Below are 56580 nucleotides of genomic sequence, written 5' to 3'. Positions count from 1 at the left end.
GCAGGCAACCGCAACGGCTATAGCATATTTGGCGAAATGCCGCCAGGACGTTGCATGAGTATTGCCGTCCCGCTGCATGTAGATGGGGTCCTTATCGCGGCCATGAATATTGTCTGGGAGGTCGCAGATTTGACCTTCGAGCAGGGGCAGAAACAACTGAGCGGCCCATTGCTGCGGGCCCGCGATCGGATCGAGTCCAAATTGTCCCAATCGGCGTGCGCGAGCCTTGCCTCGCGTGATGTGGATGCGGCGCGGTCATATGCAACGATGTCCACTCAAAGCGGATGGGCAAGTCCTTCTCTTCTGCCAAGGCTGAATGTCCAAGAAGTTTCGGCAATCTGATTTTCAACCACGAGATGGAGAATTTCCTTGAAGACACTTGGTTTCCTTGGTGCCGGCCGGCTCACCCAGATGCTGGCGCCAAAAGTCGCGAAGGCTGGCTGGAAGGTGGTTCTCTCGAATTCGCGGGGGCCCGAGACGCTGCGGGATCTCGTCCAGAGCATCGAAGGCGACGTCAGCGCCGCCTCGCCAGCCGACATGGCGGCGCAGGCGGACATCGTCGTCCTCGCCATTCGCTGGCCGCAGATCGCCGAGGCGACTTCGGGCCTCCCGTGGAGCGGGAAGGTCGTGATCGACGCGACAAATAATCGCCTCGGGCCGAAGCCGGAAGACGTGATCGACATCGGAAATGTATTGTCGAGCGAAGTGGTCGCAGGGTGCGTGCCGGGCGCACGTCTTGTCAAGGCGTTCAACCATGAACCGATCCCGGTATTCGCCCAAACGCTGCCGCCCCAGGGCGACGCCAAAGTTCTGTTCCTTGCAGGTTCTGATGTGGAGGCCAACGCACGCGTGGCGGAATTGATGCGCAATCTGGGTGCCGAGCCCATCGACCTCGGTCCCATCGACAAAGGCGGCAAGCTGATCGCGATGGGCGGTGCATTGGCGAATAAATTCAAATTGTTTTCGCCGGACGAGGCGAAGGCGGCGATCGAAGCAGCAAGTTGATTGCAACGGGCTGGTGAAGATGGAGGTCGGGCGGTGGGCGAGCCTCATGCTCGCTCGCCGCTTACTTGATCTCAGAGCCCATCCCGGAAGTTTTAATTCCAGGTCATGGGCTTGTGGCCGGGCGCCTCAACATGAGTCGGATCATGGCGTGGCGGACGAAGGCGGCGGCTTTGCGGGCATGGCGCTCATAGTCCCTGGCGAGGCGGCGGAACTGGTTGATCCAGCCGAAGGTCCGTTCCACATGCGCTGATCGCGATCCCGCTCGGGAGCGAACACCAGAGAGGCTGCCGGGTGGGCGGAATGCGCACAAAATGAGCGTGTCCCCATCGAGCCGGAAATTTCGATCGTGGTCGAGCGCACCTTCGCCTGGATCAACCAGTTCCGCCGCCTCGCCATCCGCTACGAACGCCACGCCGACCTCTATCGCGCCTTCTTCGTCCTCGCCGCCAAAATCAGACGCCACCGGCGTCGCCGACGGCATAGGTGCGAGTCTCCTCTATCCTTTCCTGCTGGCGGTCGGATTCCATCTGGGTCAGCGTCGTCTACGCCGACAAGCTCGGGTGACGGTCCCCGCCGCGATGATCCTGGCGCTGTTTGTGTCGATCAGGATGCGTCCTCCCTTCCCGGCAAGAGGTGCGCGACCTTCGGGAAGGCGAAGAAAGACATCAGGCACGCGGAGAGACCGCACGCGGCAATGGTGGCAAGCATCGGCAATGCCGTTCCGTTGGCTGTGAGGCTTACGACCAGAGAGGCAAGGGTGCCCGCTCCGAACTGGACCGCACCCATGAGCGCGGCCGCGGTGCCCGATACAGCGCCGAACGATTCCAGAGCCATCACGCTGGTCAGCGGCATTACGAAAGCGGAGGACGCAATGGCGATGAACAACAGGACCGCGAACGGGGCAAGCGGGACGCCGCCATTCAGCTCAAGAGCGACCAGGAGAACGGCCACCGCCGCATAGACGGCCAGCGCCGCCCGCACGATCGACTCTGGTCGGAAACGCCCCAACAGCCGGGGAGCCACCTGCGCGCCTATCACCAGGCCGATGGCGTTGACGGCAAAGAGCGTGCTGTAGGCAGCAGGCGTCAGCCCATAAATGGAGATGAAAATGAAAGAGGAACTGGCCAGGTAGGCGAAGAACCCGGCCATCGCCAGTGCCGTCGTCGCGACGTAGGGAATAAAGCGCCTGCTCACGATGAGTTGCAAATAGGCGTGGATGGCGTGGAGCGGACGGCTCACGGCCCGAAGCTCCGGCATGCGGGTCTCCGGCAACGCGGCGACGACAAGGATCATGCAAGCGATGGCGATCAGCGCCAGGACCGCAAAGATTGTCCGCCACGGCGCAACGGCGATGATGGCGGCGCCCAGGAGCGGAGCGACGACCGGCGCAACGCCCTGCACGATCATGATCAATGCAATCAGACCGACAGCGGCCCGTCCCTGGTAGAGATCGCGCACGACGGCAAGGCTGATCACCATCCCGATCGAGCCGCCGAGCCCCTGGATAAAACGCCATGCGGCCAATTGCCCGGCCGTCCCGGCAATGGTGCATCCGATCGCGCCGGCGATGAACAACGTGAGGCCGATATAGATCGTCGTCTTGCGGCCGATGCGGTCCGATAGCGGACCGTAGAAGAGCTGCCCGAGCATGAGGCCGGCGAAGCAGGCCATCAGGCTGAATTGCACGTCGCGTTCGCCGACATTCAGGTCCGCCGCGATCTGTGGCAGGCCAGGCAGGTACATGTCGATAGACAATGGGCCTAAGGCGCCAAGAGAACCCAGGATAGGGGCGATGCGCCGGGATGAGATTTGCAGCATGATGACAGCCTGGGTCAGTTCGTGTCGAGGAAGCGCTTCGCCCGGTCGGTGCTGACGAAGCGCGGCCGCGTGCCGTCCACCATCTCCGGCGTGCGGGCATCGAACGCGCCGTTCCGGCCGCCGCCCAAGCGGATCAGTGAGTCGATGCCGCTCACAACCTAGCCGTTATGCCGACCGCCGTAGACTGTGGTGTTCGGCCGCAACGACAGCTCAGCGCCTGTCGCCAAGTTCGGCCGGTATATTGAGTTGTTCCGATCATGCATGAATCGTTGTCAAATCCACAGAAATATAATCAAGCATCACCGATATTATTCACTAAAATCCATATATTATTTATTCATAAATTTTATACATAATATATCCAAATCCGGATGTGGATTGTCAAATAGGATACGACGCGGGTGCTCCCGCGACAGTGCTGCGAAATATCAAAACATGGTCAAGGCGAATAGATCCGACGAATACGGTTTTTCGATCATTGCCGCCGAATGCTATACTGGCCGGGAAATTGACGAGATTTGCTTCGGGATCCTCAAACAGGCAGCGTGCGGCTCCGTCCCGATCAATCCGGTGGATCCCGTTGCGGGTCACCTCGGTCACCCATAACCCTCCCTCGACGTCGAAAGCCAATCCGTCGACGATGGCGCCAGGAAACAGCGGTTCAGGGCCGAACGGCTCGGGCTTCCCGAGCGTACCGTCCGACCGTATGGGCAGCCGAAGCACGCGCCCCAGCGCCGATTCCGCGAGATACACCCATTGCATGCCAGGGTCGATGCGGATCTCGTTGGCGAAGCAGAATCCTGTCGCCATCAGGCGCGGACCTGAAGGTGTGAGCTTGAGCATATAGCCGTCCGGGACGGCGGATTCGATCGCACGTGAACGGGGAATGACACGGGTCGATACGGTGATCCACAGCCCTCCAGCTGGATCGAAATGCACAAAATTTACCGCTCCGAGTTTCTCCCCCTCAAATTGGTCAAGCACCAGCTCGGCGGTGCCGTCGGGCCGGAGTCTGTGAATGGTGCCAGTATCAATCCCAGCCAGGATCAGTGATCCGTCCCGATCCCGCGCCACCCCGTTGGTCGGGCCGCCGGGACAGGGCAGGTGGTCGCAGCTTCCATCGGGGCCAATCCGCGTGATGCCGCCGCGATCGTCCGATACCGCCAGCGCACCGTCAGGCAGCACCAGCACGCATTCCGGGCGGCGCAAGGCGTTCCCGGCACGGCCGGCAGGAATAAGCGCGCCCGTTATTGCACACCTCCGCCCGCCGCCAACGGGATCGTCCTTGTGACCTCATCAAGCTCGATCGCCGATCGCGCTGTCCCCAGGATATAGTGATCGGGCCGGATGATGACCGCTTGGGCGCCGATGGACTCCAAATATCCGGTTGCTTCGCCTTCCAGCAAAGCTGCATCGGCCTGTTGCCAGCGCATCCGGGTCTCGTCTGTCACCTGACCGAGCAGCCCAGGCCGGGAAAGCACGACAAATCGCAATCCCGTCTTGTCGTCCAGCAATTGCCCATCCCTGAGCCGGGGTTGCGGCGCCAGAGTGCCCGCCAGGGAGTCGGCCGAAGATTCGCCGCTGCCGCCGAGCCGAGGCCTGATTGGCGTAAGGATTTGCGGCTGGGCGCGCAGCATCGCGTCCCGCGCGCGCGCGCGCTCGCGGTCGGTTTCCTGGATGATCGCGCCGATCCGGTTGGCCTCGGTGATGTAATGGGCCACATGCGGCCGCAATTCGGCTTGGAAAGTGTCCAGTATCGACGCTGTGCTGCGCCCATCCAGCACCCATGCGAGCTTCCATGCTAGGTTCGCCGCGTCGCGCAGCCCGGCGCACAAGCCTTGTCCGAGGAAAGGCGGCGTCTGGTGCGCCGCATCGCCGGCGATCATCACGCGACCATTGCGCCAGCGCGTGGCGATCGCGGAGTTGAAAGTATATACGGTCGCACGCTCGAGCTCGGCATCGCCCGGCGCCACCCAAGGCCGCAGCAATGAATGCACGTGGTCCGGCTCGGCGAAGGTCGTCGGATCGTCGCCGGGCCGCAGCATGACCTCCCAGCGGCGCCGACGTCCCACCCCCTCGATATAGGTGAACGGGCGCACGGGATCGCAATATTGCACAGTCCCTTCCGGCAGCTCGGGCGCGCCGGGATGCAGGATGAGATCGGCAACCAGCCATTGTTCGGGAGGCGCAAGAACCTCCAGTTCCGCACCGAGCATCTGCCGCACGCTCGAGCGCGCGCCGTCGCAACCGACGACGAAATCCGCGGTAAAGGTTGTTGCGCCGTCCGGCCCCATCGCCTCGATGGTCACGGCGCTATCGTCCTGCACAATCGCGGTGGCGCGCCAGCCGAGCTGGAGGGTGATCAACGGGGATGAGACGGCGCGCTCGCGCAGCGCCGCCTCCAGATCCGGCTGGTGGAAGCGGTTGCTGTCGCGCCAGCCATGCGGGCCCGGCAGAATCGACCGGGGCCAGTCGATCAGCAGCGCGCCTTCGGCATCCTCGAAGCGCATGCGGGGGTAGGTGCCCAGCCCTTCGGCAAGCATCTCGCCAACGCCCGCCGATTGAAGGATGCGCACCGCCTCACCATCGAGATGGGTCGCCCGCGGCCGCGGGTAAGCCTCCGCGTAAGGGTCCACCACCAGGACCCGCCGCGACTGGCGTTCCAGCAGGTTCGCCAGCGTTGCGCCGACGGGGCCGTAACCGATAATGGCAACGTCGAAATGATCGGTCATCTTGCGTCCCAAACCACCCGAGGAAAGCAGCTCACAGCGGCGTAATGGACCGGGCGACCGTTTCGCTCCATTTGGAGAGCGGCGTGAAGCCCGGTGCGTTTCGGCAGAGGGCTTCCGTCCGGGAATAGATCTCCTCTTCGGGATCGAGAAGGTCGATCGTCGTCCGGTGCGGCTGAGTGATGTACCACGGCGTATCGACATAGGCTTCGACCCGGTTGCCGTCTGGATCGGGGAAGTAGACCGACCAAGCAATCCCGTGCGTCAGCGGCTCGAGATTGGGAACACCATCCTCGACGAGGCACTTGTACACACGCTGCAACTCGGGGAGCGTCTTTAGGCGGAAGGAAAGCTGGTTCACGAGATGCTGCTCGCTTTCGGGCCGGCCGGTGACCAGGACGAGCTGATGATGGGAGGTCGGATCGGCCGTCAGGAACACGATAGATCGCTTTTCGTTGCGTTCCATGTCCGTGATCGTGAACCCGAACATGCGCTGGTAGAATGCCAGCATGCGATCGAAATCCGTGACATAGAGGCCCACGTGACCAATTTCCATTGAGACTCCTCCTGATGCTCGGCCCGGCGTGCCCGATTGGACGCCTTGGCACGTTGATCAACGCTAGATGGGCGGTTCGATTCGTAAAACGCGTTTGGCTCTGTCGTCCGTTCAGTGACCTTTTGAATATTCCAGATAAAAATCCTGGCTTAACAATGTAAAAATACGTATTAGTGAAGATGATATGGTAAAGTAACTCGTTGATTTTGAACGTCGCCTTGGGCTGAGCGGGACCAGTAGCCACACCTAAAAAAGATCGCAAATCAAACGGTCAGATATATTGAAATGGAAATTTCAAAATAGTAGGCGGGATGGACGCTGAAATATCCCGTTTCCACTCGTCTTTCCTCGACAGAACGACCCCCCAAGGGGGGATCGCCGGTCGCCGTGGATTGTAGGAGAGCCCCGTCGCCTCACCCCGCGCGGATGGCGGTCCGCTCACTGAGCGTACGGCTTGCAAGCTGAGCGGCGGTGCGCTCGTAAGCAAGGCCAGGGTTCGTGCGGGCCATCGACATGTCGCGGAAATAGCGCTGCAGTCGGCTCCCATTCTTCGCCGCCATGCTGGTGCCGACTGAAGTGTAGAGAAGATCCACCACATCGCCCGACAGGCGCGCGGCATGTTGCAGCCCCGCCTGGATTCGCATGTCGTCCACCTCGGTATAAGCGCTGGGATCAAGAAGGCCAGCCTCGCAATAATCCAGATAGGATTGGGCGCCCGAGATGACCGCATTCCTCGCTGTCTCGAGCATCCCGAGGGCGAGGCCGTAAGGCCTCAGGAAATCCTGCACGCCCCCCCCGACACCGGGCGGGCCTGCGGGAGCCGCCATTTTCAACTTCATGATCCGCTCGAATTCATCGAGTGCGGCAAAGCCGAGCCCGACGAGGATCGAGGTAATCTCGGTCTGGAAAAATCCGAACATCCGGCCGGAATACATCGGGTTATTATGGATATGGTAGCCTTCGGTACCGCCATCGATATTCAGCGCAAAAAAATTCTGACGAACCAGCAGGGGCTTCGGCACCAGCGCATTGGTGATCTCGATGCTGTTGGAGCCGCTGGCAGCAAGACCGATATAGCCGCGCCAGTTGTCGAGCATCGTCCATTGGGAGCGCGGCACTGCAACCACGCCCAACGCGGGGGGCAGCGAGGGATCTTCGCTCACGATCCGGACGCCGACCATCGCATAATTGCTGTGAGGCGAGCCCGAGCAGTAGTCCCACACCCCGTTGATGATCCAGCCCTCGTCGGTCTCCGTGGCAGTGCCGGTGGGCATGCCCCGCGCAGACGCCGCAAACTCCCCATCGGAACCAAACAGGATGTCCTGTCCCTCTTGGGAGAAGATCGCGGCGGCATTCAGCGCATGAGCCGAGGCAAGACACAGGCCCCAACCCGTTCCCGGACAGCCCCTCGCGATCTCCATGATGACGCGGGCGAACACCGTCAGATCGAACTCGTACCCCCCGTACATTTTAGGCTGAAGGATCCGATAGAAGCCAGCCTTACGGAAGCGTTCGTGCATTTCGAGAGAATAGGTTCCGCGTGCCTCGCTATTGGCCTGGTCTTCCAGCAGCAGCGGCCGCAGCTCGATGGCACGGCGGATGATCTCGGTCGGGGTAAGCCCCGGTTCGGGCTGCGGCAGATAGGCCGCGTCGATGCGAAAAGGTTTTGTCTGGGTGTCCACGGCTTTACCTCGTTAGGTCTGCTGCGTAAGCCGTTTTCGTTCGAGACCGGGGGCCAAACAAGCTTACCTCGCCACTCGTCCGCCTTACGTACATCTGCCGGGCACGATCGCATTCATGACTCCGCGTCACGCCGAAGCGAACTATCATGCGATATCGGACGGATGGGAGAAGGATATGCATCAGGATACTGAACCGCGTATATCGTCGGTGGATTTGACGATGATGACTCCTGAGCAGCAGTCAGCCGTCGATGCCTTTAATTCTGGTCCTCGGGGATCGATCCGGGGCCCTTTCTCTGTTTTGCTCAACAGCCCGGGCGCATTCAACGCAACGCAAGCGCTTGGTGCCTATTTGCGATTCCAAAGCGGGATACCTGCGAATCTGCGAGAATTGGCGATCCTGATAACTGCGCGACACTGGCGACAGGAGTATGAGTGGCGCATTCACTCTGTTCTTGCTCGAGAAGCTGGCGTCAGCGAGCGGGCGATCACGTTACTTGCTGCGGGCCGAGAAGCCGAAGGCCTTTCGCCCGACGAAATGATCGTATTCGCCTTTTGCCGCCAGCTACACCGCGCAAACGATGTTGATGATGCAATATTTGCGGATGTCGAGCGATTGCTGGGGCCGGCAGGCGTGATCGATCTCTGCGCAGTATGCGGCTATTACGCCCTGCTCGCGATGGTCATGAATGTCTCGCGCAACCCCACCCCCGTCGCTCCCTCTCCATTCAACGTCCTGGGGGGCACTTAATTCGGGCGATGTTATCTCGAGCCGGACGTCCCGAAGTGCTTACCGTGTGCCGGCGTGGTACAAGCAACTGAGAGCCAAATGCAGTCGGCGCGGCCTGTACATGCCTTCGATCTATCCGAACAGGTCGGGTCGCGCCCCGGTTCTGATGGCATGGAGGCGATTGTGGACATGGAGGCGATTGTGGACTTGCTCGTATTCAGGGCGAGTCCAAGAGCTTCTCCATGAGGCGCTTTGCGCCCGGCAATTCCCCAGCTTCATGAAGGGGTCAAGGCCCTTTGTGATGACGGCCGCGCCGAAGGATTCGACGGCGTACGGCATGCGCTGACCTGCATGATGGATCAGCCCGAGTGCCTGCTTGAGGTGCCCGGGGAGGACGTTGACGATCCAGCCAACGGTCTCCCAGGAGGCCGCGAACGGAAATGCCCGATACCTATCCAAACGGCGGCCATCAACGGCCCGCGGACGCGGAATAGCGCTTTCCCAATTCCGCGGGGAGCGGAATTCAGCTCGTCGCGTTGATCCAACGGCCTCGAACTCAAGCGAAATGATCGAACGCGACAACTGACCCCGCATTCACGCAACCGTGCTGTATCGTCCATCCGAATAAATGAGTGGCATCACCGGATGACCAATAATGAGATCAACAGCTTCCCCGACAATAATCGAATGAGTACCATGCTCAAAAATACCCGCACGCCGGCAAAATATAGCCGCCTGCGATTCTTTCAGATATGGCACAGTCCCATCAAAGCTCCAACTTCCCGTAGAAAAACGCTCAGAATGAGGCAGTTTACCACCAAATACGGCGGAGATATCCTCCTGGCCATGTCGCAAAATGTTGACGCAAAAATGGTCGGTTGATGTGATCACGTCATGGAAGCCGGCAGACTTGTTAACGCAAACTAGCAACGACGGCGGATCCATCGACAGTGACGTGACCGCAGAGGCTGTCATGCCGAAATTTTCGCCTTCCTGACAGGTTGTGATTACGCTGACTGTGGCGGCCATCCTGCGCATGGCCTGGCGGAACTGATCGCGAATTTCCTGCTTCATCTCTCAACCCTCGCTAGATGGTCGGCCATGAACGAAAGTATTGGATAACCTGATTTCCAATGTCTGATATTTACTACGTGCACATCAAGACATACTAGAGACGACGTGTTTGGCGCATGTAGGATATTGGAATATTTCGCTATCCATATCAAAAAAACATGCCACCAGAATTCAGGCCCAGGGCCTTGCCAATGTCGACGGTCACCCTCATTCCAAGAAACCATCCATCTTTCGGCCGTTCCGCGGTTGGGATATACGACGAATCCTGATTGATAAAATACTCCGCGAAGGCCTGGCCGATCGTAAAATCGGAGATGGGGAATCGCAGAGTTATAGTTGGTGAAAACATATTTTGAGGAGTGGAGACGTTCAGTCCTCCCAGCGCTACTCTCATTTGTTGTTCATACTGGGCCTGCCGATCCCCAATATATACATAATGAAGTCCAACACCGAACATCCAGAACGGCTGCCGAGGCACGAAATTTGAAATCTCAATCCCACCAATCGCTTCCACAGGGTAAGCAACTCCCGCCCCTGGGGTTACGAATAGAGCGCCGTACAACGCAACATTCTCCGCGAAAGGGTTTCCCAACGCGCCAACTTCGCTCCAGATCACCTTACGGAACTGACCAAATACTCCAGCAACCCCCTCATCGTGAACAAGGGCTGTCCCCCAGGGCTTGAGGACATGGGACGTAAAATCTGTATTTAGCAAAGGGTCGTTGTAGTCTGCGGAATTATAGAACATTCCGAGTTCATATTTACTGGCTTCTCCTCATCTAAAAACGTTGTTTCATGGACATAATTCGCTAGAGCGATGTATCCGATTGCCTGATCCGTTGAAAAGTACCATCCATTCGTCTTCTGAAAAACATACAGGTCGTTTTCATATAGTCCAACTTGCACCGTGTCATGCGGATTAAGCCGATAGGCCGCTCTTCCACCCCAAACCTGCGCATCGGGCCCAGGAAAAAAAGCATTACGAGCCTGCGTTCCGTTGAAACAGAGGCCGCAGAAGGTCGGCATCATGAAATCGAAGATGGGGTTCATTCGCCCCAGCTCGACGGTGAGTCGGCCATCCATAAAGGTGCTTTCAATCGAAAGACGGCTGAGCATGGTCGAGTCGTAGCCGCCAGCCCCTGGAAAAAAATAACTATTGCTAAATACGACGAAATCGAAGGCATTCTGTGAAGTGAGGTATTGCGTCAGATCAAATTTCAATTTTGTGTTCGGTATCCCCATAATTTTTTCAAGATCAAGACCGACGTGGTATTTAATATCACTAGAATTCATCGTAGAATTTGGAATGCGGCCCGTCTGGTACTGATAAAGGAAGAAGTCGTTGAACAGGATACCGAGTTCAATTCCGTTCGATTTCAAATACTTCCCGATGCCGGATAGTGGCCCGGTTGGCTCGCTCGACGGCGGCGGCGGAGCCTGAAGAATCGTTGCTCCCTGTAAGATGAGCGAATCTGAATCGGCTTGATTGTCCTCCCACGAGGGCCAATTGGCGTTCGGCTTATTCCCATCCTCTGTAGCTATCGCCGGGAGTGCGTGAAGCGACAGGCTCGTCGCAATGCAGATCGCGAGATTGCGGTAGTTCATATACCCTCCCCCCGGAACTATTTGTCCCGATTTATTGATCTATTTGTGCTTTGGTCGCGTTCCTTTGGAGCGCGACCAAAGTCTAAAATAGCGGGGGTATCGCGCAATCGGGCCGCGCGTTTCGTCCGGCACGTGAACGAGCGGGCATATGGAGCCGTTGGGCCCGGCGCCCTCCTCACCATTCGATCCCAACTTTCAAGCGCTGGGTGAATGAGGCGTTGTTATTTTCCAGCAGCATGAACTTCGAGGATCGATGGCAATCCTCGATAAAAGGGCGAAGGCGCCTGCCCATCAGCGGGATGCGCCTCTCGGAACCCCGCCATGGCGTTAATGCGTAGGGCGGCGTTCACCAGCCGAGGGTGAAGCTTGGAACTCAAGTTCCCCGTCGTGCTGACGATACGGAGCGAACCCCCTCTCTATTGCTGACTCACCGCAGAGTTGTAGTGCTTCCGGGGGGGGGGCAGGGCCGAACTATGCTGGCATTTGTGTGGATGTCCATCCGGGAGCGGGTGAGGCAAAGGTGGCTTCGCGACCCCAGCCTGACATCCTGCTCCGGATGAATAATTTATTGTGGCCTCGACATCGCACGCCCCCTTATTGGCTTGAGGGCCCGCCAAGTGTTGAAGGCAGCTTAATCGCCTCGCATTTGTGCGTTGCGTTCAGACAACTTCCGCCCGGATCGGATTGCGGAGCACGCCGACCTCCGTGATTTCGACTTCGACCACGTCTCCATCCTTCATGAAAAGCTTCGGCTCGCGGCGGACGCCGACACCTCCTGGGGTGCCGGTGACGATTACATCGCCGGGCTCCAGCGGAATGAAGGTCGAGCAATATTCGATCAGGAACGGGATTGAAAAGATCATTTGCGTGCTGTCGGCATTTTGAACTTCCATTCCGTTGAGGCGCGTCAGGAGATGAAGCGTCTGGTTGTCGGCAATCTCTCCCCGCGTCGTCATCCATGGCCCGAAAGCACCGGTCTGGTACCAGTTCTTTCCAGGTGTCCACTGCGCCGTGTGTCGCTGCCAATCCCGGATACTCCCGTCATTGTAAGGCGCATAGCCGGCGATGTACTCCCAGCAATTTTCCTGGGAGATGCGGCGACCCGCCTTGCCGATGATGACGGCAATCTCGCCTTCGTAGTCGAAAGTGGGCGTTTCCGGCGGAAGCGTCATCGGCTGCAGGTGCCCCACCTGGGTCGACGGGAAGCGAGCGAAAACCATCGGCATTTTGCTTGGATCCCTGCCGATTTCCGTTCGGTGGGTTTCATAGTTTACGCCGATGCAGATGATTTTGGGTGGATTCGGGATCACCGGCAGGAATTCGATATTTGACAGAGGATAGTCACCTGCGGAGCCAACGATCGCACGTTCGGCTTCTGCAAGAGCATTGGCTTTCAGAAGATCGACCAGATCTGCGAAACGGCCTTCGAACTTGCGGCCAAGGTCGACGACCTTATCTTCCACCACGGCGCCGAAGCTAGTCCGTCCATCGATTTTAAAGCTAAGCAGTTTCATTTTGGAATTTTCCTTGGTACCTGTGTTTGTTACTCGCTCGGGATCGGTTTTGCCGATGGCGTCGTGCCTCGTGCCGCGCCGATCGACGCGGTGCCTGCTCTCGTCGGGCTTTACTTTGGTAGCGGAAAGCGTTCAATATAATGTAGGTATTCTGATTCGATATCGATTTCTATTGCGGCCATTACGCGGACGAGTCCGTTATACTCAGCGATCGCAACAAATAGGTCGATCAGATGTTCTTTGCTCATCGCCCCGGCCAGCTTGTCGAATATCTCCTGCGGCAGGGTGAGATCGTCCGTCAACGACCGAGCGGCGGCGAGGACGGCCGATGCCAGCGGCTCGAGATGGGACGGCTTGCCGTGCGTTTCCAATTCGATCGCGCGAATATCCTCTTCGCTCACGCCGAAGGACAGCGCTACATCGATATGATGCGCCCACTCGTAGGAGGATCGGGTCGAATATCCCACCTGCAGGATTGCCAGTTCGCGCAGCCGGGCATTCAGGCCGCTTTCGTGGCGAAAATACATGCCACGTGCTGCCACGAGTCGAGCCAAGCGCGGACTATGGGCAACGGCGCGTGTAATGTTTGATTTGAGCCGCGGAATGTCCTGGTATTCCAAGGCCAGCTCTTCTTGCGTGAGGTAGCTTAGGCGGCCCATGGCTCGCCTCCTTTCAATAATTCGAAACTCAGGAAGTTTCCGCCAAAGCCTCACGCACGATCGACTGTGGATCGAAATTGTCTTTTGCAAAGGCGATGAGGTCCGTCAAATAGCCAGCCTGGGAACAGATCAGGAATTCATTCCGGGCAAGTCCTTCGACCAGTATGCCGGCCGCATGGTCAGCGCTGACCCGTTCCGTCCGACGCGCCGGCACGCCGATCCTGAAATCTGCCGGGGCCGGCATATTCGGGCCAGGCGGGGGCGCTCCCCCCGGTCGGTCCGATGTGTTGGTGACGCCGGGACAAAAGACCGAGACCGATACACCCGTCCCGGCCAAAGCGTGGGCGAAGGCGTAGCTCATCGACAATTGCGCCCCCTTGGATGCGATATAGGGTCCCATGAAACGGATCGGCGGATCTGGCAGCAAGGCTAGTCCTGATGAGGTGTTCACGATGTGACCGCTTCGACGCGCAATCATGTCTGGCAAAAAGGCCTTGATCATCTGCACGTAGCCAAGAACATTGACCTCGAGTGCGTCGCGCCACTCGCCGAGTGTCGTGTCGATGATAGGGCCAGTGACTGGTGGCCTCGCGGCGTTGTTGATGAGCATGTCGATGGTGCCGCACTCCGTGATCACGGCTTCGCGCAGCTTCGCCACCTCGGCGTCTTCGCGGACATCGCAGCGGAAGCCGCGTGCGCAGCCCGCCGGAAGCGACTGCGCTGCCGCTTCAGCGCCCGTGCCGTCCAGATCGGCAATCACGATGCGCGCGCCCAGCTCCGTCAAACGGCGCGCAGTTGCGAAGCCGATGCCGGTCGCGGCGCCCGTGATCAGGACCGTCTTGCCTTCGAAATAGGTCATTTCATCATTCCGTGACACCGTCTGCCAAGCGGGGAGAAGAGTCGCTCAGCAGGTTCAGAAGGGAGGCCCAAGAGCGCCGATCGGCGGCTGCGCTGTAGGAATAGCCGGGCATGGCGGGCACATCCGGATTGGTAAACCCATGCTCTACTCCGCCATAAAGACAGAGCTGGTAATCGACCCGAGCCGCGCGCATTTCGTCGCCCAGGGCAATGAGCTGGTCGAGTGGTGCAAACGGGTCGCAATCGCCCGTACAAATCAGTACCGATCCCTTGATCGCGGCAGCACTGCGATCACTCTTCACCGACCCATGGAAAACGCTGACGCTCCGCAGCGGCGCGCCGGCGCGGGCGAGTTCCAGACCGCACCACCCGCCGAAGCAATAGCCGGCCGCGTTGAGCTGGTCCTTGCCGATCCCGCTCCGCGTGGAAAGTGTATCCAACGCTGAGTTCAGTCGGGAGAGCAACATGTCAGGGTCCGCCTTCAGGGAGCGGACCCAGCCAATCGCCTCATCAAAATTGCGCGCGAGCCGACCCTCGCCATGAAGGTCCGCCGCAAGCGCTGCATAGCCGCTCGCGGCAAGCGCATCGACCCGGCGCTGGACATGCGCCCCCAGTCCGGGCGCCTCATGGATCACCAGCACTCCACCCTGCGCCGCGCCGTTTTGTGGTGCCGCGTAGTAGCCGCGCGCGCGGGTTCCACCGCCGTGATATTCATGGTAGGCGCCCATGCTCATTTCCTTCGATTTCTCCAGCCAGTTCCGTAATAATCGGCAAGGCAAAGACCATTGCATGGATCCCCATGCTCGAAATCAGACGACCGATATCCAATACCTCATCGATCGTCGCACCGTGCGTTATCGCAGCCCCTGCATGCAGGCGGATGCCTGCCGGGTTGAGCTGGGTACACTGAGCATGCACCGCCAGCGCGACGAGATGTGCATCCTTCAGGGACAGCGCGGCATGGGGTCCGCGGATAGGCGCCGCCGCAAAATCCAGCCAGCGTGAATAGAAATGAGGATCGCACGCGATCGCCGGATCCGCCTCAGCCAATACCTTGCCGAACAGCGCGGCATGGTCGGCCCTCGCACGGTTCATGTCCGACGGGTTTGCGCGGGCAGATGCATTGGGGACCAAGTCGACGATCGACTGGGAAATAAGCAGATGCGAATAGATCCCGATTGCGCTTACGGTCGCCACCACGGATAGCAGTTCTGCGGGCGTTGCACCCAGCGTCAGCGCCTGGCGGGCATGATTGCGTAGACCCTTCTCGAACATGTGGGTTGGCGTGCAGTTTGTAGCGACATAGATCAGCTCTCGAAACTTCGGAGAGAGCGTGCCCCGGTCCGCGACATAGGCCGAGAATTCGAGATAAGCGGCCACGTAGTCAGGCGAATAGGCGAGCATGGCCTCCCAGTCGTCGTTCCAATGACCGCGGCGGCGACGGAACGCCTCGCGTACTGCATCAGGGTTGAGCACGTTTGCCGTGGACTGCATTTTCTGCGACCGCGCTCAGAACGGAGTCAGCGGCGACAGGCCGAAATGGAGCCGCGCTGCGTTGACCGTTGTCCGCGAATGCTGCTGGACAAAATGCGTCTTCTGCACGCCGGCGTCGCGATAGATCCGCGCCAGCATCGAATCCCGCGTCCCGATACTGGTGCCCGCGGTTGTGAATATGATCTCAAGCGCATCCCAGGCGAGCCGGCATGCCTCCTGTCCGGCCGTGAACAAGCGGCGATCGGTCTCCTCGCTGAAGCTGCCGCCGGTTAGCGGATCAGCGATGCAAGCGGCCACATATTGCTCGGTCAACCTAAGCAACAGCGCCTCTGCGGCGTCGAGCTTGGATTGCGCATCGCCATAATATTGCTGGAATTCATGACTTTCGTAGAGGAAAACGCCGGGTGAAAAGCGCATCTTCTTCGTCCGACAGATCTCTTCGTACAGATCAAGGGCGCCCTTTACAGTGCCGACGATCACCGCGCCGAGTTCGATCAGGAAGAAGGATCCCTTGCGACCGTTATACATTGGGTTGGCATGCACGGCGCCCTTGCCAGGCGCCTGCCACATGGTCATCGGCGCAGTTCGATACTCGGGAACGAAGACGTTTTCCAGCACCACCCGTCGCGAACCGGTTCCCTGCATCCCCATCATGCGCCAGTTGTCGACGATGGTGAAATCCTTGCGATCGATGAGCATCAACCGCGCGACGAAGCCGTTGCCTTCGGGAACAAGACCACTGACCATTGCGTGGGTGGCGACATCACAGCCGGATGTATAGTCCCAACCCCCGCTGACCCGGAACCCGCCCTGCTCGCGCTTCACCGGCAGGGGAGAGCCGACCGATGGGCAGCGATAGTCGCCATGGTCGCCATAGGCCTCGATCTGCGCTTCCTCGGGAAAATCCGCCAGCATGATCGGATGACCGGAGACAAGCGCGAGCACCCAGGCACTAGAGGGGCAGCCGCGCGCGATTTCCATCATCAAACGCACATAGGTGCCCAGGTCGAACTCATAACCCCCGAACCGACGGGGTTGAACGATGCGATAGAAGCCTGCGTCGAGGAATTCCTGGTTGGTGATTTCCAGCAACCGGCCTGCGGCTTCGGTTTCGGCCTGGCGGGCGCGGAGCGTCGGGATCATTGCCTTGGCGCGCACGATCGCGTCTGCTGGCGTCAGCTCTGGCTCAGGCAGGGGAAGAGAAGCAGTCGAACGCGCCGGTGTCGTTGCGAGCGGCTGTGCGCTGGACATGGGCAAAACCTCAGTTTTCATTTGTTTCGGCGCGGATACTATAATTGACCTTTATCGATGGGCGCTGGATGGCGAAATCTGAGAACATGAGGCGTCCGTATTGTGTACGTCCTCGCGTACACAATACGGACATGGAGGGGAGAATGGCTGCGACACAAAGCTGGAACTCGTAATGAATGCTTAGAAACCCTAAGGGCACAGCAACCTAGGGTCGTATAAGGGGAGAAAGCGTATGGTCGAAGCAACAGCAGTTGTAATCGATCAGTGCGAGGGAAAGGCACGGAGGAAGTGGCAGATTCTGACCGCTTGTTCCTTGATCGTCTGCATCAATGCGGCGTTTCCGATCTACGGTGCAAGCGTTGTCAACACCGCGATGGTCGCGGAGATGGGGTTGGATCGTAGCCTGCTTGGGTTGTTCGTCGCGTTGAACATGGTGGTCACCGGCTTAACGGCCCCTCTGGTAGGCGCGTTGGTCGGCCGGGTTGGGGCGCGGCTTGTTCTGGTTTCCGGAAGCGTCTTGATGGCCCTCGGGGCCCTCACCATGGCCACGCTCGTAGATGGAGGGGTGTCGGCGATCCTGACATTCAGCCTTCTGATCGGGCTTGGCATGAGTTTGGGGGGATTTATCGCGAACCAGGCGTGCGTCGCCGGGTGGTACCGCGAAGACCGTGCGCGCCCCTTCGGAGTGCTTTACGCGACCATGGGGCTCGGAGGCTTCGTGGCCGCCCCGCTCGTGAGCGAAGTCATCCTCCGGTCGGACAATTGGCGTGCCGGCTGGCTGGTATTTGTCGTCGTCGGCATAATTGCGCTTTGTTTGGCGATTTTTGTGGTGCGCGATGCCCCGGCCTCTGGTGATGTCGTTGGCTTTACGCCTCCCGCGGAAGCACCGGCCGCGGCAGGGGAGGGCGGCGAGGGAGATATCGGGACGCGCGCGTTGCTCATCCTGATCCTGTGCGCCATGTCCGCAGGTGCGGGCAGCGCGTTCTACATTGCGCATGGTCTGGCCCTGCTCCGAGATTTTGGTCACCCACTCGCTGCAGCGACGACATCAATGTCAATGATGGCAGTCTCGACGGTCGTGGGAAATCTGGCGATTGGCGCATTCGGCCGACGCTTTGGCGTCCGGAGGATCCTCGCTCTTGGCTCCATCATCTTCGCAACGGGTCTTCTATTCCTTGGCAATGCGCGTTCTTCGACATTGGTCTTTGTCTATCCTGCGTTCTTCGGAATCGGCTTTGGGGTGGTTCAGGTGGGCGTGATGGCGCTGCTCAGCAAGTGCGCGAAACCCGCTCGCTTCGCCATGATGTCCGGCATCGTCTTCGCGCTGGACACGGTTGCGAGCGCAAGCGCCCCACTTTTTGGTGGAGTGTTGTTCGACAATACGCATACCTACATGCCGATGATCTTGGTGATCGCAGGGCTGAACGCCTTGGCCGCGCTCCTGTTGTCGCTGAACCGGGGTGCATTTCGCGCGGGAGCCTGAAACCGGGCCCCTCATGGTGCAGGGGTCGAGCTGTAGCGCGAGATCGGGGAGTGATTCAGATGCTCAAGGCCTATACCGGGCCAGCCAATCATGGGCCGCCCGCTTTTGATATCGCTCAGACGCACGGCATTCTTAACCGTCGTGAACATGAGATCGAGACATCGAGCGATGTGCTCGGATGGAGTTCACTTTATGTTTCGCGACAGATCGAAAAGCCTTATGCGGATGCTTTCGCGGCGGTGCCGGATCATCTCGTGATCCTGCATCTTGACGGTCCCGTTCAGGTGGAGCGCTGCCTGAACGGTGTCCGGGAGCGCATGCTGATCCCGCCCGGCGGGATTTTCAGCATGCCGGGCGGCATGCCGTTCTCGGTGCGGCTGATGCAGCCGTTGCGTAGTGTGCATATCTATGTGCGCGATGCGGTCCTGCGCGAGGTTGCCGAGGAGGCCTGGTGCGGCGATCCGGCAAGCGTGGGACTGCCGCCTCGCTTCGGAGATGTCGATCCGGTGATGGGAGGCATGATCCAGGCGGCCAACCATGCGATCAGTGAAGGGGATGGCGGGTCCCGGCTGCTCGCGGATTATCTCGCACGTGCGTTGGCGTCGCGATTGATCGGTGGGCTGATCGCGCATGGAGAAGATCAGCGCGGCGTATTCGATCCAGCGCAGCAGCGGCGGCTTCGGGAATTTATTGCCACCCATTTGGCGCATCCAATCGCGCTTTCGGACCTCGCGGCGGCTGTGGGGATGACGCCGACGCGCTTTTCCCGCATCTTCAAGCGCCAGACCGGTACCACGCCATATCATTATTTGCTGAGCGAAAGACTGCGGCATGCTCGAACGTTACTGGGCAGCTCCGCTTTGCCCATCGCGGAGATTGCGGTGACATGCGGGTTCAGCCATCAGGAGCACCTGACGCGGATGTTCAAGCGTGAGATTGGCGCTACTCCGGCCGCGTATCGCCGAACGCTGAGGCATTAGGCTTGGTCGCCGATTCATCTCTGCCGTCTTCCGAAATGACGTTGAATCAAGCTGTAAAATATTATCGCTACTGCGGACTTATGCGCACGCGGGTTCATTTCGCGCAGACAAATCATCCTCTGTCCCCCCAACATGGCTTGAAACGGGATGGGATAGGTGGAAGGAGGGGTAAGTGAAGCCTTTCATCTATACAGCCTTGCCGGCCCGGATCGTATTCGATGCTCCGGTGGTCACTGCGCTGCGGCAGGAAATCGAGGGGCTGGGATGCCGTCGCGCGCTGCTGCTTTCAACGCCTTGGCAGGCGAGGGCGATCTCCGGACTGGCGGATGACATTGGAAATCTTGCAGCAGGGGTGTTCGACCAGGCGGAGATGCATACACCGGTCGCGGTCACCGAAGCGGCAATCCGTGTGGCGAACGAAGTGCGGGCGGATTGCCTGGTCGCCGTTGGCGGCGGCTCCACGATCGGGCTCGGCAAGGCCATGGCTTTGAGAACTGATCTGCCGCAAATCGCCGTGCCCACGACCTATGCAGGCTCGGAAGTTACGCCGATCATCGGGCAGACAGAAGCTGGACGGAAGACCACCCAGCGCACGCTTAAAGTCTTGCCAGAGGTGGTGATCTACGACGTCGACCTCACTCTGACTCTGCCGGTGCAACTGAGCGTAACCTCCGGCATGAACGCAGTGGCGCATGCCGTGGAGGCTCTCTACGCGCAGGAGGCGAATCCGGTGGTTACGCTATTGGCGGAGCGCGGAATTACGGCGCTGATCCGGGCTTTGCCGCTTCTCGTCCAAGCCCCCTCAGATCGCAATGCTCGAGCGGAGGCCTTGTTTGGAGCCTGGGCCTGCGGCACCTGCCTGGGTGCGGTGGGCATGTCGCTGCACCATAAGCTCTGCCATGTATTGGGCGGAAGTTTTGCCCTGCCCCACAGCGAGACCCATACGATCATCCTGCCCCATGCGGCGGCCGCGCTCCTGCCCGGCGTGCCCGGCGCTGCAGCCATTCTGGCACGCGCCATGGGAAGCGATGATCCGGCGGGCACGCTTTACGATATCCCCGCACGCCTCGGTGCAGCAATGGCGTTGCGCGAGATCGGGATGCCGCACGATGGGCTGCGCCAGGCCGCTCAGGAGGTGACACAGAGCGCCTATTGGTTGCCGGTGGAAATGCCGCAGGCACGCGTCTTGTCGTTGCTCGAAGAGGCGTGGCACGGTCGCCGGCCGCAGGCAGTCTGTGTGTGAGCCCCCGTGCAATATGTATGGCCGGCGATAATTGTTGGCTGGGCCATGGCGCGACCAATGATGCGATTCCGCGCCGCTTCGCGGGGCTGATTCCTGCCGTCTGGTATACCGGATGGGGCTCATGAGCAGAAAGGTAAAATCAAGATGAGATGGTTCCCTGGACGACGGCAACATAGAATTACGGACGCCGTGTATGGACGTATGCAAAATCGCAGAGTGCCGACCGGCGGCATGGTGACGACGTGAGCGGAGCGGTTTGGGCGCAGCGGCCGAACGCGCCGGCACCGGGCACGAATCTGGGTCGTCTCGACGACATTCCCGACGGCGGAGGCAAGGAATTTGTGTTCGGGCAGGGGGTGAACGCCTGGCGAATGTTCGTGGTTCGTAAGGGAGCCAGCTTGTATGGCTATCTCAATCTGTGCCCGCATTACTCCATGCCGCTGAACCATCAGCCGGACATATTCATGAGCCGGGACGGCACTCGGATTATGTGCCGGCAGCACCTTGCCTTGTTCCGGGTGGAGGACGGCACGTGCCTGGACGGCGCTTGTGACGGCAGGGCGCTAGATCCTGTGCCCCTGCGGCTGGAGCATGGTCAGGTGGTGATCGGCTGATGTCCGATATTGTCTTCATCGGCGGTGACGAGTCATAGAACGTGGCCGTAGATGATACGCCCCATGCAACCCTGGGACATTTTGTGCTGATCCGCGAAAGAATCGTGCAGGACACCTCTTGGCTCGCCATGCCAGTCTGGTCAAAAGCTGGACAATGACGCTCTGGAGATAACGATCCGAAGCGAATAAAAGGAGGAAATAGCGTGCGCTACACAACTCAGTTCGGATCCTTGCAGGATTACGACAAGGGATCTGTCGTTGTGATCGACGATGATCCGAAAAATTATGTATTTTCCAATGTATTCGAAGTCGCCAATCATTCGGCGCCCTATGAGCGGGTCGCCGTGGCGAAGAATTTTGAATATGTTATCGAAATTGCCAAAGCGGAAAAAACATCGCCGTGGTTCACCTGTGCGCATGACGAATTCGTGCTGTGCATGGATGGCGAGGTGGAGGTGCATCTCGTCAAGCTCGACAACTCCGGCGCTCATGTGAGTCCCGCCAGCCAGGGCGCGCGCTTGCTGGGGTGCGAGCCGGAAGGCCGCAAGATGGGCCGTCTCATTCTGGGTCGGGGACATCAGGGGCTGCTGCCGCGGGGGAGTGCTTACCGCTTCCACGCCGAGCTGCCCGGTTGCCTCATGCTGCAGACTATTGAAGGCCCGGTCACGGTGCAGAAGTGGTCGGAAATCTGCCAGACCGCCTAATATCGCAGCCCAATCCGGAAAAGGAACACGAAAATGGCAATGCTTGAAGCCGCAGTTCCGTCCGCCCCGCTTGGCGTGGATGTGATTACCGACACCGAAATTCTGTCGATCGACAATGAAACCGGCTACCGCGCATTCCGCGCCGGGGAATTTGTGTTTCGCCGCGACGAGTACTTCGCGCGCATCTCCTGGCCCGGCGGCACCCACACCATGGCGGTGGATGCCTATCTGCGCGCCTTGATGCGGGATGTCGCCTGGGGATTTTTCTACGGCACTGTCAATTTCGACGACGTGATCGGCACCGTGAATCATTACGGCGAGGTAACGCTCTTCGCGGGGCGCTATAACGATGCCTATCGCAACGCTGGTCGCGATTTCTCGCAACGTTTCGCCAGTGAAGCCTTGATGCCCCTGTTCAAGGCGATGATCAGCGACTGGAGCAACGAGAATTACGATCCTTTCGCCGCGCCGATGGAGACCGGCGCGCCTTGGGGATCGAAGAATGGCAACAATGACGCCGCCGTAACCCGCACGCGCGTGGCTGCGCGCCGCATGGTGGGCCTGCCGGGCGACACGCTGCTGCGCACCGACGACAACGGGTTTCCGGTCAATCGCATGTTCCTCGATGTGCCGCAGCATCAGCCGGTCGTGGAGGTCGAGCCGGGCTTCGAGCACGAGGTGAGCGCCTATAACCTGTTTGGGTATCTCTCCCGCTCGGATGTCACGTGGAACCCGTCCGTCTGTTCGGTGGTTGGCGACAGTCTGTTCTGCCCCACTTCCGAGGAATTCTCGTTGCCGGTGGATCACGGCAATGATCGCTGCGAATGGTTCATTACCCTGTCGGATGAAATCGACTGGGATATCCGCGACAAGGAAACGGGCAAGCCCCGCGCCAAGGTGATCACCAAGGCTGGCGACGTGTCCTGCATGCCGGCCGACATCCGGCACAAGGGCTACGCGGATAAGCGGGCGATGCTGCTGGTCTGGGAGAATGGTTCGCCAAAAATTCCCGAGCTGATCGCCAAAGGCGAGGCGCCTATCGTCTCGGTGACTTTCTGAAAGCCGGGGCGCCGTCGAGGCGGCGCCCCCCATCTTGGCTATTCATAATAGATGTTTTCATGACTCAATATAGCCGCGTTAATTCCTCAGAGGTCCAAACCCGCTTGCTGATCGGGGGCAAATGGGTGGACGGGCTGGCCGGCGGCCAGATCGATGTTTACGATCCCTTTACCGGCAAGAAATTCGTCTCGGTCGCGGAAGCCCGGGCGGAGGATGTGGATCGCGCGGTTGCAGCCGCCAAGGCGGCAGCCCCTGGCTGGGCAGCCCTGGCGGCCCATGAGCGCGGGCGCCTGCTGTTGAAGCTGGCGGACGCGATCGAGGCGGATACGGAGTATCTCGCCCGGCTGGAAGCCACGAATACGGGCCATCCCATCCGTGATTGCCTGAATTTGGACGTTCCGCGCACGGTATTGTGCTTCCGCTATTTCGGAGGCATGGCGGATAAGCTGGAAGGCTCGGTCATTCCCGTCGATGCGGGGTTCCTCAACTATCTGGCACGCGAGCCCATTGGCGTGGTCGGCCAGATCGTCCCGTGGAACTTCCCCTTGATGTTCGTAAGCTGGAAGCTCGGTCCGGCGCTCGCCGCCGGCAACACCGTGGTGATGAAGCCGTCGGAAATCACGCCGCTTTCCACTTTGCGTGTGGCTGAGTTGGCCCAGCAGGTGGGTTTTCCGGATGGTGTGTTCAACGTGGTCACCGGCTACGGCAACACCGCCGGCGCCCGCATCGCGGAGCATCCCGAAATCGGCAAGGTCGCCTTCACCGGCTCCACCGGAACAGGTCGCGCCATCGTCCGCGCCTCCGCCGGCAACCTGAAGAAAGTGCAGCTGGAACTCGGCGGGAAAGGTGCCAACATCGTGTTTGACGACGCGATCCTTCCCGCTGCGATCGGCGGCTCTGCTTTCGGTATGTTCCACAACCAGGGCCAGGCTTGTATCGCCGCCTCGCGCCTCATCCTGCACAAGCGCATCGCCGATGAATTCCTGGAGAAATTCATCGCCCTTGCGCGTTCCATCCGGCTCGGCGACCCTTTGGACAGTGACACGGAAATGGGGCCGCTCACCTCCCAAATACACCACCAGCGCGTGCTGTCCTTCGTGGACGTGGCCGCATCCGAGGGCGGCGAAATCCTTTGCGGGGGCCGAGTGCCCGAGTCAACGTCACTGCGTGACGGCTTCTTCATCGAGCCCACCGTCGTACGCGCCGACCCCAAGCACCGGGTACAGCAAGAGGAAGTGTTCGGTCCCTTCGTAACAGTCACCACATTCGAGGACGACGACGAAGCCTTGCGCATCGCAAACGGCACGATTTATGGGCTCGGCGCCGGCCTGTGGACCCAAAACCTGGCTCGGGCCCATCGCTTCGCAAAAGACCTCCATGCGGGGATGGTCTGGGTGAATTGTTACAAGCGCGTGCATCCCGCCTCTCCCTTCGGCGGAGTCGGAGAATCCGGCTACGGCCGTGAAATGGGATTTGAATCGATGCGCGAATATACACAGCCTAAATCTGTGTGGATCAATGTCGATGCGCAGATCCCGCCATTTTATAAACGGTGAGTTGGCAGTCGTTGGTTGCATATAATATTTTCCGTTAAATTGAGTATTACTAAATTGTGTGTCCTCCAGACTTGGCGGAGCTCGTTCCCCGAATGGGACGTGCTCCGCCGTTTTGTGTCGGTCAACTACGGCATCGAGCATCGTCTTGCGGCGTTCCCCGTTTCTAGCGGACTCACCGAGACGGAAGAGGCCGATTACAAGCGCAACGGCACCACCACGCTGTTCGCCGCGCTCGATGTCCTCACCGGCGCGGTGTTCGGGCGGAACATGCAGCGTCATCGGTATTAGAAGTTCATCCGCTTCCTCAACGTCCTCGAGCGCGACATCCCGGCCAGCGGGCTGGTCCACGTCATCCTCGACAGCTACGCCGGCCACAAGCACGAGAAGGTGCGGGCCTGGCTTGACCGCCATCCGCGCTGGACCTTCCACTTCACACCCACCTCCAGTTCGTCGCTGAATGCGGTCGAGGGCGTCTTCGCCATCCTGACGCGCCGCCGGTTGCAGAATGGCGTCTTCCGGTCCGTCGTCGATCTCCAGGCCGCCATCGACCGCTTCATCGGCGAACACAAGCAGACCCCGAAGCCCTTCATCTGGTGCGCCGATCCCGGAGCCATCATGGCCGCCAGGAACAGAGGGGTCCAAGCGTTGGAGTCAATCCACTGGAAACGGGGAGCACGTCAAAGCGCAGTGGCGAGTCAGCTCCCGCGGGCCCAATTTAGGGGAGCACCTCAGCCCTCCAATTGTTTTCAGGGGCTGATCGAGGCGGGCAGTCTCAGGACCATCGAGACGCGCCCCTTGCCGGTGGTCGCCGATGTGGTGATGTTCCAGGGAGGTGAGGTGAGCAACTCTTGTCTCCACAATTTCGGGCATGGCGCGCACCACCTGCCATTTTCACGCCCGATCCGGTGGGAATGAGAGCTCTATTCGTGTGGGTTTCCATTACGGAGCGCGTGCGGCGCAGGGCCGGTGTCTAGCCTGATGTCGTGGATCGCGCCCATATAGGCGGTTAGGGAGAGGGGCCATGAAAGCCAGCGAGCGTGTTTATTCCGATCTGCGCAAGCGACTGATGACCGGGTATTATCCGCCGCGCGTGCAGCCCGCGGCGCTCTCCCTCAGCCAGGCGACGGAAGCCGGCACCGTCTATGGTCCATACGAGGCGGCCGCATCGCGGGCGCGGGGCGCGCGCGGTCCGGTCGAATGTGTCGCGGCGAATGTGGCGTGGAGCTGGTCTGGGGCATGGACCGGCGCACCCGCGCGCGCCGGTCACGGGAACTCAGTCGCCCTTCAGGACCCGATGCATGGTGTCCACTGCGCGGTTGGCAGCGGTGGCGGGGGTCCAGCCGATGGCGGCGCGATAGCTGCCCAGCAACGTCGTCGCGGGCATGTCGCCTTCGGTCAGCCCCTGTGGCGCGAGCGCCGTGGGCGCCACATAGAGCGCATCCTCCGGGCAATAGAGTTCGCACATGAAGCACGTCTGGCAGTCGTCCGGCCGGGCGATGCGCGGGGCTCCCCCGGGCACCGGTGCAAAGACGTTGGTGGGGCAGGCGGTGACGCAGATGTTGCAGCCGGTGCAGCGGGCCGCGCTGATGATCTCGATCATGCGGCGACGCCCGATGCCATATCGGCCGGAAGCGCCGGGGCCGCGCGCCGCGCAACGACGACCTCGTCGAGCCCGCCGGACGTGAGATAGTGCCGCTGGGCGGGATCAGCCCCCGCATGGTCCATCCGCCGATGCATGCCGCGGCTCTCCGTGCGCGCGAGGGCGCTGCGGTACATCCAGCGCGCCACCGCGGTCATGGCGGCAGCCTCTCGTGCGCGCAGCACGTCGTTGCGGTCCGAGGCAGCGCTCGCGCTCAGCGCAGCCCACTGGCCATCGAGCCGACCGAGCGCGTCGGTCAGCCGCCCCTCGGTGCGGAAATAGTTGCGCTCATAGGGATGAACCTCGCCCATCACCCGCCGCGCCGCCGCGGCGGGATCGAACGGGCGGGCGCCGGCGTCCCGCAGCCCCACGGTGCCGGCGCCCCGGCGCGCGCCGCCCGAGGGGACGCGGCGGCCGAAATCGGCGGCGGCGCGCCCGGCCCATCGCCCGGAGGAGATGGCCCAGGCGGCGTTGTGGCTTCCGCCGCCGGTAAACCCGCCGCAGATGAGTTCGCGCGTGGCCGCATCGCCTGCGGCGTAGAGCCCCGGCACCCGCGTGGCGCAGGTCTCGTCCACGATCCGCAGCCCGCCGGTGCCGCGCACCGTGCCTTCGAGGTGAAGGGTGATGGGGAAGCGCTGGCTGAAGGGATCGATGCCCATGCGGTCGAAGGGCAGGAAGAAATTGGGCTGCGCGGTGCGCATGCTGGCGCGCATGGCGTCGTCGGCGAGATCGAGGCGGGCGAAGACCCGGCCGTTCCCGAGATGCCGCGCGATGACCGAGCGGCCGCCGTTGGAGGCGGCACCGGGAATGACGGCGCCGTCCTCGTCCGTGAAGGTCGCCCACTTGAAGAACAGCGTCTTGGTGACGGAGGCGAAGTCCGCCGCGATGGCGTAGGCGTTGGAGAATTCCATGCCGGAGAAATCGGCGCCGACCTCCGCGGCCATCAGGTGGCCGTCGCCGGTAAGGGCGGTGCAGCCGAGCGCCCGGGAGAGGAAGGCGCAGCCCCCGGTCGCGATCACCACCGCGCCGGCATGAACCCGCCAGAGGTCGCCGAGCTGGCGGCGGATGCCACGGGCACCCGCCACGGCGCCGGCCTCGTCCACCAGCAGCTCGAGGGCCGGGCTGTGGTCGCGGATGCTCACGCCGGCGCCCTTCGCCAGCTTGCGCATGAGGCGCATGTATTCCGGCCCCTGCAGGGAAACGTGGATGGGCGCGCCGGCCTCGTCCAGCGGGAAGGGATAGCCGCGCTCGCCCAGGAGGTGGAGCGTCTGGCAGGTGGTGTCCAGCACCCGCGCCGACCAGCTCCGGTCGGCGAGATGGCCGCCCAGCGCCTCGCGGCTGACGATGGCGGCGTGGCGCCGCCCGGCGTCCGGGGGCACGTACCAGACCGAGGTTCCCGACGGCGCGGTGGCGCCGGAGGTGCCGCAGAAGCCCTTGTCGGCGAGCACGACGCGCGCTCCTGCCGCGGCCGCCTCGAACGCCGCCCAGGTGCCCGCCGGCCCGCCGCCCAGCACGAGGACGTCGCAATCGAGGACGCTTTCGGACGAAGCGGATTGGGACGAAGGGGAAGATGCCGTGCCCATGCCTCTGCCTCTGTTCGCTTTTGGAAATGCTGCTGGATTTCGTTCGAGGCGAAAGCACGAACGACTATTGTTTATTTAATATATAGACTCGATTGATTTTATCAACATTAATGTCAGCTGCCGGCTGCGGCGCGGGTCTCGGCGAGGGTGCCGACCACCGCGTCCCGCCGACCCGATGGAGAGACGGGCCACAGGTCCACCCAGGAACGTCAGCAGGAGGTCGCCATGAGTGTTCCCGCCGTGAGTTCACCCGCCGTGAGTTCCCGCGCCGCCCTTCCCGCCCTTCCGCAGAGCGATGTGGTCCCCCTGTCGGGGCGCATCGGCGCGGAGATCCGCAACGTCGCGCTGGCCGGCGACCTGCCGCAACCGCTGTTCGACGAGATCTCGCGCCTGCTCCTCAAGCACAAGGTGCTGTTCTTCCGCGATCAGCAGCTTCTCGACGATATGGGGCAGGAGGCGTTCGCCGCCCGCTTCGGCGCGCTGGTGGCGCACCCGACCATCGGCGCCGTCGCCGGAACCTCCTCCGTGCTGGAGCTGGACACCCGCCGCACCGGCGAGCGCGACACCGGCCAGGGCGCCGGCCGCGCCGACCAGTGGCACACCGACGTGACCTTCGTGGATGCCTATCCGAAGATTTCCGTGCTGCGCGGCGTCGTTATTCCCGCTGCCGGCGGCGACACGGTGTGGTCGAACACGGCGACCGCCTACGAGCGCCTGCCCGAGCCGCTGCGCCGGCTCGCCGACAGCCTGTGGGCGCTGCATTCCAACGCCTATGACTATGCCGCGGTACGGCCCCATGCCAGCGACGACGACCGCCGCCAGTTCGACCGCAACTTCACCAGGACCGTGTACGAGACCGAGCACCCCGTGGTGCGCGTGCATCCGGAAACCGGCGAGCGCACGCTGGTGCTGGGCAATTTCGTCCAGCGTTTCCTCGGCCTCAACAAGGGCGACAGCCAGAAGCTCTACGACCTGTTCCAGAGCCACATCACCGCGCCGGAGAACACGGTGCGCTGGCGCTGGCGGGTCGGCGACGTGGCGGTGTGGGACAACCGAGCCACCCAGCATTACGCGGTGAACGACTATGGCGACCAGCATCGCATCGTGCGCCGCGTGACCGTGGATGGGGATGTGCCGGTGGGCGTGGACGGGCGCGCCAGCATCACCCGCAGCCGCCACGACAAGCCGCCGGTGGACCGCGCCGCCTGACCTCCCGGAGGCCGATCGGACCCGACGGCCGGCCTCCATGACCCTCGCCGGCGGCGCGCCACCCGGCCGCGCCTGTCTCCGCTCTTCTCTTCACGAGGCTCCCATGCCCAACCCCATGTCCGTGAGCAGGTCCCAGGCGGCCATCCGCCTCTGCCTCGCCGTCGCCGCGGCGGCGGCGCTGTCGTTTGCTCTGCTTGTTCAGGCCACGGCGGCGGAAACGGTGATCCGTTTCGGCCATCCCGGCGTCGGCGCCGAGGCGCGGCCCTATTCCTACGGCGATCCCACCACCTATGCGCGGGCGCGGCAGCTGATCGAGAAGGAATTCGACAACGACAAGGACATCAAGATCGAGTGGACCTTCTTCCGCGGCGCGGGCCCGGCACTCAACGAATCCGTCGCCTCCGGCCAGCTCGATTTCTTCCTGCTCGGCGACCTGCCGGCCATCGTCGGCCGCGCGCGGGGCCTGAAGCACAGGTTCATCTTCGCCACGGGGCGCAACAACCCCATTTTCCTTGCGGTGCCCACCAGCAGCGACATCACCAAGGTGGAGGACGTAAAGGGCAAGAAGGTCGCGCTGTTCAAGGGCACCAACCTGCAGAACGCCACCGACCGGATCCTCGCTCTGCACGGGCTCGCGGAAAAGGACGTGCGCTTCATCAATCTCGACGCCAACGCGGCGGTCGCGGCGCTCACCTCCGGGAACGTGGACGCGGTGTTCGGCGGGCCGGAATATCTGCCCCTCGCCGCCAAGGGGGTGGTGAAGATCGTCTATTCCACCAAGGGCGACGACCCGACGCTGGGCCGCAACTCGTCCTACTTCGTCACCGAAAAGTTCGCCGCGGAGCATCCCGACCTCACCCGGCGGGTGGTCACCGCCTTCATCAAGGCCGCCCATTTCATCTCCCTCGACGAGAATCGCGACGAGGCGTTCGAGGGCTGGGCGGTCTCCGGCCTGCCCAAGGAGACTTTCTCCACCCTGTTCGAGGGCACGCGCCTTTCTCTCATCGTCAATCCGCTGATCGATGACTATGTGGTCGCCCGCTACAAGGAACAGGCGCAGGCCGCAAAGGACTACGGCCTCCTGAAGGGTGACCCCGACATCGACCACTGGTTCGACCGCACCTATCTCGACCGGGCGCTCAAAGATCTCGGCCTCGAAGACTTCTGGTCCACCCGCGACGCCAGGGGGACCATCGAGACCCGCGGCCGCATCGATCAGAAGGCGTCCAATTGAACGCAGGCCGGGCGGGCGCGCCCGCCGCCTCGGGGTGAAACGACATGAGCCTCACACAGACCTTCAACGAGCCCGCCCTCCGGGAACCTGCCTTCCAGGAGCCTGCCTTCCAGGAGCCTGCCGCCGCGGCCTCCGCAAGGCGCGCCACGGCGCGCCGCGGGGCGCTGGCCTTAGGGCCGCTCGCGAGCGTTCTCCTCGGCCTTTCCTTCCCCCTCGCGCTCCTTCTCGCGTGGTGGGGGGCGGCGCGCTTCGGCCTGGTGCCGGAGCAGATCCTGCCCGCGCCCGGAACGATCTACGACACCACCCTGGGCCTCATCGCCGACGGCACGCTCGCAACCCATCTCGAAGTCTCGGCACGGCGCGTGCTCATCGGCTTCGGCCTCGGCGCCGTGTTCGGCCTCGCCTTCGGTGCCGCGGCCGGCCTCTCGCCCGCCGTCCGCGCCTTCCTCTATCCGCCGGTGCAGGCGGTGGCGCGGGTCAACGTGCTCGCCTGGATGCCGCTCCTCACCTTGTTCATGGGCATCGACGAGCCGTTGAAATACGTGGTCATCGGCTGGTCCGCGGCCATCCCCGTCATCCTCGGAACGGCGCGCGGCATCGAGAATGTCTCTCCGGCCTTCCGCGAACTCGGGCAGGTGCTCCATTTCGATACGCGGGATACGCTGCGCCTCGTCGCGGTGCCGGGCGCCGTGCCTTCCATCTTCGCCGGGCTGCGCGAGGGGCTGGCCAATGCGTGGCAGACCCTGGTGCTGGCGGAGTTGTTCGCCTCCTTCGAGGGGCTTGGCTACCTGATGACGTGGGGACGCCAGCTGTTCCAGCTCGACCTCGTCATCATCGCGATGATCGTCGTCGCTCTCGCCGGCCTCGCCATGGACCTGCTGCTGCGCCTCGCAGAGCGCCGGGCGCAGCCGTGGACGCGGGGGACGGCCGATGTCCATTGACGCGACAGCGCGATCCGATTCCCCTGCCGATTCCCCCGCCGCATCCCTCGCCCCCTCCCGCCGGGCGACCGCGCGCCGGTATGGCGCGCTGCGGCCCGACTGGCGCCCGTTGGCATCGTTCGGCGCGCTGCTGGCCCTTTGGTTCGCCGCCCATCATCTCGGCTGGATCGCGGCCAAATACCTGCCGTCCCCGCTGGCGGTGGTGGAGCGCCTGATGAGTGAGATCCGCACCGGCACCATCCTTGACGACCTGCAGGAGACCCTGCGGAGGAACCTGTCCGGCCTCGCCATCGGGGCCGCCGCCGGGCTTGCGCTGGGGGCACTGCTCGGCATCTCCACCCTGGTCGGGCGGATCGTCGGCCCCACGGTCCTGGCCCAGCGGCAGACCGCGCTCTTCGCCTGGGTGCCGCTGCTGGCCATGTGGTTCGGCGGCGGCGATACGGGCAAGATCGCCTTCATCGCGGTGGCCGCGTTCCAGCCGGTGGTGATCGGGACCTGGCGGGGCATCAGCCTCGTGCCCGCCACCTACCGCGAGCTTTCCGACGTGCTGCTGCTCAGCCGCTGGAACTACATCCGCCTGGTGGCGGTGCCCAGCGCCCTGCCCATGATCTTCACGGGCCTGCACGGCGCGCTCATCTATGCCTGGCTCGCCACCGTGGGCTCGGAACTCTTCCTGAACATCTCGCCCGGGCTCGGCGGGCGCCTGAACCAGGGCAGCCAGCTGTTCGAGATCGACCTGCTCTTCCTCGCCATCCTGCTCTTTGGCCTCATCGGCCTCGGCTACAACACGCTGGCCGAGCGCGCCGAGGCCCTCCTTGTCCGGTGGAACAGCCGATGAACGCGCCCTTCGCCGCCCCATCCCCCGCACCGGCCCCGCACGCGCGCCGGCCGGCCCTCGATATCCGCAACGTCAGCAAGGCCTTCGTCGTCAACGGGGAGGCCATCGAGGTGCTTTCGAACATCTCGCTCGCCGTGGAGGCGGGCGCGTTCGTGAGCATCGTCGGCGCCTCCGGCTGCGGGAAGTCCACCTTGCTGCGGCTCATCCTCGGCCTCGACCGGGACTATGCCGGGGAGATCCGCCTCGACGACCGCCCCGTGGACGGGCCGGGTCCCGAGCGCGCCATCGTGTTCCAGGAGCACCGCCTTCTGCCGTGGCTGACGGTGGAGGCGAATGTCGGGGCGGCGCTGCTCCATTCCGGCCTCGACAAGGCGATGCGGCGCCGGGCGGTGGCCGAGCATCTGGAACTGGTGGGGCTCGAGGCCTTCGCCAAGGCCTATCCCGCCCAGCTGTCGGGCGGCATGGCCCAGCGCGTCGCCATCGCCCGCGCGCTCGCCAACCGGCCGCGCTTCCTGCTGCTGGACGGGCCGCTCGGTGCGCTCGATGCACTGACGCGCCTGCGCCTGCAGGAGGAACTGAAGCGCATCGTCGCCCATGAGGGCTCGACCGCCCTGCTCGTCACCCACGACGTGGACGAGGCGGTCTATCTCGGCCACGTCGTCGTGGTGCTTCACCCGCGGCCCGGCCGCATCGCCGCTGTGCTGCCGGTGCCGGAAGAGGCGCGGTCGGACCGCTCCAGCCCCGCCTTCGTCGCCCTGCGCGACCGGGTGCTGGAACTGCTCGGCGTAACGCGCAGGACCGGCTGAGCGCCCCGCCGGTTCAAGCGGTCCATGGGAGGCCGCCGCCTGCGGACCCCCCGGTCCTCGACCGGCTGGGGCAGGGGGTGATGCCCTGCCTTGCCATTGGTCGGACGCGGCATGGACACGGGCTTGGCGAAGCACGCTCCGGAACCCTGCGTGTAACGCAAGGTCGTGCGGCCTGCCCGACGCGAGGATCACCGCCGCGTGCGCCACGCAAACGGTCCCCCCATGACCATCGAGGCCGGCATTTTCCCGTCAGAGATCACTTAAGGTAATGGCGCGCGCCGTCTATAAATGGCGGTGGAGGAAAAAAAGCCATGTACCTTGCACCCTTGAAGCGAATTGCAACCGCCATCACCCTGGGCCTTGCCGTCATCGCCGGCCCCGCAGCCGCCGAGCAGATTTTTCCCGACCGGCCGATCCGGCTTGTCGTGCCCTTCGCGGCCGGTGGCTCGACTGACATCGTCGCCCGCATCATTGCGGCGAAGATGGGCGAGATCCTCAAGCAGCAGATCGTGGTGGAAAATCGCGCCGGCGCCGGTGGCAACGCGGGCGCGGCCGCCGTGGCCCGCTCTGCGCCGGACGGCTACACCGTCCTCATGGGCACGGTGGCCACCCATGCCATCAACCCGGCGCTCTACACCAAGATCCCCTATGACCCGGTGAAGGATTTCGCCCCGGTGTCGCTGTTGGTGAACGTGCCCAACGTGGTGGTGGTCCATCCCTCGCTGAACGTGAAGTCCGTGAAGGAACTCATCGACCTGCTCAAGGCCAATCCCGACAAGTACGACTACGCCTCGTCGGGCATCGGCACGCCGCTGCATCTGTCCGGCGCCCTGTTCGAGAGCATGGCCGGGGTGAAGATGGTGCATGTGCCCTACAAGGGCGCCGGCCCCGCCTTGCTCGACGTGGTGGCCGGGCAGGTGAAGATCATGTTCGACAACCTGCCGTCGTCCATCGGCCAGATCCGCAAAGGCGGGGTCATCGGTCTCGCGGTCACCACCAAGGAACGCTCGCCGGCGGCGCCGGATATCCCGACAGTGGCCGAATCCGGCCTTCCCGGCTACGAGACCTACAGCTGGAACGCCATCTTCGCACCCGCCGGAACGCCGCAGGCCTATATCGATATCCTCGCCAAGGCCGGCGCCGAGGCGGTCGCGGACCCGGCCGTGAAGGCCCGCCTCGCCGACCTCTCGGCGGTCTCCGTCGGCTCCACCCCGGCCCAGCTCGCCGATCACGTCAAGGCCGAGCTTGCCAAGTGGGCGCCAGTGGTGAAAGCGTCCGGCGCTTCCGTCAACGAGTAAGGCGCCGTTCATCCTGCAACTTCCGGCGCTCGCCTGCGGTGCAGTGCGTGGATGGTGTTTCGGCAATCTCCTGTGGCGCTGGGGCAGCCCACCGCCACAGGATGAGGCGCAAACCGACCGCGGCACCCCCCCTGCACGCCAGCGCAGCAGCGGCTGACCTCAGGGCAGTGCCGGGCGCAGTCGGGATGGCATTGCCCCGCCTGGGGGGCAGGGGGTATGGTCGACGTACAATATTCCAGATTGTATGGCTCGAGAGGCTGGGCGGCATGGCGGGGGGAGACAGGACGGCGCCGTGGATCCGCCCGCTCGATCCGGCCGGGGGGCTGCGCTACCTGCAGATCGCCGATCTCGTTGCCGAGGCCGTTGCGACCGGACGGCTGCGGCCGGGCGATCGCCTGCCGCCGCAGCGCAAGCTGGCCGACCAGCTGGGCGTGGACCTGACCACCGTCACGCGCGCCTATGCGGAGGCGCGGCGCCGCAACCTGATCGACGCGGTAACCGGGCGCGGCTCCTTCATCGCGGTGCGGCGGGAGCCGGGCGGGCCGCTGATGGACCTCAGCATGAACATCCCGCCGGCGCCCCGGGGGATCCGGCTCGCGGACCTCATGCAGCGGGGGATCACCTCGGTGCTCGCGCGCGCCGATTCCAACCTGCTCATGAGCTATCATGTGGGTGCGGGCTCCCTCGCGGACCGGATGGCCGCCGCCACTTGGCTCGAACCGCTGCTGGGCCCGGTGGATCCGCAGCGGCTGGTGGTCGCCCCCGGCGCCCAGTCCGCGCTTTCCGCCCTCATGGGAAGCCTCGTTGGGCGGGAGGGTGTCATCCTGACGGAACCGCTCGCCTATCCCGGCCTGCTGGCGGCCGCGCGGCACTGGCAGGTGCGCCCCGTTGCGGTGGCCACGGACGAGGACGGCCCGCTGCCGGACGCCCTGGAACAGGCGGCGCGGACCCATGGGGCGCGCCTGTTCTGCCTGACGCCCACCATCCAGAACCCCACCGCGGTGACCGTGCCCCTGGCGCGGCGCATGGCCCTCGCCCGCATGGCGGCCGCGCTCGGTCTCACGATCATCGAGGATGATCCCTATGCCCTGCTGGCGCCGGAGGCGCCGCCGCCCGTCGCCACGCTGGCGCCGGAGCGCACCTACTACGTCTCCACCTTGTCGAAGGTGCTGACGCCGGGGTTGCGCACGGCCTTCGTGGTGGTGCCGTCCGGCACCGCGCCGGACGCTTTGGTCAGCGCCCTGAGGGCCCATGTGCTGATGCCGGCCCCCCTCATGACGGCGCTGGCGACGGATTGGATTCGCAGCGGCGAGGCCGCCCGGCTGCTCAACGGGGTGCGCGAGGAGGCCGCCGCGCGGCAGGACCTGGCCCGGCGCCTGTTTCCCTCGGCCCGGTCGCATCGCAACGGATTGCACCTGTGGCAGCCCCTGCCGGCGCACTGGGACCGCTACCGCCTGGTGGAGGCGGCGCGGCGCGAGGGGCTGGGGGTTACGGCATCGGACGCCTTCAGCGTCGAGGCCCCCGCCCCGGATGCGGTGCGGATCTCCATCGGCGGTGTTCCGGACCGGGCGCGGCTGGCGGCGGCGCTGGAGAAGCTGGCCGCCATCATGAATGCGATGCAGGCCCGCTACCCGGATGACGTGGTGTGAAGCTTCCCGTCGGCCATTGGCCCAGCGCGCGCGGCGCCTGAGCCTGTCCTGCGTCAGAGCCTGTCCTGCGTCAGAGGCTGTCAGGCGAGCGGCCGGGGCACGGCGGCCTCGTCCTGCGTGGTCACGCGCCGTCCTTCTTCCGCCTTGTAGAAGAATTGCGAGGCCACGAGCCAGCCCTTCAGCGGCCGCAGGGGCGGGATGCAGCTCAGCAGGATGAGCGGCAGGGTGGTGACGAAATGCACCCACATGGGCGGCTCATAGGCCATTTCCAGCCACAGGCCGAAGATCACCGCCGGGATGCAGACGAACATCATCACGAAGAAGGCGGGGCCGTCCGCGGGATCGGCAAAGCCATAATCCAGGCCGCAGGCCGCGCAGGAGGGGCGCAGCGTGAGGAAGCCGTCGAACAGATGCCCCTGGCCGCAGCGGGGGCAGCGGCCATGAAGGCCGGTCTGAAGCGGAGAGAGCGGGGGCCAGTGCGCGCCGGACATGACAGGGCTCGTTTCGTCCATGAGGGTCGCTGGACCATATCGTGTCACGCATACAATATCAATATTGTATGCGTACATATCTGGCATGCGTTTGGCTGTGCCATGGGGTTGGTCTATTCCGGCGAGGGTCCTGGTGGGCTGCTGGATCAGTCCGGGGTGCTCCATGCGATGGACCGCGACGTCACGGCGCGTCATGTCATGTCATGTCACGGCACCAGCGCCATGGTGCGCGGTCCGGTTCCAACCGGGATGCGGGCGATCACCGCCAGCCCCTCAAGGTCGAGGACCGCCACCGCGTCCGCGAACCACTCGGTGACGTAGGCGTGCCGACCATCGGGGCTGATGACCACGCTCTCCGGCGCGCCGCCGAGGCGGAGGGAGCCGGTCTCGCGGCCCGCAGCGGGGTCGAGCCGGCTCACCGTGCCCGACGGCTGGTTGGCCACCAGGATGTGGCCGGTGCCGGGCACAATGGCGAGGCCGTAGGGCATCCGCCCGGCGGCGATGCGCGCAACCGAGTGATCCGCCTTGTCGATGAGCGAGACATCTCCGCTGCGCACGTTCGCCACGGCGATGAAGCGCGGGTCGTTGCCGGCGGCGAAGGCGTAGGGCGCCTGCCCGACCGGCACCGAGGCGAGGCGGGAGAAGGTCGCAAGATCGATGACGCTGACGGCATTGCTCTCGCGGTCGGCGCTGTAGAGCCGGCGCGCGAGAGCATCGAGGGCGAGGCCCGCCGGCGAACGCCCCACCTTCAAGGCCCCGGTCCGTGCCAGCGTGGCCGGGTCGAGCCGGTAGACCGTGTCGGCCGACCAGTCGCTCACATAGAGCGCGCCGTCGGCGGGGTCCGCCACCACGGCGAACGGCTGGCCGCCCACCGGCGTTGTGTCGATCACCCGCCGCGTTGCCGTGTCGATGCGGGTGAGGAGGCTGGCGTCGGGATGGGAGACGTAGGCCGTCCTTCCGTCCGGCGACAGGGCGATGCCGGCGGGCGCCTTGGCCACGCCGATGCGCTCCACCGTGCCGCGTTCCGTGTCGACGACGCTGATCTCGGCGCCGGACTGGCAGACCACGAACAGGCTGGCCGCATGAGCCGGCGCGCCAACCATCTGGGCCAGCAGCAGGGCGCCGGGCAGGAGCGCGCCGGGCAGGAGCGCCCGCGCGAGCCTCCACGGCCAGCCCTGCGCCGGCCAGCTTTTCACTTGCCCTCCACCTTGGCCTTGAGGCCCTGCAGGGCCTCAACCTTGGCCTTGAGGCCCTTCAGGCCGGTTTCGAAGAAAGCGGTCATGGCGGCGACGGCGGCCTCGTCATTCAGCTCGTCGGGCGGGAAATTGCTGGTGTCGCCGCGATAGAAGCGGGCGTCCCAGACCACCTCGCTGCCGGCGCCGGCACCCGAGACGGTGAGGGTGGTGGTGTAGAAGCTCACCGGCAGCGCCTCCACATTCTCGGCATTGAGGCGCCAGCTGAGGCTGCGGGTCGCCGTGTCGTAGGTGTCGAGGCCGTCGGTGATCTCGCCCTTTTCCAGCACCAGGACCCGCTCGGCGCCGGGTGCGTTGCCGCCGGTGGCCCTCACCGCCTTCACCAGGGGATGCCAGCCGCCGATGCCGGCGAAGTCCCCCGCCAGCTTCCAGACCGCATCGGGTGCCGCGGCGATGGTGGTGCGCACCTCGGCCTTCTGCGGCGTCGGCCCGTGGGCGGTGGCCGGGCAGGCGAAGAGGGCAAGGGCGGCGACGGCAAGGGCGAGATGCACTCTCATGAAACGCGGGTCCTTGTGGTGGGATGTGGATGGGGCCGGCGGGCACGCAGCGCCTCGGCCGCGAAGAAGGCCATGAGCAACGCCAGAGCGATGGCGGCGGGGAGGGGCGCGCTGTCCCATGTGCCCGGCACGGGGCGCGGGCGGGCGTGGGCCGCGACCGAGCCGGCCAGGGCCGCCGCGTCGGCGAGGGGGACGTACGCAAGGCCGGTCTTCGCGGCGAGCGCCTCCAGGTGGTCGGTTCGGACCGCGCTCAGGTGCTCTTCGCCGCTGGCGGCCTCGCCGCCCCACGGCGCATTGCGCGCGTGGAAGCCCTCGCGCAGCTCCGAGTTCGTGGGCGGTAGCCCGTGGCGGTTCTCCTGGGGCACGTCGTCCATGCCGTAGAAGCCGACTTCCCGGCCATCGCGATCGAATTTGGGGATCGGCACCGGCGTGGTGCCGCCGACGCCGACGATGAGCCCGCGCACCGCCCCCGCCTCGCCCTCGAAGGGCGGGATGCCGGACGCAGGCAAGGGCGGCGCCTCCTGCCCGTCGGTGAAGAAGAGGAGGTCGGCACCGAGGGGGCCGGCGAGGGCGATGCCGGAATAAAGCCCCGAGGCGATGTAGCTGTCGCCCTCCCAGGCCATGCGCCAGTCAAGATTGGCGATGGCGCCGTCGAGGGGGGCGAAATCCGCGCACACCGCCACCGGCTCGAACAGCAGGAAGCTGCGCCGCTCGGTGAAGATGGCGAGGCCGAGTTCCGAGCCGCACGGCAGCCGGGCCGCCAGTGCGCGCAGCGTCGTCTTCACCTCATCGAGGCGGGAGACAGGGCGGCCGTCTTGCGTGTAGTCGCGCACGTTCATGGAGCCGGTCACATCCACCACCGCCAGAAGGCGGAAGGCGGTGCCGCGCGTCGCCAGCCGCGGCGCCAGCGCGGCGACGAGGGCGAGCACCAAAGCCGCCGCCAGCAGCAGGGTGCGCGGACGGGGACGGCGCATCACGGCAGGCCCCTGGGCAGGCCGGGCAGATCGGTCCACAGGCGCTTCGGGGTCTCCTGCGCATCGTCCTGCTCCTCCTGCTCGATCAGCGGGAAATCGCGGATGAGCCGCATGGCGATGTCGAGATTGTATTTCGCGTCCCAGAATGCCGGATCGCGGACCAGGGCCGCGCGGTAGCCGGCCTTGGCGAGCCGCACCAGGGGAATGGCGGGATCGATCTGCGTCTGCTCCAGATGGCCGATGGCGCGGGCAAGGCGCGCATTGGCCAGATCATAGAGGGCGGCGACGGCCAGCTCCGTCTCGTCCACGCGGGCGAGGCGATCGACGAAGGGCTGGGCGTCGTCGAGGCGGTCGCGCACCATCAGGAAATGCGCCCGCGCCAGCAGCAGCCGGGGCGCGGCGGTCTGTGCCACCGGCACGTCGCGACCTTCGGCGAGGGCGGCGATGGTGCGGTTCTCCATGGCGTGCCAGCCGATGCGGGCGCCGAGGGCGAGCAGCACGCCGAGCGCGGCGATGCCGAGGGTCACCAGCGCCGCATCGGCGAGCCGGCGCAGGGGCAAGATGGTGGGCCAAGTTTGGGGCCGCGCCCGCGGAACCAATCTCATGCCGCCCTCCCGAACTGGGTGGCGTCGTGCACGGCGGCCTTGGCGGCGTCGTGCAGGCGGGCGGCAGGCCTCGCCCCCAGCCCGCGCTCGGCGAGGCGGGCAAGGAGGAGCAGCGCCATCGCCAGGGCGGCGATGCCATAGGCGGGGCGCGCGAGATTGCGGCGCGGGATGCGCTCCAGATAGGTGAGGGGCGCCGTCTCCTGCCGGTCGATCTCGGCGATGGCGTCGGCCACCGCCTGCGGGCTCCCCGCCTCGAAGGCGCGGTAGGGGACGCCCAGGCTGGCGAGGAACAGGTTCAGGTGGCGCTCCGGCATGGCCTGCGGGGTGTCCTCGCCCGGCGCGCGCGGTTTGTCGAAGATGCCGGCCGAGCCGGCGGTGCGCAGGAATAGCCAGTAGATCCGCACCGGGCTGCGCTTCACCGCATCCCGCAGGGCCGCCTGGACCCTGAGGTCGATGACCGCCGCCCCGTCGGACACCAGCAGCACCGCCCGCGCCGCGCCGGTGCCGTCCCGGTCGAAGGTGGAAAAAGCCAGCACCAGCCCGCGGCCCACATCGGTGAGCGCGAGGCCGGGCCGGTCGATGGCCGCTACCGCCGCCGCCACCGCATGGTGATGGTCGGTCAGCGGCAGCACCGGCATGGGCGAGGTGGAGAAGGCGGCGACGCCCATGCGGTCGCGCGGCCGGCGGGCCAGGAAATCGGTGACGAGCCGCTTGGCGGCGGCGGATTTGGATTCCTCCCCCTGTCCCGGCTGGCGGTCGGCGAACGTATTGTCCATGCTCGCGGAACGGTCGAACAGCAGCACCAGATGCGCCCCGGAGCCCACGCGCTCCACGGTCTGCGAGGTGAGGTGGAGGCCCGCGAGGCCGAGCACCAGCGCCGCGATGGCGACCACCCCGGCCAGCTTCAGCCCGCCATCGAGCACGCGGGACAGGCCATCGCGGGGGACCGCGAGAAGGGCCGGCACGGCCGTGCCCGAAAGCGTCCGCGCCACAAGGGGCAGGGCGCAAAAGACCAGGAGGGCGAGCAGAGCCCGATGATCGACATCCATGCTCACGCCGTCGCCTCCCGGGCAGCGGGGGCAGCCGCCGGCCGCACCGCGCCCTTGCGCTCGGCCACGGCCAGCCGCCGGGCGAGGGAGAGGAGCGCTTCCGGCGCCATCTCTGCCATTGCCGCGTCCGGCCCCTGACCGAAGAAGGCGACCCGTGAGGCGTGGAAGAAGCGCGCGATGGTGTCCGCCGCGGTGGCCAGGTGAGGGGCCGCGGCCAGGAAGTCCGGCACATCATCGGCCAGCAGGCGGCGGCCTGCGGCGGCATCGAAGGCGCGGTGGAGGCGCAGCAGGGCCTTGGAATAGGCCTCCGCTGCCGGCGGTGCCGCGAGCATCCGCCTCATATCCCGTGCGGCCGCGGAAAACGGCGGCCGCCGCCGCCCGAACGGCCCCCAGCCGCGCAGGCCGGCAAGACCCAGGGCGCACGCAAGCGACAGTGCGGCAGCGCCGCCAGCCCGCCTCAGGTCGGTGCGCAGGGGATGGGGCCGGGGCGCAATGTCCGGCTGGAGTGCCATGGGATTGGCGCCGCCGCCGGCGATGAGCGAGCGCAGGGGCGATGACGCGAAGCTCCACGCCGGCACCGTGAGGTTCAGCACATGGTCGCCGTCGCGGGCCGTGAGCGGCACGGCGGGGATGTCGAGCCCGCGTGTCTCCAGCGGCGCGTAGAAGGTCTGGTAGGTGAGGGTGAGGCGATAACGCCGGGCGCCATTCACCTGCGGCAGATCGGCAAGCTCGGCGCGGCGCAGGTCGAGCCAGTAGGTCACCGGGCGCGGGCGGGGCAGGCTGCCCGGCTCCAGCCGGAAACCGGGATCGAGGGTGACCACGGCTTCGAGGGTGATCAGATCGCCCAGGAAATAGCCGAACGGGCGCGGGGCGAACAGCTCCACCGTCGCGGCGCGCACCGACGCGGCGGCCAGGCACACGCCGAGCAGGACAGCCGCACGAAGGCTGGCCCTGGAGCACGCGCCTGTCAGCCTGCGCAGCAAGCCGACGGGCGCACGCCTTCTGCGTGTTGGGTCCACAGAGCGATCGACCGGGCAAATTGGTTCAACTTGCGCGGATCGCGCTCTAGCGGTGCGCCAGAAAGTCAGCGAGGACATCGGCATCGAACCGGTCGGAGAGATGAAAGGCGCCGAGGCCGCGCCCGGCGAACAGATCTTCGAGCGCGGTGATGCGGTTGCGCGCCTCCACCCGCCAGCGCTCGCGCAGGGAAGGGCGCATGAAAACGAGGCGGCGCCCGCCGGTTTCCGCGTCCCGCGCCTCGATCAGCCCGAAGGCGGGCAGATCGCCTTCGGCACGGCTGTCGCGCAGCACCACCGGAACCACATCGTGGCGCCACAGGGTATCGAGCAGCCCGGCCAGATCGTCGGCCGGCAGCAGGAAGTCGGACACGAGGAAGACGAGGCATCGGCGTTGCGGCAGCCGTGCGGCCGCATCCCCCAGCCCGCCCGCCGAACGCCCGGTGAAGGGCGCGGACAGAAGACGCGCGCGCACCTCCTGCGCCATGCCCCGGCGGCGCGACGCGGGCAGGTCGATGTCGTCCCGCGCCTCGGCGTCGGCGGCAACCAGGGCGAAGGCATCTCCGCCGGCCACCGCGGACGCGGCCAGGGTCGCGGCCAGCTCGGCGGTGGCCTCGCGCACGCCGTCGAACGCCATGGAGGCAGACACGTCCGCCAGCACCGCCACGGTCATGGCGCGGCGGGGCGCGAAGGTGCGCACATGGATCGCCTCGAACGGGTCGCGCAGGGACGCCCGCAGGTCGATGCGGCGGGGGTCGGGCCGGGCGATGAGGGGCAGAAGGCCCCGAAACGTGCCGTCCCCGCCTTCGCCGCGCGCCGGATGGGCGCCCGGCCGCTCGCCGCGCGGGCGCCAGCGCAGGCGATAGGGCAGGGCGGCAGGTGCGTCGGGTGGCAAGTCCGGTGGCAGTTCCGGTTCCGCGCGGGCGGTCATGGCGCCGGGACCGTCTCGAAGGCGGCGCGGCAGAGGGCGCCGGCGATCTCCTCGCGTCGCATCTCGTAGACCGGATCGAAGAAGATGCGGTGGGCCATCACTTCCGGGAACACGGCGCGCAGGTCTTCGGGCACGATCATGTCGCGGCCCTCGAGCCACGCCCGCACGCGGGCCGCCCGCACCAGGAAGGACATGCCGCGCGGGCTCGCCCCGCCCTGCACCAGCCGATCCATGCGCACGCCGGGCAGGACGATGCCGGCGGCGTCGGGGGCGCGCACCGCATCCCACAGGGCGACGGTGTAGGCGGCGATGGCATCGCTCGCATGAACGCCGTTCTGAATGGCGCGGGCGACCTGATCGAGGCAGGTGTGATCGAGCACGTCCGTGGCGACGCCCGCGATCAATTGATCCATGTGGTGGAAGCGCGGATCGAAGATGAGGGCACGCCGGCTCGCCGCGTCGGCGGGCGCCTTCACCTGCACTTCCATGAAGAAGCGGTCGCGGGCGGCGGCCGGCAGTTCGAAGGTCTCTTCGCGCTCCACGCGGTTGCGATCCGCGAACACCTGGAGATGGGGGAAATGGTGCTCGCGCCCGAAGGCGGCGACGGTGCCCTCGGCCATCAGGCGCAGCAGCAGCGCATGGACCTGAGGGCGCGCGCGGTTGATCTCGTTGAAGAAGAAGATGGAGAGGTCGCCGCCGCGCCGCAGCAGCGGGCCGGGGTCCACACGGGGGCGGCCGTCGTCGCCGATGCGCGCGTCGTAAACGAGGTCGGTGGGCATCAGGTCGATGGTGCCCTCCACCCGCTCGTAGGTGCCGCCGATGGCGCGGGCCATGGCCCGCAGCAGGGTGGTCTTGCCCACGCCCACGTCGCCTTCCAGCAGCACATGGCCGCGCGCGAACACGGCGATGGTGAGCAGGCGGATGACCCGCTCCTGCCCCAGCACCACCTTGGCCACCTCGTGTTCGAAGACGTGGGCGCGGGTGCGCCAGTCCGCGAGCCAGTCCGCGAGCATTGGGTCCGAGCCGGCGAGGACCTGCATGGGGTGGCGTCCTGATTCTGCACCAATGGCGCTGAAGAAGGGCGCAGCCGGCCGGTGCAGGGAGGCCTTTGCAAAGGCTCCGTCGCATCCCGGCAGGCCGCGCCAGTTGGCCCACCATCCATCGGAGGATTGCCCGGCAGAAAAGTTTAGAGTTCTGCCCTGCTGGTGGGATCGGGTGAGGCTGTCGTCAGTTGGACGGAATCTTGCTCACGTCATAGACGAACTGGCCGGTCTTCTGGAAATACGCGACGCGCTTCTGGTTGCGCTCTTCCATCGCGGTGATGGACAGGGACTGTTTGGCGACCTCCGCCGGATTGTGCTTCGGGTCGAACTTGGAGCCGGCCACCTGGGCCGGGAATCCCGGCTTCGGCTCCCAGCAATTGCCCGGGGCGCGGCAGTTGGTGCCGTCATAGGCGAGGGCGCCCGTGGCGGCGAAGAGGCCGGTGGCTGCAACGGCAGCGGCGGCAAACGGGGCGATCCGGCGGCGGGTGCGGTCATAACGGGTCATATGGTTTCCTCCCATGTTCACTTGAGGCCGGCCGCACTGGCGGTCGACACCTTGCACACCGGCGCCTGATCCACAGGCGGCGTGTGATCCTCCTTCTTTTGGAAGGGCTTGAAGGCGGCGCGCTGGGCCGGGGTCAGCCACACGGCGTCCTTCGGGTCATCCTTGTAGATGTGGCGGATCCAGGCCATCACGAGGAGCATGTCGTCGAGGGTGAGGGCGCTGTACATGGGCCCCATTTGCCCCTGCGCGCCGCCGAAGATGGTTTCGAACAGGCCCTGGTCGGTCATGTTCTTCGGGTAGGTCCAGTAGGAGTCGTTGAGGCCGGGACCGATCTTGCCCTCGCCGTAGTGGCCGTGGCACCCCGAGCACATGGACATGAACAGGTCCATGCCCTTGGGCAGGCAGGTGGGGTTTTCCACGTAGAGGTTGACGCCGGTGGCGAGGAACTTCTTCACCGCCTCGGTGTCGCGCCCCTCTTCCATGGCCTCGGACAGGTCGAGCGGCTGGCCCGTAACGGTGTTCGTGAAGGTCAGCGCCGCATGGGCCGCCAGCGCGAAGCTGGAAGCGAGGGCAATGGCGGCGAGACCCTTCAGGGCGCGCGAACGGAAACTCTTCTTCATCAGGACCTGCCGGAATGTTCGTTTGGCAATAAAGCGCGAATGCGCGGGGCTCAGCTGTTGGGCTTGAGGAGGGGAATGCCTTCCTCGACGAGGATCTCGTCGATCTGCGGCCGTGCCTTCACGAGCGCCGTGTCGACTTCGGCGAGCAGGGCGGCATCGTCGCGGCGCACGCCCACCGACTGGTCGTAATGCAGCGGCACGACCGTGCCGTCGAAGCGGGTGATGGAGGTTCCGGCCAGCGACATGCGCAGCGGAACCTGCGAGGCCTTCACATAGCGCGCGACTTCCGGCGCGAAGGCGAAGGCGATGTCCGCCTCCCCGTTGGCCACCTCGGCAACGATGCGCTCGCCGGGGATCTGCACATACTGGTTGCGCGGCGACTTGAAGTTCACGAGGCCGTAGAGATAGGCCGCGTTGTCCTCATACTTGCCGAGCCGCTTCAGCATGGTCTCGCCGGGGGAATAAAAGCGGATGGCGAAGCGGCCGAGCGCAGCCACCTGGGGGTCCTGCCAGTCGGCAGCGGTGATGTTGCGGTCGGCCCGCGTCACCAGCACGTAGGACGTGCGGTAATAGGGCTTGGAGGTGAGCAGGCGCGCATCCCCCGTATCAACGCCCATGACCACGTCGCAGAGCCTGGGGTCAAGCTGGTCGCGCACCTGGTAGATGGCGGCCTTGGAGGTCCAGGCGAACTGGACCTTCCGCCCCATGGCGTCCGCGAGCACCTTGGCGATGCGGTTTTCGAAGCCTGATGTTTCGCCGGGCTTGCCGTCCTTCGACGAGAAGGGTGCTTCCACCTCGGAGGCGCACACGCGCAGCACGCCGGGGTCGGCGGGCGCTGCGGCTGCGGTTGCCGCGCCTTGGGCCGTGTTCTGGGCCGCGTCCTTAGCCTGCGCGGCGGGCGTCTGGGCCATGGCCGGCACGGCGCCAAGCGACAGGAGAAGGCTGGCGAGAAGCAGCCGGCGGGTGGTCGGTCCGGAATGGGTCATCCTGCGCTCCCGATGGGAAGGCCCGCGCTGCGGGCGATGCGGGAAAGAGCCGGCCGCCGCGCGGCATTGCGGCGGCCGGTGGGGGGCGGGTGTCGGAGGTCATCCGCCCCAGGCTGGAGCACGCGCCGATCAGATTGCATCGCAAGATGATCGGATAACGCGTTCTCTTTCCTTAAGTTTAGAGGGTGATCAGCCGCCGGAGGCGAATTCGCCCACGTTGGGATCTTCGTAAGGACCCTTCCCGTCGAGGGAGAAGACCATCACGCCGCCACCCTGCTGGGTGTAGTGCTGGAGCTGCTTGAACGCGCCCACGGCGCCGAGGCCGGCGGTGGGATCGTTCAGGTCGAACACCAGGCCCACGCCCGGCCAGCCGCCGACGCCATAATAGATGGCGACGTACTGCACGCCCTTGTGGGTATAGGTCATGGGATGGCCGATGACGCCGGACGGCAGCTTGAACTTCCAGAGCAGCTGGCCGGTGTCGCTGTCGCGGGCCTTGATGAAGCCGTCCAGCGTTCCGTAGAACATCACGCCGCCGGCGGTGGCGAGCGTGCCGCCCCAGGCCGCGAAACGCTCCATCACTTCCCACTTGAACTTGTTGTTGATGGCGTCATAGGCCTTCACCTGGCCGAGGCCGACGTAGTTCTGCCGGTCACCCTTGGGGCCGGGATACATGTTCAGCGTCGCGCCAACGAAGAACTGACCTGCCCGGTAGGGCAGCATGAAGGGCTCCCAATCCATGCAGATGTGGTTGATGCCCATGAAGAACGACTTGCGCTCCGGGTCGTAGCTGTCGTGGCCCTGGTTGTGGTAGCCCATGGCCGAGGGACAGATGTCGCGGCCGACGTGATCCATGCGGGTGCCGAATTCCGGATCGCGCCGCGGCAGACCGGTCTTCAGGTCCACCTGCTTCACCCAGTTGACCGTGTCGTCGATCTTGTCGGCGGAGACCAGGGTGCCGTCGGTGCGATCGAGGGAGTAGACGATGCCGTTGCGGTCCGGATGGGTCAGAAGCTTGCGCATCTTGCCCGTCTTGTCCACCTGTTCGGACAGCATCATCACGTTGACGCCGGCATAGTCCCATTCGTCATGGGGCGTCTTCTGATAGCCGAACTTGGCCTCGCCGGTGTCGATGTCGCGACCCCAGATAGTCATGGTCCACTTGTTGTCGCCGGGACGCATGGTCTCGTTCCACGGCGCCGGGTTGCCGGAGCCGTAATAGACCATGTTGGTGCCGGGATCGAAGGCGTACCAGCCCCAGTTGGTGCCGCCGCCGATCTTCCAGGCATCGCCTTCCCAGGTCTGGGTGCCGAGGCCCTTCTGGCCGTAGTGCGGATTGGCCTTGTTGAAGTCGTCGGCGAGCTTCACCTGGTCGTCGGGACCGGTGGCGTAGGCGCGCCACTTCTGGGCGCCGGTCTTCACGTCGTAGGCGGTCACGTAGCCGCGCACGCCCAGCTCGGCGCCCGAGGAGCCCACCAGCACCGTGTCCTTCACCACATAGGGGGCGATGGTGAGGGTGGAGCCGACCTTGATGTCGGAATTCTCGAGCTTCCAGAATTCCTCGCCGCTATCCGCCTTCAGCGCGACGATGTGGCCGTCGAGCTGGGTCTTGAGGATAAGGGGCGGGGTCTTGCCGTCGCCGGGCCAGTAGGCAAGGCCGCGGTTGACCACGTCGCAGCACGCCACCGAGCGGGCGGTGGGGTTCTGCTTGGGCTTGTGCTGCCACAGGATGCGGCCCGGGTCGTCCAGCCCCACGGCGAAGGTGGTGTTGGGGAACGGCGAGTGGATATACATGACGTTGTTGACGACGAGGGGGGTGCCCTCGTGACCCGAAAGCACGCCGGTGGAGAACGACCAGGCAGCCTTCAGGTCTTTGACGTTCTGCTTGTTGATCTGCTTTTGCGGGCTGAAGTTGTTTGCGTCGTAGTTCTTGCCCGTCATGGGCCAGTTTTCATCGCTCTTGGCGATTTCGACGAGCTTGTCGTTGGCGTTGGCCGGCACGGACAAGGCGGCGGAACCCGCTGCCAGGGCGAGGGTCACGGCACACAGGGACACGGAAGAAAACAGTCTTGTCATTTGGCGCTTCCTCGGGGTTTTCCTCACGTTCAAGGCTTTGGTCTTGCAAAGCTTTGGTCTTGGACGAGGTTCGGCGGACCCTTTCGCCGAGGTGGCGCGGATGTCCGCGCACCTTCGGAGCGGTGTTCCCGCTCTCATGGGGGTCCCGGCGCCGGCCGCCGCGCCGCCCCGATGGGGGCTGACCGGCGTGCGTCGGGCGGCCGACGGGGGATCCCGTCGGGCGTGGCCTTCAGCCGGCCGCGCTCAAGAGCGCGATCCGATCAGATTGAATAATCTGGTCGGCGCGTACTCTTGCGGCTGACGGGAAGGCGCGCGCGCCCGCGCGTCGGTGATCAAATGGATGGTGCCGGTCGTCCTCCGATAGCGACCTGAATGCCGTAATTCTTATTTTTCTATAAGATCATTGATCTTGGTTTATACAGATGACGGCTTTCGGTGTGCCTTGTCTCGCGGTATTTGTGCAATTGGATGCGGGAACTTTTGGTAAAATTTGGCGGGAGATAGTTCTATGTTATTGGATAAAAACAACAAACGAGATTTCTGACGGAGGTCGGGGAGATGCCGGTCAGCGTTCGGACTGCAGGTTCTGATCTAGATTTCGCGACGTATAATCGGCGCGTAGAGAGTTCAGGGCGCCATATGCAGAAGATCATAAGAAGTTTCTCAGGGCGCAGACCGGGTGAAGGCCAAGGTGTGCAGTGCGGTCTGGCGCTGCGGTGGAGCCGGGCGCGCTGCGCCGGGGTGCTCCTGGGCTCCAGCCTCGTCGTGCTTTGTGCCTGCGGAGAAGACGAGGCGCCCGCGCGCAAGCCCGTGGCTGCGGTGGAAGCCACGCCCGGAGCATCGGCTCCGGCGGTTCCGCCCGGCCCGGCCCGGCCCATGCGTGACTGGCTGGAACGGACCGATACGGTGCCGCCCGAGGTGTGGCTCGCGGCCCGTTCCGTTCCGCCGGCCGATCCCGCGCGCATGGCGGTGCTCCTGAAGCAGGCCGACGCCCTGTTCGACGAAGCCCCACGCATGCTGGCCAACCGCACCGCACAGTTGCAGGGCATGCTGGCCGAGAAGGGCCTGGTGGAACCGCCGCAGGACCTGCTCGAAGACTTCATCCGCCTCGCCCGCGAGGATGGCGGCAGCCGTGGCCGATTCGGTTTCGGCGACCTCTGCCAGCATTATTTCAACCTCAGGGCGTCGGGGCTCGGCCGTGTCGCCGCGCTGGAGGCGCTGGCGCTGGCGCGGGCCGGGCAGGGGAGCCGCGCGCCATGAGCTTGCCGGGTGCACTGCCGTCCTCGCTCCAGCCCGGGCCGGTGCCGCGCCATGGGCTGCCGGTGCAACCGCGTTCGGCCGTCGGGCGTCGGGCGTCGCTGCGGCTCCGGGTCCTCGGTGTCGTCCTCGCCATCAATGCCGCGGCGGCAGTGGTGGCCGGCGCTGTGGTGGTCCACAACGCGCGGGTGGCGGCCGAACGGGAGATGACGGCCTCCGTTGAGATGGCCGAGCGCATGGTGCGGGAAACCGCCGAGCGGATGGCGGAGGCTCCCGCGGCCGCAGGTGCCGCGGCCGGCGACTCGGCCGGCGATTTGGCCGGGTGGCCGGTGCACCTGCGGCACCTGCGCCATGTGCGTATTGTCATAGAAGACGCGCAGGGGCGCCCCGTCCCGCTCAAGCCACCCCGGTCGACGGAGCAAAAGGACGCCGACGGCGGGGCACCCTTGTGGTTCGCTCATCTCGTGGGCGTGAAGGAGGTGGTGCGGGACGTGGAGGTGCACACCAACGGCGCGCTGTTCGGGCGTGTGCGCATCGCCGGCGTGCCCGACGACGAGGTGGATGAAGTCTGGGAGGACGTGAGCGACTTCGCCGTCGTCGCCATCGCGGTGAACGCGGCCATCCTGCTTGCGCTTTATCTCGCTCTGGGCCGCGTGCGCTCCGACCTCGCCGGCTTCCGCCGGGCGCTCGGTGAACTGGAGCAGAGCCGCTTTTCATGCCGGGTGGACCTGCCGCGCACCCGCGAACTGGCGGAAGTGGCGGAGCGCTTCAATGAGCTTGCTGCGGCGCTCGCCGCCGCCCGCGCCGAGAACAACCGGCTCAGCGCCCACCTCGTCACCCTGCAGGAGGACGAGCGGCGGCAGATCGCGAGCGAACTGCATGACGAACTCGGGCCGCTGATGTTCGGCCTCAAGGCCGGTGCCGAATCGCTGGCTCGCGCAGCGGCGGAGGCGGAAGGACCGGCCAGGGCGCGGATCGCCGAGCGGACCCAGGGCCTCGTCGGCATCGTCGAGCGCATGCAGGCGACGAACCGCCGGCTCCTGCGGCGCATCCGCCCCGCCGCCCTTGATCTGTTGTCGCTCGGGGACGCCATTTCGAGCCTCCTCGCCGATTTCCGCCAGCACGATCCTGCGCGCACATTCCTGCTGGCGGCCGGCCCCCTTGCCGCCCATTATTGCGTCGCCCGCGACGCGACGCTCTACCGCTGCATCCAGGAGGCGGTTACCAATGCCCTGAAGCATGGAGATGCGCGCACCATCCGGGTCGAGATCGGCGAGGTCGACACGGGGCCTGCGTACGAAGGGGCGAGGATGCTGCGCCTCGGTGTCATCGATGATGGCCGCGGTCCGCCGGATCGCATCGTCGAGGGGCTGGGCCTCGCCGGCATGCGCGAGCGGGTGCGGGCCCTCGGCGGCACCTGCCGCTTCGAGCGTGGTCCCGAGGGTGGGGGCCGCTTCGTGGCGGAGATTCCCGTGCCGCCCCCCATCTTGCAGGAAGGTGAATAGAGAAGAATGACCCGTGTCCTCATCATCGACGATCACCCCATCGTGCTCCAGGGCTGCCGGCACCTGCTGGAGGACACGGGGGCGGGCGAACTGATCGAAGCGCAGACCGCCGTCGCAGGCTATCGGCAGTTCCGCCGCCAACGGCCGGATATGGTGATCGTGGACCTGGCGCTGAACGGCAACGGGCTGGCCGGCCTCTCGCTGGTGCGGCGGCTCAGGGTGCATGCCACGCGCATGCCAATCCTGGTGTTCAGCATGCATGCCGATCCGGTGATCGCGAGCCGTGCCCTGGAGGCCGGCGCCACCGGCTATCTGGTCAAGGACACGTCGGCGGCCGATCTCATCGATGCCTTCGAGAAAGTGCGGCGCGGCCAGTCCTACATCAGCCACGACCTGGCGCTGGAGGTGGCGCTTCTGGGCACGCGCGGGCGGACCGGCATGCTCGCCGACCTGACCCAGCGCGAGCTGCAAGCACTGGCGCTCCTGGCCGAGGGGAAGGCCTACGGCCAGATCGCCGAAGAGCTGGGCGTGAGCTACAAGACGGTGGCGAACACCTGTTCCCATCTCAAGACCAAGCTCGGCGCCACCACCCTTGCCGAGCTGATCCATCGCGCGATCCAGTATGTGGCCGGGTCTCCCGCCGCAGGCAAGAACAGCGGCATCGCATAGGCCGCCGGGCGCGGCGCGCTGACGCCGGCGTGCCGAGGGGGCGGGGACAGCGCCGCCCGTGGCCGCCCGTGGCCGACTGTTCCGCAGCGTGTCAGCGCACTCTTGTGTGGCTGCGCGGCGCATCGCAAGATGGTGTGCGCGCGCCCTGCAAGGTGCGCCGTCGGTGGCAGGATGGCGTGCCGCCTCGCGCATGAGGGCCATGGGTTCGTGATTATGCGGTATTCTGCCTGGAGAGCCTGGACCGCTGTCGCTGCGGCCTATCTGCTCGTCTTGCAGGTGCTGGTCACGGGGATGGCTGCCGGCGCCCATGCCGCTCCGAGCAACCCTGATCTTGCCACCACGGTCATTTGCGGACCGTCCGCCCCCGGCGGAACGGCGCTGCCGGACGATGGCCATCGGTCATCCCTCCCGAGCCCGGGGTGCTGCATGCTCGGCTGCCCCATGTTCGGACCTGGCGCCGCTCCGCCGCCGGTGCCCTGGAGCATCGTGCGGCATGCCATGAATAGGGTGGCCGAGCCGGTCTCCGCCTGGCCCGGCGCGGTCCGGCGGTCGGTGCCCGGGTCGTCGCCCGGTCTTCCCAGGGCGCCTCCCGGCACGATCTGAGCCTCCTGCCCCGGCAGGCCAATCCGTTTCCCGTCCGCATGTCCGCTCCCGGTCCCCGGGAGGCGGCGTCGTCCAATGGAGCTTTGCCATGTTCAGCCTCACGCGCCTTTTCGCGGGCAGCGCCCGTCCGCGCACGCCCTATCGTCCCTATGGGGAGGAAATTCTCGCCGCATCGGTCTTCGCCGTCCTGGTCCTGGTGCTTTCGGTGCAGTCTCTGATGGCGCACGAATTCAAGGTCGGCGCCATCGAGATCGACCACCCGTGGTCGCGGGCGACACCGGGCGGTGCCACGGTGGGAGCCGGCTATTTCACGTTGAAGAACACCGGCGCCGCCCCGGATCGCCTGGTTTCGGCGACGTCCGACGTGGCCGAGCGCGTGGAGATCCACGAGATGGCCGTAGCCAACGGCGTCATGACCATGCGTCCCCTGTCGGACGGCATCGCGATCCCCGCCGGGGGCAGCGTGGCGTTCAAGCCGGGCTCCTACCACATCATGTTCTTCGGCCTGAAGCAGCCGCTGAAGCAAGGGGCGGTGATCGACGGCACCTTGACCTTCGAGAAGGCCGGAAGCGTCGCGGTGAAATACAATGTGGACGCCATCGCCGCCGGGGGCAGCGGCCCCGACCATTCTCACCCGGCCAAATGACCCGCCAATGACCCGCCAAGCGGCGGGCCGAGTGAGGCGATATGCGTGAGAAAACCAGACCGCGTTATCCGATCAGCTTGCCATGCAGGCTGATCGGCGCGTGCTCTGGCCGGGGGCGCAGCGGGCCATGCGAGCGGGCCTTGAGCTGCGATCACTCTTGACAGGGAGCACCGATTGTCCGCTGCTGCACCTGCACATGGTTTTCCATCGGCGCGCGGCGACGCGTTCCGATGGATCTGGGAATGGGGAAGGGCCTGATCGCCCGAAGCCCCGACCGCCCCCGCGACTGTGAGCGGCGAGTGGCCTTCCACGATGCCACTGGATCCACGCCTTTCGAGGCGGGGTCCGGGAAGGCGGATGGTTGCGACGACCCGCGAGTCAGGAGACCGACCATGGGCATGTGTTCACCCTCACGCCGTCGGGTGAGACGGCAACGGAGCTTTCAATGCATATCGAACCTGGCCTTGTGGACAGCGGAAAGATCTGGCTGAGCTATGTGACGGCGGCCGGTGCCGGCGGTTACACGCTCAAGCTCGCCTTTGACGCGCTGCGCGAGCGCGGCGCGCTGTCCCTGCTGTCGCGCAGTGCCGCGGCGACGGCTCTGGTCTTTTCCTTCTTCGAGGTTCTCCCGCACTATCCGGTGGGCGTCTCGGAAGTGCACCTCATCTTGGGCTCGACGCTGTTCCTGATCCTCGGGGCTGCGCCCGCCGCCATCGGCCTCGCCATCGGCCTGCTGGTCCAGGGCCTGTTCTTCGCGCCCTTCGACCTGCCGCAGTTCGGCATGAACGTGACGACCCTGCTGGTCCCGCTGTTCGCGCTCACGGCGCTCGCGCCCCGGGTCATCGCGCCGAACACGCCCTATGTGGACCTGAAGTACCGCCAGGCCCTCGCGCTCTCCACCACCTACCAGGCCGGCATCGTCGGCTGGGTGGCGTTCTGGGCGTTCTACGGCCAGGGCTTCACCGCCGAGAATGCCGCCTCGATCTCCGCGTTCGGCGGCGCCTACCTCCTCGTGATCATCGTCGAGCCGCTGGTGGATCTCGCCGTGCTGGCCGCGGCCAAGGCGCTCAATCGCTGGAAGGGCAGCGCCCTGTTCGAGCGCCGGCTCTTCGAGGCGGCCTGATCCCCTTTTCCATCACCATGAGGCGGCGGCATCTTGCGGGATGCCGCCGCCTTGCGTTTTCAGGCGAGGCCGGTCCCCGATCGCGTGTGGAAAGCGCGATGCTCAAAAGGGGTGGACCCCCGCTATCGTCGTGACCCTGGCCATCGGCGGCGCATCGGTCGCGGGTCCCGTCGTTTTCTTTCCGCAGGTGCCATGTTAGATCTTCCCATAGGGGATGGGACGTGATGATCGGGCGGCGGGGTCACAAGTGGGGGATTGGCTGGATCGCTGCGTTTGCGGCGGCCTATGCCCTTGTCTTCCAGATCGTGCTGACCAGCGCCCTGATGGCATCTGTCTCGCCCGTGGGCGCCGATGCCATGACCCCGCTCTGCCTTCCCAGCGCGCCGTCGGGCGTGCACTCGGATGACGGCGGCGACCCCTCGAAATCCATGGTTCACTGTCCGCTCTGCCTGTCCCGCACGGATGTCGCGGTGCTGCCGCCGGTCATGACGGCGGTGATTGATCGCGTCGCCATCGAGTTGCACTTCCGGGCGGTTCTGCGCAGTTCGCTTCAGGGCCTGCATTTCGCCCTCCCGTTCCAGCCCCGCGCGCCGCCGGCGCTGGCTTAGGAACGCCGCGCGCGCTGCGCGCAAACGCCCCATCCCTGTATCGCCGAAGACGTCGGAAGACGGTTGCGCGTGCGCGGCTCATTGCAGCCGGTGCGGCGCACGTCCGGTCGTCGGCAGCCTGGACACGATCATGCCGATTCACTCCCGAAACATCCTGCGCCGCGCCCTGCATCTGACGAGCGCGCTGGTGCGGCCCTCGCGCGCCGTCTTGTGCGTGGCTCCCTTGTGCGTGGCGCCGCTCTTGCCCGCCGCGGCCGGCGCGCAGACCGCGATGGAACTGCCCACCATCGTGGTGCGCCCCGAGGTCCCCTCGTCCACAGCCGGAGGCGCTTCCGACGGCCCGTTCACCCCGGCCGACACCGCCACCATCTCGGGGGCGCAGGCCCAGGGCGCGACCCTCTCCACCAGCGATTCGGGTTCGCTGATCAGCCGGATTCCGGGTGGCGCGGCCTGGGGCGCCGGCGGCGTGTCGAGCCTGCCGGCCGTCAACGGCATGGGGGCGGACCGGGTCCAGGTCTCCATCAACGGCATGCTGTTCGGCCTCGCCTGCCCGAACGAGATGAATCCGCCCCTGTCCTTCGTCAACCCGGCGATGATCGCCGGCGCGCGGGTCTACATGGGGACCGCGCCGGTGAGTGTCGGCGGCGACTACACCGGTGCGAAGGTGGACGTGTCCGTCGCGCCGGCGCAGTTCACGCCAGGGCAGGCCCTGACCACCCACGGCAGCGTCTCCGGCTTCTACCGCAGCAACGGCGAGGGCTATGGCGTCGATGCCAACGTGACCGTGTCCAATGAAGATACCAGCGTCACCTATACCGGCGGCTGGGCGCGCGCCAACGACTATACGGCGGGCGATGGCACCACCATCAAGTCCACCATGTATGAGACGCAGAACCATGCCCTGAGCATCTCGAAAAAGGTGCAGGAGCAGCTTTTCACCTTCCAGATCGGCGGGCAGTTCATCCCCTCGGAGGGCTATGTCAACCAGTACATGGACCTGGTGGAGAACAAGAGCATCTTCGGCAACGCCCGCTACGAGGGCCTGTTCGATTGGGGTAAGCTGGAGGCGACCCTGTTCGCCAACCGCGTGCGGCACACCATGGGTTTCATCGAGCCGGACAAGGACGGCGACATGCCCATGGACACCCGCAGCACCGACCTGGGCTATGCGCTGAAGGGGACGTTCGGGGTGTCGGCCCACGATATCGTCCGCCTCGGCAACGAGCTTTACTACAACAACCTCGACGACTGGTGGCCGCCGGTGGAGGACTCCATGATGATGGGGCCGGACACCTTCATCAACATCAACAACGGCCAGCGGCTGCGCCTAGGCACCTTCGGCGAGTGGGAGCGCCACATCGACAACCAGTGGACCGCGGTGTTCGGCCTGCGCAACGACATCGTCTGGATGAATACCGGCGACGTGCAGGGCTATAACGAAATGACGTACGGGGCGAATGCCGCGCTCTTCAATGCGCAGGACCATGCCCGCACCGATTTCAATGTCGATGCTTCCGCGATCCTGCGCTACGAGGCCAACGCGTCCAGCCTCTACGAGCTGGGCCTTGCCCGCAAGACGCGCTCGCCGAACTTCTACGAGCGTTATGCCTGGTCCACCGACGCCATGGCCATGAGCATGATCGGCTGGTTCGGTGACGGCAACGGCTATGTGGGCAATCTCGACCTGGAGCCGGAGGCGGCGCACACGGTGAGCTTCACCGCCACCTGGCACGATCCGGCGAAGAAGGTCTGGGAGCTGCGGGTCTCGCCCTATTACAGCTATGTGCTGGACTATATCGATGCCGACCGCTGCGCGCTGTCCACCTGCCCGAACCTGCCGAGCAACCTGACCACCACCAACAATTTCGTCTATCTGCAGTTCGCCAACCACGACGCCTGGCTCTACGGCGTCAACATCGACGGCAAGCTGGCGCTGTGGGATGATGTTACCTACGGCCAGGGCGCGTTTCGCGGCAGCCTGAACTTCGTGCAGGGCCAGAGGACCGATGGGGTTAATCTCTACCACATGATGCCGCTGAACGGCGTGGTGGCCATCGACCATAGCCTCGGCCACTGGTCCTCCAGCCTCGAACTCCAGCTGGTGTCGTCGAAGACGCTGGTGAGCCAGGTGCGCAACGAGCTTGAGACCTCGGCCTATGCCCTGCTCAACTTCCGCACCAGCTATGAGCTGGACATGGTCAAGGTGGATTTCGGTGTCGATAACATCTTCGACACCAATTACGATCTGCCGCTGGGCGGGGCAAATCTTGTGAACTACCAGGTGGCCAGCATGATGGGGTCGTCGGCGGCAT

54 protein-coding genes, 2 pseudogenes and 1 riboswitch (2 of these 57 cut by a window edge) are annotated in these 56580 nt (G+C 64.9%); of the genes and pseudogenes, 25 read left to right on the top strand and 31 right to left on the bottom strand.

Features of this window, described 5'->3' with window-relative positions:
• Both K9U41_RS02620 and K9U41_RS02615 read left to right on the top strand, forming a co-directional pair.
• On the top strand, nt 1–342 hold the 3' portion of the coding sequence (locus K9U41_RS02620; RefSeq protein WP_282639310.1) for an IclR family transcriptional regulator domain-containing protein. Its footprint begins 549 nt before the window's first position; the window shows 342 of its 891 coding nt (coding positions 550–891); the start codon falls outside the window, past its left edge; it ends in the stop codon at nt 340–342.
• Between the two features lie 27 nt (nt 343–369).
• A complete protein-coding gene (locus K9U41_RS02615; RefSeq protein WP_282639309.1) occupies nt 370–1005 on the top strand; it encodes an NADPH-dependent F420 reductase in 636 nt (211 codons plus the stop codon).
• Nucleotides 1006–1108: 103 nt separating this feature from the next.
• Here the strand turns inward: K9U41_RS02615 and K9U41_RS02610 are convergent.
• From K9U41_RS02610 to K9U41_RS02575, 7 genes and pseudogenes are all read right to left on the bottom strand, one after another.
• Nucleotides 1109–1246: pseudogene (locus K9U41_RS02610) on the bottom strand (IS5/IS1182 family transposase); the annotation flags it as partial.
• A 362-nt stretch (nt 1247–1608) separates the two neighbouring features.
• Entirely contained in the window at nt 1609–2823 is a 1215-nt protein-coding gene (locus K9U41_RS02600; RefSeq protein ID WP_282639308.1) for a multidrug effflux MFS transporter, read from the bottom strand.
• Nucleotides 2824–2837: 14 nt separating this feature from the next.
• Entirely contained in the window at nt 2838–2978 is a 141-nt protein-coding gene (locus tag K9U41_RS02595; RefSeq protein WP_282639307.1) for a hypothetical protein, read from the bottom strand.
• A 226-nt stretch (nt 2979–3204) separates the two neighbouring features.
• Nucleotides 3205–4014, bottom strand: coding sequence for an SMP-30/gluconolactonase/LRE family protein (locus K9U41_RS02590; protein ID WP_282639306.1), 810 nt, complete (start codon nt 4012–4014; stop codon nt 3205–3207).
• A 56-nt stretch (nt 4015–4070) separates the two neighbouring features.
• On the bottom strand, nt 4071–5555 hold the full coding sequence (locus K9U41_RS02585) for a bifunctional 3-(3-hydroxy-phenyl)propionate/3-hydroxycinnamic acid hydroxylase (protein ID WP_282639305.1): 1485 nt from the start codon (nt 5553–5555) through the stop codon (nt 4071–4073).
• A gap of 31 nt (nt 5556–5586) precedes the next feature.
• Nucleotides 5587–6108, bottom strand: coding sequence for a VOC family protein (locus K9U41_RS02580; protein ID WP_282639304.1), 522 nt, complete (start codon nt 6106–6108; stop codon nt 5587–5589).
• A gap of 413 nt (nt 6109–6521) precedes the next feature.
• Nucleotides 6522–7790 (bottom strand): acyl-CoA dehydrogenase family protein, encoded by a 1269-nt coding sequence (locus K9U41_RS02575; RefSeq protein WP_282639303.1) that lies wholly within the window; start codon nt 7788–7790, stop codon nt 6522–6524.
• Nucleotides 7791–7905: 115 nt separating this feature from the next.
• Here K9U41_RS02575 and K9U41_RS02570 point away from each other — a divergent pair, with 115 nt between their 5' ends.
• On the top strand, nt 7906–8541 hold the full coding sequence (locus tag K9U41_RS02570) for a carboxymuconolactone decarboxylase family protein (protein WP_282639302.1): 636 nt from the start codon (nt 7906–7908) through the stop codon (nt 8539–8541).
• A 573-nt stretch (nt 8542–9114) separates the two neighbouring features.
• On the opposite strand, the gene K9U41_RS02565 is transcribed toward K9U41_RS02570, so the two are convergent.
• The 9 genes from K9U41_RS02565 to K9U41_RS02525 form a co-directional block, all read right to left on the bottom strand.
• On the bottom strand, nt 9115–9594 hold the full coding sequence (locus K9U41_RS02565; protein WP_282639301.1) for a flavin reductase family protein: 480 nt from the start codon (nt 9592–9594) through the stop codon (nt 9115–9117).
• A 148-nt stretch (nt 9595–9742) separates the two neighbouring features.
• A complete protein-coding gene (locus K9U41_RS02560) occupies nt 9743–10342 on the bottom strand; it encodes a hypothetical protein (RefSeq protein ID WP_282639300.1) in 600 nt (199 codons plus the stop codon).
• On the bottom strand, nt 10303–11199 hold the full coding sequence (locus K9U41_RS02555; RefSeq protein WP_282639299.1) for a carbohydrate porin: 897 nt from the start codon (nt 11197–11199) through the stop codon (nt 10303–10305). The genes K9U41_RS02560 and K9U41_RS02555 overlap by 40 nt, the downstream gene beginning before the upstream one ends.
• A 659-nt stretch (nt 11200–11858) precedes the next feature.
• Nucleotides 11859–12713 (bottom strand): fumarylacetoacetate hydrolase family protein, encoded by an 855-nt coding sequence (locus K9U41_RS02550; protein ID WP_282639298.1) that lies wholly within the window; start codon nt 12711–12713, stop codon nt 11859–11861.
• 110 nt (nt 12714–12823) lie between these two features.
• On the bottom strand, nt 12824–13372 hold the full coding sequence (locus tag K9U41_RS02545; protein ID WP_282639297.1) for a carboxymuconolactone decarboxylase family protein: 549 nt from the start codon (nt 13370–13372) through the stop codon (nt 12824–12826).
• 28 nt (nt 13373–13400) lie between these two features.
• Complete coding sequence (locus K9U41_RS02540; protein WP_282639296.1) at nt 13401–14231, bottom strand: SDR family NAD(P)-dependent oxidoreductase; 831 nt, start codon at nt 14229–14231, stop codon at nt 13401–13403.
• A 4-nt stretch (nt 14232–14235) separates the two neighbouring features.
• The gene (locus K9U41_RS02535; RefSeq protein ID WP_282639295.1) at nt 14236–14958 is read right to left on the bottom strand and encodes a dienelactone hydrolase family protein; all 723 of its coding nucleotides are present in this window, start codon (nt 14956–14958) and stop codon (nt 14236–14238) included.
• Nucleotides 14942–15724: a carboxymuconolactone decarboxylase family protein gene (locus K9U41_RS02530; protein ID WP_282639294.1), complete on the bottom strand. Its 783-nt coding sequence runs from the start codon at nt 15722–15724 to the stop codon at nt 14942–14944. The genes K9U41_RS02535 and K9U41_RS02530 overlap by 17 nt, the downstream gene beginning before the upstream one ends.
• A 15-nt stretch (nt 15725–15739) precedes the next feature.
• The gene (locus tag K9U41_RS02525; protein WP_282639293.1) at nt 15740–16975 is read right to left on the bottom strand and encodes an acyl-CoA dehydrogenase family protein; all 1236 of its coding nucleotides are present in this window, start codon (nt 16973–16975) and stop codon (nt 15740–15742) included.
• Between the two features lie 232 nt (nt 16976–17207).
• Here K9U41_RS02525 and K9U41_RS02520 point away from each other — a divergent pair, with 232 nt between their 5' ends.
• The 8 genes and pseudogenes from K9U41_RS02520 to K9U41_RS02485 all read left to right on the top strand — a co-directional run.
• Complete coding sequence (locus K9U41_RS02520; protein WP_282639292.1) at nt 17208–18458, top strand: MFS transporter; 1251 nt, start codon at nt 17208–17210, stop codon at nt 18456–18458.
• A 59-nt stretch (nt 18459–18517) separates the two neighbouring features.
• On the top strand, nt 18518–19438 hold the full coding sequence (locus tag K9U41_RS02515; RefSeq protein ID WP_282639291.1) for an AraC family transcriptional regulator: 921 nt from the start codon (nt 18518–18520) through the stop codon (nt 19436–19438).
• A 172-nt stretch (nt 19439–19610) separates the two neighbouring features.
• A complete protein-coding gene (locus K9U41_RS02510; RefSeq protein ID WP_282639290.1) occupies nt 19611–20681 on the top strand; it encodes a maleylacetate reductase in 1071 nt (356 codons plus the stop codon).
• Between the two features lie 242 nt (nt 20682–20923).
• Entirely contained in the window at nt 20924–21295 is a 372-nt protein-coding gene (locus K9U41_RS02505) for a Rieske (2Fe-2S) protein (protein ID WP_282639289.1), read from the top strand.
• 203 nt (nt 21296–21498) lie between these two features.
• Nucleotides 21499–21999 carry a hypothetical protein gene (locus K9U41_RS02500; RefSeq protein ID WP_282639288.1) on the top strand — a complete coding sequence of 167 codons (501 nt, stop codon included), beginning with the start codon at nt 21499–21501 and terminating at the stop codon, nt 21997–21999.
• Nucleotides 22000–22032: 33 nt separating this feature from the next.
• Nucleotides 22033–23058: a hypothetical protein gene (locus K9U41_RS02495; protein WP_282639287.1), complete on the top strand. Its 1026-nt coding sequence runs from the start codon at nt 22033–22035 to the stop codon at nt 23056–23058.
• Nucleotides 23059–23117: 59 nt separating this feature from the next.
• Nucleotides 23118–24614, top strand: coding sequence for an aldehyde dehydrogenase family protein (locus K9U41_RS02490; RefSeq protein ID WP_282639286.1), 1497 nt, complete (start codon nt 23118–23120; stop codon nt 24612–24614).
• Nucleotides 24615–24800: 186 nt separating this feature from the next.
• Nucleotides 24801–25271: pseudogene (locus tag K9U41_RS02485) on the top strand (IS630 family transposase); the annotation flags it as partial.
• Between the two features lie 616 nt (nt 25272–25887).
• On the opposite strand, the gene K9U41_RS02480 reads toward K9U41_RS02485, so the two are convergent.
• Nucleotides 25888–26214: a 4Fe-4S binding protein gene (locus K9U41_RS02480; RefSeq protein WP_282639285.1), complete on the bottom strand. Its 327-nt coding sequence runs from the start codon at nt 26212–26214 to the stop codon at nt 25888–25890.
• A complete protein-coding gene (locus tag K9U41_RS02475; RefSeq protein WP_282639284.1) occupies nt 26211–27836 on the bottom strand; it encodes an FAD-binding protein in 1626 nt (541 codons plus the stop codon). Before K9U41_RS02475 ends, K9U41_RS02480 begins: the two co-directional genes overlap by 4 nt.
• A 240-nt stretch (nt 27837–28076) precedes the next feature.
• Between K9U41_RS02475 and K9U41_RS02470 the strand changes: the two genes are divergently transcribed.
• The 7 genes from K9U41_RS02470 (at nt 28077) to K9U41_RS02440 (ending at nt 35811) form a co-directional block, all read left to right on the top strand.
• Nucleotides 28077–29045 carry a TauD/TfdA dioxygenase family protein gene (locus K9U41_RS02470; protein WP_282639319.1) on the top strand — a complete coding sequence of 323 codons (969 nt, stop codon included), beginning with the start codon at nt 28077–28079 and terminating at the stop codon, nt 29043–29045.
• A 103-nt stretch (nt 29046–29148) separates the two neighbouring features.
• The gene (locus K9U41_RS02465; RefSeq protein WP_282639283.1) at nt 29149–30279 is read left to right on the top strand and encodes an ABC transporter substrate-binding protein; all 1131 of its coding nucleotides are present in this window, start codon (nt 29149–29151) and stop codon (nt 30277–30279) included.
• Nucleotides 30280–30323: 44 nt separating this feature from the next.
• On the top strand, nt 30324–31220 hold the full coding sequence (locus K9U41_RS02460) for an ABC transporter permease (protein ID WP_282639282.1): 897 nt from the start codon (nt 30324–30326) through the stop codon (nt 31218–31220).
• Nucleotides 31210–32058, top strand: coding sequence for an ABC transporter permease (locus K9U41_RS02455; RefSeq protein ID WP_282639281.1), 849 nt, complete (start codon nt 31210–31212; stop codon nt 32056–32058). The genes K9U41_RS02460 and K9U41_RS02455 overlap by 11 nt, the downstream gene beginning before the upstream one ends.
• Nucleotides 32055–32864 carry an ABC transporter ATP-binding protein gene (locus K9U41_RS02450; protein WP_282639279.1) on the top strand — a complete coding sequence of 270 codons (810 nt, stop codon included), beginning with the start codon at nt 32055–32057 and terminating at the stop codon, nt 32862–32864. Before K9U41_RS02455 ends, K9U41_RS02450 begins: the two co-directional genes overlap by 4 nt.
• A 311-nt stretch (nt 32865–33175) precedes the next feature.
• A complete protein-coding gene (locus tag K9U41_RS02445; RefSeq protein WP_282639278.1) occupies nt 33176–34162 on the top strand; it encodes a Bug family tripartite tricarboxylate transporter substrate binding protein in 987 nt (328 codons plus the stop codon).
• Between the two features lie 266 nt (nt 34163–34428).
• Nucleotides 34429–35811, top strand: a complete 1383-nt coding sequence (locus K9U41_RS02440; RefSeq protein ID WP_282639277.1) for a PLP-dependent aminotransferase family protein — start codon at nt 34429–34431, stop codon at nt 35809–35811.
• Between the two features lie 80 nt (nt 35812–35891).
• Here K9U41_RS02440 and K9U41_RS02435 read toward each other — a convergent pair whose 3' ends face one another.
• From K9U41_RS02435 to K9U41_RS02375, 13 genes are all read right to left on the bottom strand, one after another.
• A complete protein-coding gene (locus tag K9U41_RS02435) occupies nt 35892–36302 on the bottom strand; it encodes a DUF983 domain-containing protein (protein WP_282639276.1) in 411 nt (136 codons plus the stop codon).
• Between the two features lie 206 nt (nt 36303–36508).
• Nucleotides 36509–37498: a YncE family protein gene (locus K9U41_RS02430; RefSeq protein ID WP_282639274.1), complete on the bottom strand. Its 990-nt coding sequence runs from the start codon at nt 37496–37498 to the stop codon at nt 36509–36511.
• Complete coding sequence (locus tag K9U41_RS02425; protein ID WP_282639273.1) at nt 37495–38052, bottom strand: SRPBCC family protein; 558 nt, start codon at nt 38050–38052, stop codon at nt 37495–37497. The genes K9U41_RS02430 and K9U41_RS02425 overlap by 4 nt, the downstream gene beginning before the upstream one ends.
• Nucleotides 38049–39026, bottom strand: a complete 978-nt coding sequence (locus K9U41_RS02420; RefSeq protein WP_282639318.1) for a VWA domain-containing protein — start codon at nt 39024–39026, stop codon at nt 38049–38051. The genes K9U41_RS02425 and K9U41_RS02420 overlap by 4 nt, the downstream gene beginning before the upstream one ends.
• Nucleotides 39026–39631 (bottom strand): hypothetical protein, encoded by a 606-nt coding sequence (locus tag K9U41_RS02415; protein WP_282639271.1) that lies wholly within the window; start codon nt 39629–39631, stop codon nt 39026–39028. The genes K9U41_RS02420 and K9U41_RS02415 overlap by 1 nt, the downstream gene beginning before the upstream one ends.
• Nucleotides 39628–40680, bottom strand: coding sequence for a vWA domain-containing protein (locus K9U41_RS02410; RefSeq protein ID WP_282639317.1), 1053 nt, complete (start codon nt 40678–40680; stop codon nt 39628–39630). The genes K9U41_RS02415 and K9U41_RS02410 overlap by 4 nt, the downstream gene beginning before the upstream one ends.
• A 2-nt stretch (nt 40681–40682) precedes the next feature.
• On the bottom strand, nt 40683–41600 hold the full coding sequence (locus tag K9U41_RS02405; RefSeq protein WP_282639269.1) for a nonribosomal peptide synthetase MxaA: 918 nt from the start codon (nt 41598–41600) through the stop codon (nt 40683–40685).
• A 145-nt stretch (nt 41601–41745) separates the two neighbouring features.
• Nucleotides 41746–42627 (bottom strand): DUF58 domain-containing protein, encoded by an 882-nt coding sequence (locus tag K9U41_RS02400; protein WP_282639268.1) that lies wholly within the window; start codon nt 42625–42627, stop codon nt 41746–41748.
• Nucleotides 42624–43667 carry an AAA family ATPase gene (locus tag K9U41_RS02395; protein WP_432715717.1) on the bottom strand — a complete coding sequence of 348 codons (1044 nt, stop codon included), beginning with the start codon at nt 43665–43667 and terminating at the stop codon, nt 42624–42626. The genes K9U41_RS02400 and K9U41_RS02395 overlap by 4 nt, the downstream gene beginning before the upstream one ends.
• A gap of 187 nt (nt 43668–43854) precedes the next feature.
• The gene (locus tag K9U41_RS02390; protein WP_282639266.1) at nt 43855–44175 is read right to left on the bottom strand and encodes a methanol dehydrogenase [cytochrome c] subunit; all 321 of its coding nucleotides are present in this window, start codon (nt 44173–44175) and stop codon (nt 43855–43857) included.
• 17 nt (nt 44176–44192) lie between these two features.
• Nucleotides 44193–44795 (bottom strand): cytochrome c(L), periplasmic, encoded by a 603-nt coding sequence (gene moxG / locus K9U41_RS02385; protein WP_282639265.1) that lies wholly within the window; start codon nt 44793–44795, stop codon nt 44193–44195.
• 50 nt (nt 44796–44845) lie between these two features.
• The gene (gene moxJ / locus K9U41_RS02380; RefSeq protein WP_282639263.1) at nt 44846–45781 is read right to left on the bottom strand and encodes a methanol oxidation system protein MoxJ; all 936 of its coding nucleotides are present in this window, start codon (nt 45779–45781) and stop codon (nt 44846–44848) included.
• A 189-nt stretch (nt 45782–45970) separates the two neighbouring features.
• Complete coding sequence (locus K9U41_RS02375; RefSeq protein ID WP_282639262.1) at nt 45971–47857, bottom strand: methanol/ethanol family PQQ-dependent dehydrogenase; 1887 nt, start codon at nt 47855–47857, stop codon at nt 45971–45973.
• 876 nt (nt 47858–48733) lie between these two features.
• On the opposite strand from K9U41_RS02375, the gene K9U41_RS02370 reads away from it, so the two are divergent.
• The 7 genes from K9U41_RS02370 to K9U41_RS02340 form a co-directional block, all read left to right on the top strand.
• Nucleotides 48734–49117: a hypothetical protein gene (locus K9U41_RS02370; RefSeq protein ID WP_282639260.1), complete on the top strand. Its 384-nt coding sequence runs from the start codon at nt 48734–48736 to the stop codon at nt 49115–49117.
• Nucleotides 49114–50619: an ATP-binding protein gene (locus K9U41_RS02365; RefSeq protein WP_282639259.1), complete on the top strand. Its 1506-nt coding sequence runs from the start codon at nt 49114–49116 to the stop codon at nt 50617–50619. The genes K9U41_RS02370 and K9U41_RS02365 overlap by 4 nt, the downstream gene beginning before the upstream one ends.
• 6 nt (nt 50620–50625) lie before the next feature.
• Complete coding sequence (locus tag K9U41_RS02360) at nt 50626–51288, top strand: response regulator transcription factor (RefSeq protein ID WP_282639258.1); 663 nt, start codon at nt 50626–50628, stop codon at nt 51286–51288.
• Nucleotides 51289–51979: 691 nt separating this feature from the next.
• Nucleotides 51980–52537 (top strand): copper chaperone PCu(A)C, encoded by a 558-nt coding sequence (locus tag K9U41_RS02355; protein ID WP_282639257.1) that lies wholly within the window; start codon nt 51980–51982, stop codon nt 52535–52537.
• 180 nt (nt 52538–52717) lie between these two features.
• A riboswitch (cobalamin riboswitch) is annotated at nt 52718–52946 on the top strand.
• Between the two features lie 36 nt (nt 52947–52982).
• On the top strand, nt 52983–53660 hold the full coding sequence (locus K9U41_RS02350; protein ID WP_282639255.1) for an energy-coupling factor ABC transporter permease: 678 nt from the start codon (nt 52983–52985) through the stop codon (nt 53658–53660).
• A gap of 224 nt (nt 53661–53884) precedes the next feature.
• Entirely contained in the window at nt 53885–54268 is a 384-nt protein-coding gene (locus tag K9U41_RS02345) for a DUF2946 family protein (protein ID WP_282639254.1), read from the top strand.
• A gap of 130 nt (nt 54269–54398) precedes the next feature.
• Nucleotides 54399–56580: the 5' portion of a TonB-dependent receptor gene (locus K9U41_RS02340; protein ID WP_282639252.1), read on the top strand. The gene runs 62 nt beyond the window's last position; 2182 of the gene's 2244 nt are visible here — the first part of the coding sequence; its start codon is at nt 54399–54401; its stop codon lies beyond the right edge, outside the window.

The organism is Xanthobacter autotrophicus, assembly GCF_029991245.1.
GTDB lineage: Bacteria > Pseudomonadota > Alphaproteobacteria > Rhizobiales > Xanthobacteraceae > Xanthobacter > Xanthobacter autotrophicus_C.
The sequence above is the reverse complement of the archived record's forward strand: the minus strand, read 5'-3'. Positions and strand labels throughout refer to the sequence as shown.

What these genes read in the sequence shown, in the direction of transcription:
- K9U41_RS02345 (WP_282639254.1), top strand. Translation starts at nt 53,885, where the DNA reads ATGATCGGGCGGCGGGGTCACAAGTGGGGGATTGGCTGGATCGCTGCG.
- K9U41_RS02600 (WP_282639308.1), bottom strand. Translation starts at nt 2,823, where the DNA reads ATGCTGCAAATCTCATCCCGGCGCATCGCCCCTATCCTGGGTTCTCTT.
- K9U41_RS02455 (WP_282639281.1), top strand. Translation starts at nt 31,210, where the DNA reads ATGTCCATTGACGCGACAGCGCGATCCGATTCCCCTGCCGATTCCCCC.
- K9U41_RS02420 (WP_282639318.1), bottom strand. Translation starts at nt 39,026, where the DNA reads ATGCGCCGTCCCCGTCCGCGCACCCTGCTGCTGGCGGCGGCTTTGGTG.
- K9U41_RS02520 (WP_282639292.1), top strand. Translation starts at nt 17,208, where the DNA reads ATGGTCGAAGCAACAGCAGTTGTAATCGATCAGTGCGAGGGAAAGGCA.
- K9U41_RS02410 (WP_282639317.1), bottom strand. Translation starts at nt 40,680, where the DNA reads ATGGATGTCGATCATCGGGCTCTGCTCGCCCTCCTGGTCTTTTGCGCC.
- K9U41_RS02365 (WP_282639259.1), top strand. Translation starts at nt 49,114, where the DNA reads ATGAGCTTGCCGGGTGCACTGCCGTCCTCGCTCCAGCCCGGGCCGGTG.
- K9U41_RS02475 (WP_282639284.1), bottom strand. Translation starts at nt 27,836, where the DNA reads ATGGGCACGGCATCTTCCCCTTCGTCCCAATCCGCTTCGTCCGAAAGC.
- K9U41_RS02450 (WP_282639279.1), top strand. Translation starts at nt 32,055, where the DNA reads ATGAACGCGCCCTTCGCCGCCCCATCCCCCGCACCGGCCCCGCACGCG.
- K9U41_RS02415 (WP_282639271.1), bottom strand. Translation starts at nt 39,631, where the DNA reads ATGAGATTGGTTCCGCGGGCGCGGCCCCAAACTTGGCCCACCATCTTG.
- K9U41_RS02490 (WP_282639286.1), top strand. Translation starts at nt 23,118, where the DNA reads ATGACTCAATATAGCCGCGTTAATTCCTCAGAGGTCCAAACCCGCTTG.
- K9U41_RS02465 (WP_282639283.1), top strand. Translation starts at nt 29,149, where the DNA reads ATGCCCAACCCCATGTCCGTGAGCAGGTCCCAGGCGGCCATCCGCCTC.
- K9U41_RS02390 (WP_282639266.1), bottom strand. Translation starts at nt 44,175, where the DNA reads ATGACCCGTTATGACCGCACCCGCCGCCGGATCGCCCCGTTTGCCGCC.
- K9U41_RS02550 (WP_282639298.1), bottom strand. Translation starts at nt 12,713, where the DNA reads ATGAAACTGCTTAGCTTTAAAATCGATGGACGGACTAGCTTCGGCGCC.
- moxJ (WP_282639263.1), bottom strand. Translation starts at nt 45,781, where the DNA reads ATGACCCATTCCGGACCGACCACCCGCCGGCTGCTTCTCGCCAGCCTT.
- K9U41_RS02495 (WP_282639287.1), top strand. Translation starts at nt 22,033, where the DNA reads ATGGCAATGCTTGAAGCCGCAGTTCCGTCCGCCCCGCTTGGCGTGGAT.
- K9U41_RS02375 (WP_282639262.1), bottom strand. Translation starts at nt 47,857, where the DNA reads ATGACAAGACTGTTTTCTTCCGTGTCCCTGTGTGCCGTGACCCTCGCC.
- K9U41_RS02400 (WP_282639268.1), bottom strand. Translation starts at nt 42,627, where the DNA reads ATGACCGCCCGCGCGGAACCGGAACTGCCACCGGACTTGCCACCCGAC.
- K9U41_RS02425 (WP_282639273.1), bottom strand. Translation starts at nt 38,052, where the DNA reads ATGAGAGTGCATCTCGCCCTTGCCGTCGCCGCCCTTGCCCTCTTCGCC.
- K9U41_RS02355 (WP_282639257.1), top strand. Translation starts at nt 51,980, where the DNA reads ATGTTCAGCCTCACGCGCCTTTTCGCGGGCAGCGCCCGTCCGCGCACG.
- moxG (WP_282639265.1), bottom strand. Translation starts at nt 44,795, where the DNA reads ATGAAGAAGAGTTTCCGTTCGCGCGCCCTGAAGGGTCTCGCCGCCATT.
- K9U41_RS02480 (WP_282639285.1), bottom strand. Translation starts at nt 26,214, where the DNA reads ATGATCGAGATCATCAGCGCGGCCCGCTGCACCGGCTGCAACATCTGC.
- K9U41_RS02535 (WP_282639295.1), bottom strand. Translation starts at nt 14,958, where the DNA reads ATGGGCGCCTACCATGAATATCACGGCGGTGGAACCCGCGCGCGCGGC.
- K9U41_RS02440 (WP_282639277.1), top strand. Translation starts at nt 34,429, where the DNA reads ATGGCGGGGGGAGACAGGACGGCGCCGTGGATCCGCCCGCTCGATCCG.
- K9U41_RS02460 (WP_282639282.1), top strand. Translation starts at nt 30,324, where the DNA reads ATGAGCCTCACACAGACCTTCAACGAGCCCGCCCTCCGGGAACCTGCC.
- K9U41_RS02565 (WP_282639301.1), bottom strand. Translation starts at nt 9,594, where the DNA reads ATGAAGCAGGAAATTCGCGATCAGTTCCGCCAGGCCATGCGCAGGATG.
- K9U41_RS02360 (WP_282639258.1), top strand. Translation starts at nt 50,626, where the DNA reads ATGACCCGTGTCCTCATCATCGACGATCACCCCATCGTGCTCCAGGGC.
- K9U41_RS02515 (WP_282639291.1), top strand. Translation starts at nt 18,518, where the DNA reads ATGCTCAAGGCCTATACCGGGCCAGCCAATCATGGGCCGCCCGCTTTT.
- K9U41_RS02350 (WP_282639255.1), top strand. Translation starts at nt 52,983, where the DNA reads ATGCATATCGAACCTGGCCTTGTGGACAGCGGAAAGATCTGGCTGAGC.
- K9U41_RS02435 (WP_282639276.1), bottom strand. Translation starts at nt 36,302, where the DNA reads ATGTCCGGCGCGCACTGGCCCCCGCTCTCTCCGCTTCAGACCGGCCTT.
- K9U41_RS02570 (WP_282639302.1), top strand. Translation starts at nt 7,906, where the DNA reads ATGACTCCGCGTCACGCCGAAGCGAACTATCATGCGATATCGGACGGA.
- K9U41_RS02545 (WP_282639297.1), bottom strand. Translation starts at nt 13,372, where the DNA reads ATGGGCCGCCTAAGCTACCTCACGCAAGAAGAGCTGGCCTTGGAATAC.
- K9U41_RS02580 (WP_282639304.1), bottom strand. Translation starts at nt 6,108, where the DNA reads ATGGAAATTGGTCACGTGGGCCTCTATGTCACGGATTTCGATCGCATG.
- K9U41_RS02395 (WP_432715717.1), bottom strand. Translation starts at nt 43,667, where the DNA reads ATGCAGGTCCTCGCCGGCTCGGACCCAATGCTCGCGGACTGGCTCGCG.
- K9U41_RS02560 (WP_282639300.1), bottom strand. Translation starts at nt 10,342, where the DNA reads ATGTTCTATAATTCCGCAGACTACAACGACCCTTTGCTAAATACAGAT.
- K9U41_RS02555 (WP_282639299.1), bottom strand. Translation starts at nt 11,199, where the DNA reads ATGAACTACCGCAATCTCGCGATCTGCATTGCGACGAGCCTGTCGCTT.
- K9U41_RS02370 (WP_282639260.1), top strand. Translation starts at nt 48,734, where the DNA reads ATGCGTGACTGGCTGGAACGGACCGATACGGTGCCGCCCGAGGTGTGG.
- K9U41_RS02525 (WP_282639293.1), bottom strand. Translation starts at nt 16,975, where the DNA reads ATGTCCAGCGCACAGCCGCTCGCAACGACACCGGCGCGTTCGACTGCT.
- K9U41_RS02540 (WP_282639296.1), bottom strand. Translation starts at nt 14,231, where the DNA reads ATGACCTATTTCGAAGGCAAGACGGTCCTGATCACGGGCGCCGCGACC.
- K9U41_RS02530 (WP_282639294.1), bottom strand. Translation starts at nt 15,724, where the DNA reads ATGCAGTCCACGGCAAACGTGCTCAACCCTGATGCAGTACGCGAGGCG.
- K9U41_RS02585 (WP_282639305.1), bottom strand. Translation starts at nt 5,555, where the DNA reads ATGACCGATCATTTCGACGTTGCCATTATCGGTTACGGCCCCGTCGGC.
- K9U41_RS02445 (WP_282639278.1), top strand. Translation starts at nt 33,176, where the DNA reads ATGTACCTTGCACCCTTGAAGCGAATTGCAACCGCCATCACCCTGGGC.